This window comes from Micromonospora sicca, assembly GCF_003172935.1.
GTDB lineage: Bacteria > Actinomycetota > Actinomycetes > Mycobacteriales > Micromonosporaceae > Micromonospora > Micromonospora sicca.
Genome location: NZ_QGKS01000294.1, coordinates 1 through 57,671, shown reverse-complemented (window position 1 = coordinate 57,671; position 57,671 = coordinate 1). Strand labels below are relative to the sequence as shown.

The following is a 57,671-nucleotide window of genomic DNA, read 5'->3' as shown; positions in this document are numbered from 1 at the left end:
TCAACCTCAGTCTCGGCGCGCTGCCGGGCTCCCAGGCCCTCACCCTCACCGGGCTCGAGTCCGCCGCCACCGAGGCGATCGCGTACGCGCAGGCGAAGGGCGTCGCCGTCATCGCCGCGGCCGGCAACGAGACGGCGCCCCTGTGCGACACGCCGGCCTGGGAGGCGGGCGCCCTCTGCGTCGCCGCCACCGACCGCAACGAGGTGAAGGCGTGGTACTCGAACCTGGGCGTGAAGGCTGACCTGAAGGCGGTGGCCGCCCCCGGTGGCGCCGGCCTGGTCAACTGCGATGACGACGTGTGGTCCAGCGTCCCGGTCGGCGCCGGCTCGGCGAGCTGCGGGCAGGGGGACTACGACGCCTACGCGGGCACCTCGATGGCGACGCCGTACGTGTCGGGAGTCGCGGCCCTGCTCTTCGCCCAGGGGCGCAGCCTCGACAACGTGTACTCGGTGCTGATGTCGACCGCCCGCACCCCGGTCGTCGGCCTGCGCGGCGTCTACTCGCCGCTGTACGGCTGGGGGATCATCGACGCCCAGGCCGCCGTGGCCGCGCCCCGCACCTGAACGTCGAGCGGAGCGCCCGGCCGCGGGCGGCAACGCAGCCCCAGCTCGGGAACGACATCCTGAGCTGGGGCTTCCCGCTGCGCCGGGCTGACTTCGGGCGATCTCCCGTCGCGCGACGCCCGCGCGATGACTCATCGGGTCGCTCATGGGCAGAGGAGCCGCTCCGCCAGTGGCAGCCGGAGCGGGTCCAGACAGAGGTTGATCAGAACGGGCTCCGGCGACGGTGACCCGGTGGTCGGGGCCGGACCCGTGGTCGGGTCGGTGGTCGGATCCGTGCTCCGGGGCGGCGTCGTGGTCGGGGCCGGGCCGGTGGTCGGCGCAGCAGGGGTGGTCGGGGCCGGCCCGGCGGTCGCGGTCGGGCGGGCAGCCCGAACCGTGACCGTGACCGTCGGCGCGGCGGAGGTGGCCCGGCTCGGCGTGCGCGGGCGAAGGACCCTTCCGGCTACACCCGACCCGGCACCGGTCGGCGGAGTGGGCGACTCGCCGGCCGGCGACGCGGGCGCAGAGCTGTCCGGTGTCGTCGACTCGTCGAGGCTCTTCTGGGCGGCGGCGCCGATGGTGTGCGGCGCGCCGGTGGTGGCGACGCCGGCGCCTGCGTTCGCCCGGTACGGCGGGCCGCCGCGCTCCGCGCCGAACGCGCCGACGGGCACCGTCGCGAAGGTCAACGCGACGACCGCGGCGGCGGTGGCCAGCCGGCGATCGGGACGCAGCGCGGTCAGCGGGGCGTGCTCCGGTTCGGCCGGTGGCGGTGGCGTCGGCCGCGCGCGCCGGTGGGCGTCCCGCAGGGCGTCGATCTGCGCGGCGACGGCGGCGCGTTGGCCGGCTGCGGCGGCGAAGGCGAGGGTGAGGTAGAAGCGGAAGTTCACGGTCGCGGCGGTCGGCACCAGCAGCCCGGTGAGCCGACTTCCGTCGGTGCTGTGCAGCAGGGTGATCGGGGTGTGGGGGTGGTGTGCGGGCCCCACCATGTCCGCGTACGCCCACTCCCGCCGGTACTCGCGCCCGGCGAAGGCCACCCGACGGTCGGTCACGACGGCCATGCCGGCGTCGACGACCCGCAGACCTCTGGGCAGGGTTCGGCCGGGTGCGTCGATGCTGGTGATGACGACGGTGAGCCCCGGCGTGGGTAGTCCGGAACCGTGCCGTGCCTCGGCCTCGACCAGTTCCGCGGTCGGCAGCACCCGGTAGATGACCTCGTCGTCGTCGAGGTCGACCGGCAGGCCGGTACGCGGCTGCGCGTACCCGAGGAACGTCGCGGCCTCGATCTGCAGCCGGATCAGTTGGTCGTTGCGCCGGACCCAGGCCTCGGTCTCGGCGTGGTGCGCGCGGCGTCGCCGGTCGTTCTCGCGTTCCGCCCAGGTGATGCGCCATCGGGGCAGGGTGGCCGACGGGATCGTGTCGATGGCGGGTGATGTCGCCGTCACGCCCGGTACAACCGGTCGCGTGCCGTCCAGGAAACGCGCCGCGATCGATACTTCCCTTTGTTTGGGATAAGAGAAGATTGAGCCGCGTCGGGGCTCTGGACCGACCGCAGCGGGCCCTACCCGTCGCGATGGTCCGCCTGGTGGCCACGGTGGCTCGGTGGGCGTCGTCCGGCGCGGGTCGCGTCGGAGACGGCGTTCAGGGCCAGGACCAGGGTGGCGGCGACGGCGACCAGCAGCGGCGGTACGAGGAGCAAAGCCGGCGACATGGCGGCCAGCACGAACAGCGCGACCGGCCGATCTCGGGGTACGCGCTTGAACACCTCGTATTCGAAGAGGGCACGTCCGGCCATGAACAGCGCGGGTCCGCCGAGGATGACGGCGATCCAGGCCGGTCGGGTCTGTCCGAGGGCCTGGACGATGACGAGTTGATCGCCGACGGCGGTGACGACGATGCCGGCCACCATGACCAGGTGGGCGTATGAGGCCGATCGGGCAAGGCGGTCCGGGTCGGGGACCGCGGCGATGGCCGCGGGCAACAGTTGCCCGGCGCGGTGGATGTAGATCCGCCACAGCAGCACCGTGGTCGCGAACGACACCACGACCGCCGCCGTCCGGTCGGTCGTGAAGCCGGTGCCGGTGACCGCCAGTCCGGTGAGCAGGATCAACTCGCCGAGGGCGACGATGAAGAACTGCCGGTAGCGCTCGGACAGGTGCTCGGCCACGACCGGCAGTTCCGACTCGCGCGAGCGGCCGAGCCCGGGCGTGGGGTAGTGGAGCACGAATGCGCCGTACTCCACGGCCACGGCCAGCGTCCACAGCAGGCCACGCGTCGTACCGTGCGCGAGCGCCCCCGCGATCCACGGCACCGCGGACACGCCGAACCAGAACAGCACCCGCACGGCTCTGCGCTGCAGCTCGTGGCCCCGAAGGATGAGCCGGAGGAAGATGCTGCGGCCGAGCTGGATGGCGACGTACACGACGGCGAAGACCAGGCCGGTGTCGCCGAAGGCGCCGGGCAGTGCGGCGGCCATCACCAGGCTGCCGCCCATGATCGAGATGACCAGTAGCTGTATCGGCGGCCGCTGCGGGTCGAACCTGTCGGTCACCCACGCCGTGGTGAACCAGACCCACCACGGCCAGCAGCAGCACCAGCGTCCGGAAGGCGCCGGTCCAGTCGAGGTGCTGGATCAGCCCGTGCGAGAGCTGGGTGAACGCGAGCACGAACACGAGGTCGAAGAACAACTCCAGGAACGTCGCCCGCTCGGGGTCCCCGGGTTTCCGCAGCAGCTCGGCTACCCTGCTCGTCGTCATCGGCTGGTCACCTAATCCCGAACTGCGGGGCTTATCGGCGCTCTGCGTAGATAAGCTCGGATTGACCAGAAGTGTAATTTCGGGAGCAGTCGATGTCGCATCACCTTGATACTCCGCTTGCCGCCCAGAGCGGCCAGCTCTACCTCAACGATCTTTTCGTCTTCAACGGCGAGCAGGGCACCGTTTTCGTGATGGACGTCAACAGCTCGGTCACGAGGGCCGACATCAAGCGGGGATTCCACGCCGAGGCGCGGTACGAATTCAAGATCCACATCAACGGCGGGGAGCTCGAGGAGTTGACCTACCGGGTGGCCTTCGGCGAACCGGACGGTCAGGGGAAGCAGGAGCTGACGCTGCACGCGCTCACCGGCGCGGACGCCCGGGACGACGGCGCCACCGGCACCCAGCTCGCCCGAGGGCGGACCGGCGAGGAGGTGAGCGGCCAGAACCTGCGGATGTGGGCCGGGCGGATCACCGACCCCTTCTACATCGACCTCGACCAACTCGCCACAGTCAACGACGCCTTCAAGAACGGCGCCGAACTTGACCGCTCGGCCTGGCGGCCGGAGAACGCCAAGAACAGCTTCGCCGGCACGACCGTCGACTCGATCGTCCTCGAAGTCTCCCGGGACGAGCCGATGCTGGGCGACGGCACCCGGATCGGCGTCTGGGCCGCCACCAAGCTCGCCACCGACGCCGGGGGATGGCGGCAGATCAACCGCGCCGGCCACCCCATGATGTGGCCGATCTTCTGGCCGACCGACACCGACTTCTCCAACCCCGCCAACGTCCGGCACCCCTGCGAGGACCTCAGGGCGGACGGCGAGGAGATCGCCTCGGCGGTCGCCCGGGTCGTCGCCGCGAACGGCACCGCGCCCGACCCCCAGGCGTACGGCTGGAGCGTGGCGCGGGCGGTCTACCCCGACGTGCTGACGTACCAGGTCGGCACCCCCGCCAACTACGGCTTCGCCACCCGCAACGGACGCAGCATGTCCGACAACCCGCCAGAGGTCATGTTCTCCCTCGTCCTCAACACCGGCATGACCTCCGGGCTCACCCCCGACGTCACCAAGGATGCCCGCTCGACCACCTTCCCCTACGTCGTCCCCGCCTGACATGGCCGGCAGGAGCGGCAACCCGTCGTGGCGCGCCGGCAGGTGAGATCGACGCGGTCGCCCGCGGCGAGGACGCGGGGATTCTGGTACGGCTGCTCAGGGCCCACACGGTCACGTACGTGTCGTCGGGGTTGACGTGGCGGGTGCGTACACCTCCTGCGGCAGGCGGTACGCCAGGTCGACAGCCGTCTCGACGGCCTCGTCCTCGGAGAGCCGGTGCTCGACCACGAGGCGGGCCAGATAGCCGGCGTCGATGCGCCGCGCCAGGTCGTGCCGTGCGGGGATCGACAGGAACGCCCGGGTGTCGTCGACGAAGCCGGAGGTGTTGTAGAAGCCGGCTGTCTCGGTCACCAACTCCCGGAAGCGTCGCATTCCGTCGGGGCTGTCGAGGAACCACCACGGCGCGCCGAGCCGTACCGAGGGGTAGACGCCGGCGATCGGAGCGAGCTCCCGAGAGTAGACGGACTCGTCGACGGTGAAGAGCACCAGCCGGAAGTGCGGGTCCCGGCCGAAGGCGTTGAGCATCGGCTGGAGGGCGCGGGTGAATTCGGCCGCCACCGGGATGTCGAACCCCCGATCGGAGCCGAAGGCGGCGTGGACCGCCGGATCGTGGTCGCGTAGCACTCCGGGGTGGATCTGCATGACCAGGCCGTCGTCACAGGACATCCGAGCCATCTCGAAGAGCATGTGGCTGGCGAAGGCGGCGGCCGCCGTGTCGCTCACGCTGCCCTGGCACGCCTCGGCGTAGACCCGCCTCGCCTGCGGGACCGGCAGCGGCTCGGCGGCGGCGGTGAGGTGGCCGTGATCAGTGGCGCGCGCCCCGGCCAGGGCGAAGGTCTCCCGGCGGCTGCGCAGAGCCGCGATGAATCCGTCGTAGTCCCCGGTGTCCACGCCGGAGAGCTCCTGCAGCCGCCGCACCTGCCGGATCCAGCCGGCGTGCCCGACATGGGTCAACGCGTCGGGCCGGAAGGTCGGCACCACCCGTGCGCCGAGCCCTGCCACGGCCAGCCTGGCGTGGTCCTCGAGCGTCGAGGTGGCGGAGTCCGTGGTGGAGATCAGCTCGATGTTGAAGGCGTCCAGCAGCGCCCGCGGCCGGAAACCCGGCTCGGCCAGCCGGGCGTCGATGAGGTCGTACAGCTCGTCGGCGGTGTCGGGACCGGGCGCGATGTCGATCTTCAGGACCTCGGCGATCTCGTGCTCCAGCCAGTACCGACTGGGCGTGCCGCGGAACAGGTGCCAGTGGGCGCAGAAGCGCCGCCAGATCTCCCGGGGATCGGCCTCCACCGGACCGCCGTCCACGCGGGGCACTCCGAGCTGCTCCAGCGGCACGCCCTGCGAGACCAGCATCCGCGTGACGTAGTGGTCGGGCACCACCAGCAGCTGGGCCGGGTCGGAGAAGCGCTGGTCGTCGGCGAACACGGCCGCGTCCACGTGCCCGTGCATGCACAGCAGCGACAGCTCACGGGTGGCCTGGTAGATCCGGCGGGCGACGGGTCGGACGTCCTGCCCTGCCGGCAGGGCTCGGTCGGGATGCAGACGCAGCTGTGCCACGCAACTCTCCTTTGGCGCCTCGTCGAACCGGTCCTGCAAAGGATTGCACTAGGGCCCGTCGGCTACAAGGCGAGAGGCGTTCAACGTTCCGAAACATCTACGCAACCGAGTATTGACATGTAACTGCAAACGGTTTCAGACTGACGGTTGTCGTTCACCGGCGGAGGAGGTGGGGCCGTGCGAGCAACGATCCGAGAGGTGGCTCGCGAGGCGGGCGTCTCACCGTCCACCGTGTCCCGCGCCCTGTCGATGCCCGAGATGGTCAACCCGACGACGCGTGAACGCGTACTCCGGGCAGCCCAGCGGCTGGGCTACGCGCCCAACCGCGCCGCCCGGGGTCTCATCACCGGCCGCACCGGGAACATCGGCCTGATCGTGCCGGACCTGGCCAACCCCTTCTTCCCGAGCGTCGTGAAGGGCGTGCAGGCCAGGGCGCGGGAGGCGGACTACGCCGTGTTCCTCGCCGACACGGACGAGGACCCGACGGCCGAGGTCGGACTCATCCGGGTCCTCGGCAAGCAGGTGGACGGCCTCATCCTCTGCTCTCCCCGGGCCCGGGAGGAAGAGATCCGCGACCTGTGCGAGAGCACCACCCTGGTCATGGTCAACCGCCGCTTCGGCAGCGTTCCGTCCGTCGTCTTCGACAACGTGGACGGCATGCGGCAGGCGGTCGCTCATCTCCAGGCGCTCGGCCACCGACGGGTCGCCTGGGTAGGCGGGCCGCGTACCTCCTGGTCGTCCCGAGACCGGCTCCGCGGCCTGCGCGCCGCGACCGCCGCGGCCGGCATGGAGTTGGTCGTGGCCGGTCACTTCCCGCCCCATTTCGAAGGCGGGGTCGCCGCGGCGGATCTCATCATCGCCTCCGGCGTCACGTCGGTCATCGCCTACAACGACCTGATGGCACTCGGTCTGCTCGGCCGGCTGCGCGACCGCGGCGTCCAGGTGCCCGAGGACATGAGCGTGATCGGCATCGACGACATCCAGATGTCGACCATGTCCGCGCCGGCACTCACCACGGTCTCACTCAGCAAGGCGCAGGCCGGGCGCGCCGCCGTGGACCTGCTGATCTCACTGCTGGAGCAACCCGAGGGCGTACGCAACGCCCGCCGGGAACTGCCGACCCAACTGCTCGTGCGTGCCTCGACCGGAGTCGCGCAGACCAACTGACAATCCTGGCCGGAACGCGGCCGTACCCGGCCTTCGGGCTGATCGAGGAAGGGAACGTTCATGGGCATTACCCGGCGGAGCGCCCTGATAGCCGCAGCATCGTCCATCCTCACCGTCACCGCTGCCTGCGGAGCGCCGGACAACTCCGGTGCCGGCGGCGACAGCAACGGCGAGGTGCCGCAGAAGCCGAAGAAGGCGGTGACGCTCAACGTCCTCGACGTGGCGGGCAACCTTCAGCTGACGCAGGGGATGATCGACGAGTTCGTCAAGAACAATCCCGACATCATCTCCCGGGTGACCTACTCCAAGTCCCCGGCGCCGGAACTCGCCGGCAAGATCAAGGCGCAGCAGAACGCGGGACGCGTGGACATCGGCCTGGTGCTCACCGGCGTGGACGGGCTGGCGGCCGGCATCGACCAGGGCCTGTGGATGGACGTGCTGCCCAAGTTCGAGGACCGCCTGACCGGCATGAAGGACTACCTCGAACCGGCCGCCGCGATGCAGAAGCTCGCCGGCAACGCGGGCGTGACCGTCACCTACTACCCGTCCGGGCCGCTGCTGGAGTACCTGCCGGCGAAGGTCCAGAACCCGCCGACCACCGCGGACCAGCTCCTGGCCTACGCCAAGGCGCACCCGGGCAAGGTCCAGTACGCCCGTCCGTCGAACTCGGGCCCGGGGCGGACCTTCCTGATGGGGCTGCCCTACATCCTCGGGGACAAGGATCCGAAGGACCCGGTGAACGGGTGGGACAAGACCTGGGCCTACCTCAAGGAGCTCAACCAGTACGTCTCCTACTACCCGAGCGGTACGACGGAGACGATGAAGAACCTGGCCAACGGGTCCGTGGAGGTGATCGCCTCGACGACCGGCTGGGACATCAACCCCCGCGTGCTCGGGACGGTGCCCAAGGAGGCCAAGGTCAGCTCGATGCAGGGGTTCCACTGGGTGACCGACGCGCACTACGCCGTCATCCCGAAGGGCGCCTCGACGGACACGCAGGCGGCCGTCCTGGCCCTGCTGGCTTTCATGCTGACCCCGCAGCAGCAGGCGAAGGCCTTCGACGACGGCTACTTCTACCCGGGGCCCGCCGTCAAGGGAGTCGAGCTTTCGATGGCGCCGCAGAAGAGCCAGGACGCCATCAGGAACTTCGGCCGTCCGGAGTACGACGCGCTGATCGCGAGCAACCCGACGGAGGTTCCGCTGGACGCGAAGGCGCTGGTGGCGGCGTTCGACCGGTGGGACCGCGAGATCGGCAGCGGAAAGGTCAAGCAGGGATGACCGGGACCACGCCCGGCTTCTCGCAGCTGCGGCTCGATGGTGTGTCCCGCCGCTTCGGCAGCCAGGACGCACTGGCCGGCCTGGATCTGACGATTCGGACGGGCGAGTTCATCGCGCTGCTCGGTCCCTCGGGCTGCGGCAAGTCGACCGCGCTGAACTGCCTGGCCGGGCTGCTGCCGCTGACCGCCGGCAGCATCTGGCAGGACGAGCGGCGGGTCGACACCCTGCCGCCGGAACGCCGCGGCTTCGGCATGGTCTTCCAGAACTACGCGCTGTTTCCGCACATGTCCGTACGCGCGAACGTCGCGTTCGGACTGCGGATGCGGCGGCTGCCCAGGGACGAGATCCGCCGGCGCACCGCGGAGGCCATCCGTCTCGTCCGTCTGGAGGAGCACGCCGGCAAGCTGCCGGGGCAACTCTCCGGCGGACAGCAGCAACGGGTGGCCATCGCCCGGGCCGTGGTCCTCGAGCCGTCGCTGGTGCTGATGGACGAGCCGCTGAGCAACCTCGACGCCAAACTGCGGCTCGAGATGCGTACGGAGATCCGGCGGCTGCACCAGTCGCTGGGCCTCACGACCGTCTACGTCACCCACGACCAGGAGGAAGCGCTGTCGCTGGCCGACCGCCTCGTCGTGCTGCGCGCCGGCCGCGTCCAGCAGATCGGCTCGCCGCAGACGTTGCACACCCGGCCGGCCAACTGGCACGTCGCTGACTTCATGGGCTACCGCAACCTGTGGCCGATGCGGGCGGTGTCCCCGCAGGGCGCGCTCGTGGCGGTGGAGGCCGACGGGTTCCGCCTCGTGGGCGACCCGATGGGCGACGTCGCACCGGGCGACGCCGTGATGGCCGGAGTGCGACCGGAGGACGTGCGGGTCGGCGAACCGGGTGAGGCGGCGACGAACACGATGCCGGCGGAGATCGAGGTGGTCGAGTACCAGGGCCGGGAACTGGCGGCAGAGGCGCGTACCGCTACCGGCATCCGGGTCCACCTGCGCACCGACCGGCGGGTCGCACCCGGCGACGCGGTCGCGCTGAGCATCGACCCCGAGCGGCTGCTCGTCTTCCCGAGCGACTCCGACGAGGCCCCGAGCGCCCCGCTGGCCGATCCGGCGGGCGCCAGGTTGGCGGAACCGGGGCTGGTCGGATGAGCGTCACGACCTCCCCGCACGCCACGGTTGCCACCGGCCCGCCGCGTACGCCTCGCGCCCACTGGCGGCACCGCCTCGCCGAACGCGGCGTGGACGGTCAGCTGTGGCTGCTCGCGCCGGCCGTGCTCTTCGTGGTGCTGCTGTTCCTGTATCCGTTCTTCTACGGGCTGGGCCTGTCGTTCCAGCCCACCAAGGGTGGCCCGTTCAGCGACTACGCCCGCTTCTTCGGGGACGCCTACCAGCGGGGGACCATCTGGACGACCCTCGGGCTGGCACTGCCGGCGGCCCTGCTCAACGTGCTGGCGTCGGTGCCCATCGCGTACCGGATGCGGGGGCGGTTCCGCGGCAAGCGGCTGGTCACCATCCTGCTCGTCGTACCCATCACCCTGGGCACCGTGCTGACCGCCCAGGGCCTGCTCAACTTCCTCGGCCCGACGGGCTGGTTCAACCGGGTCCTGATGGCGCTGCACCTCACCGACGAGCCGGTACGCCTCGTCCACAACTACTGGGGCGTCTTCTTCTCCCTGATCATCACGGGTTTCCCGTTCGCCTTCCTGCTCGTGCTGTCGTACCTGTCGGGCATCGACCCGACCCTGGAGCGGGCCGCGGCGACGCTCGGCGCCGGCTGGTGGCAGCGGTTCCGGACGGTCACCCTGCCCCTGCTGATGCCAGGACTGGCCACGACGTTCTGCCTGACCTTCGTCCTCGCCTTCAGCGTCTTCCCCTCGGCGGTCCTGGTCGGCAACCCGGCCGGCGAGACCAGGGTCATCTCCATCGCCGCGTACCAGGCGGCGTACGAGCAGTACGACTACCCGTACGCCTCGGCGATCGCCATGGTGATGGGCGCCATCGAGCTGGTCATCATCTCGGTGGTGCTGCTCGCGCGGACCCGCCTCTACACCGGATCCTCTGGAGGTAAGGGCTGATGGTGAGCGTCACCGGTATCCCCGGCACCGGCGTACCGGGCGTCGGCCCGGCCCGGCCACGCCGGCGACTGGTCGCCCGTCCGGCCGCCTGGCTGGTCTGGGGCGCGGTCATCTTCTTCTTCCTCAACCTCCTCGGGGTCGTCGGATCCGTGCTGGTCAGCTCGTTCGGCCGGCAGTGGTTCGACACCTGGCTCCCCGAGGGCTTCACCGCGAAGTGGTACAGCGACGCGTGGCACCAGTTCACCCTGGGCCAGGTCATCCTGGTGACCCTGGAGGTGTCGCTGCTCGTCGTCGGGCTCTCGCTGCTGATCGGCGTGCCCGCGGCATACGTGCTCGCCCGCCGCAGCTTCCCGGGCAAGCGCGCCGCCTATCTGGTCTTCCTGCTGCCGATCCTGATGCCGCCCATCACCTACGGCATTCCCCTGGCGACGGTGCTCTACAAGTTCGGACTCGCCGGCCACCTGTCCGGCGTCGTCCTGGCGAACCTGGTGCCGTCGGTCCCCTTCGTCATCCTCACGATGACGCCGTTCATCGAGCAGATCGACCCACGCATCGAGAGCGCGGCCCGGATGTGCGGAGCGGGGTTGCGGTCGATGTTCCTGCGGGTGCTGGCGCCGCTGCTGCTGCCCGGGATGCTGGCCTCCGCCATCCTCGTCCTCGTCCGGACCGTCGGCATGTTCGAGCTGACCTTCCTGACCGCCGGTCCCGATTCGCAGACCCTGGTCGTCGCCCTCTACTACTCGATGTCGGCCGCGGGCATCCGGGCGCAGCAGTCGGTGGACGCCATGGCCGTGATCTACACGTCGATGATGCTCGTGCTGCTCGTCATCGCCCTGCGCTATGTCAACCCGACCCAGCTCGTCGCCCGGGTGAAAGAGGAGCCGGAGCCGTGACCTGGGCGCGTGCCACCCTGCACGGGCAGCGCGTGCTACCGGTGCTGCGGCTGCCGTCGGCGAGGGAGGCCACGGCAGCCGCGGCGGCGATGTTCGCGCAGGGGCTACGAGTGGTCGAGCTGACCGCCACGACCCCGGACTGGGCACTGGCGTTGCGGGACGCCCGCCGCGAGGCGCCCGAGGGCGCGTTGCTCGGACTGGGCACCGTCACGAACGACACGATCGCGCGGCAGGCGGTCCAGGCGGGCGCGCAGTTCCTGGTCAGCCCGTGGCCGGCACCCGACGTGCGGCAGGTCGCGCAGAGCAGCGGTCTGCCCTTCCTGGAGGGCGCGTTCACCCCGGGCGAGGTGGCGGCCGCAGCGGGTCGCGGGGCGGTGAAGGTGTTCCCGGCCCACGTGGGTGGCCCCGCCTATCTGACAAGTCTGCTGCAGCTGATGCCCGGCGCAGATCTCGTGCCCACCGGCGGAATCGCCCTGGACGCGGTGCCGGACTGGCTGCGCGCCGGTGCCTGCGCCGTGGGCGTGGGCAGCGACCTGCTGCGGCCGGGCGCCGCGGACCGGCTGGCCGAGCTGCTCGCCGCGGCCGACGACCGGAAGGAGGAAGCGTGAAGATCGCTGATGCCCGGGTCATCGTCACCTGTCCCGGACGCAACTTCGTCACCTTGAAGATCGTCACCGACGAGGGGGTCACCGGAGTCGGCGACGCCACCCTCAACGGCCGCGAGCTGGCCGTGGCGTCGTATCTGCGCGACCACGTCGTACCGCTGCTGATCGGCCGCGACCCGGCCCGCATCGAGGACACCTGGCAGTACCTGTACCAGGGGGCGTACTGGCGCCGCGGGCCGGTCACGATGAGCGCGATCGCCGCGGTCGACACCGCGCTGTGGGACATCAAGGGCAAGGTGGCGGGCCTGCCGGTCTACCAGATGCTCGGCGGCCGGTCCCGCGAGGGCGTGACGGTGTACGGCCACGCCAACGGTGAGACGGTCGACCAGGTGCTGACCGAGGTGGCGCGCTTCGTCGACCTCGGCTACCGCGCGGTGCGCGTGCAATGCGGTGTGCCGGGCCTGGCCAAGACCTACGGCGTCAGCGGCGACAAGATGTTCTACGAGCCGGCCGACGCCGCACTGCCCAGCGAGGCCACCTGGTCGACCGAGCGATACCTGGCGCACGTGCCCGCCGTGTTCGCCCGGGTCCGCGACGAGTTCGGGCCCCACCTGCGGCTCCTGCACGACGTGCACCACCGGTTGACGCCCATCGAGGCCGCCCGGCTCGGGCGCAGCCTGGAACCGTACGCGCTGACCTGGATGGAGGATCCCGTCCCGGCCGACCTGCAGGAGGGCTTCCGGCTCATCCGACAGCACACCACCACACCGGTGGCGGTGGGAGAGGTGTTCAACACCGTCTGGGACGCGAGCCAGCTCATCCGGGAGCAGCTCATCGACTACATCCGTACCACCGTCGTGCACGCCGGTGGCATCACCCACCTGCGCCGCATCTTCGACTTCGCCGCCCTGCACCACGTTCGCAGCGGCTCGCACGGGGCCACCGACCTGTCCCCGGTCTGCATGGCCGCCGCCCTGCAACTCGACATCGCGATCCCGAACTTCGGACTGCAGGAGTACATGCGGCACACCGACCAGACCGACCAGGTCTTCCCGCACGACTACCACTTCGAGGGCGGCTACCTGCACCCGTCGGAGGCGCCCGGCCTCGGCGTGGACATCGACGAGGAGGCCGCCGCCCGGTACCCCTACTCGCCCGCGTACCTGCCGGTGAACCGGCTCGAGGACGGCACGGTGCATCCATGGTGACGGGCTTGCCCGGCCAGGCCCCGGACGTACTGGTCATCGGCGAGGTTCTCGTCGAGCTGACCGCGCTCGAGCCGCTGCGCGACGGGACGCAACTGCGGCTGGGCTTCTCCGGCGACGCCCTCAACGCCGCTGCCGCGGCGGCCGCCGCGGGTGCCCACACCTGCCTGCTGGCGCGGGTTCCCGACGACGAGTTGGGCGACCAACTGGTGGCCCGGGTGGCGGCACTCGGGGTGGACACGTCGCTGCTGGTGCGGACCGCGGGCCAGCACGGTCTCTACCTCCAGCACGCCGACCCGGAGGGGCAGCGCGAGTTCGTCTACGTCCGGCGCGGGAGCGCGGGGTCCAGCCTGACCGACAGCGATGTGCCCGAGGCGGCGGCTCGGGCCGGGGTGGTCCTCGCCAGCGGCGTGGCCTGCGCCATCTCGGCGTCGGCCCGGTCGGCCGTGCACGTCGCCGCACGCGCTGCCCGCTGCTTCATCTACGACCCGAACTGGCGTCCCCGACTCGTCGACGCGGCCACCGCCGGCAGCCACCTACGGACGCTCGCACCGTACGCGCGGTTGGTCACCCCGGCATGGCCCCGAGAGGCCGGCGCGCTGCTCGGCGCTACGCCCGCGGGACCAGCCGAGGCCTGCGCCGCGCTGCGTGCTCTCGGGGCCGGGGCGGTCGCCCTCACCCAGGGCAGCAGGGGAGTGCTGCTCGACGACGGCGGCGACCTGACTGCGGTTCCCGCCTACCCGGTCGATCACGTCGCCGACCAGACCGGCGCGGGCGACGTGCTGACCGGCCCGGTGGCGGCCCGGTTGGCCCTCGGCGACGACCTGTGCGCCGCGGTGCGGCTCGGCGCGGCCGCGGCGGCGCTGTCCCTGCGGGGGCACGGCGGCACCGGCTACCTGGCCGGCCTGGACGAGTCGCGCCGGCTGGTCGCCCGTACATCCGGTCTGGAGGTGTCGACGTGAGCCTGGTGGTGCTGAACCACGACGACGACGTGGCCGTGGCGACGTCGGCGATGCCCGCCGGCGCCTCCGTGCCGGCGGGCGGCGCGGGACCCGTCGTCCTGCGCGACGACATACCCCCCGGACACAAGGTCGCCCTGCGCGACCTGCCGGCCGACGCGGTGGTACGCAAGTACGGCCAGGTGATCGGGCGGACCCTCGCCCCCGTACGCGCCGGCGAGCACGTGCACGTACACAACCTGGGAATGCCGCAGGACGCCGCCGTACGGGACGGGGGTGGCTCGGCGAAGCCCGCGCCGCAGGTGCCCGCCGACCTCCGGCGTACCTTCCACGGCTACCGCCGTCCGGACGGCCGGGTCGCCACGCGCAACTACGTCGGCGTCCTCACCACGGTCAACTGCTCGGCGACGGTCGCCCGCAAGGTCGCCCGGGTCACCGAGGACGACGCGGAGGGCGTCGACGGCGTCGACGGGGTGGTCGCCCTGACCCACGGCACCGGCTGTGGCATGGCCGACCGGGGCGAGGGGTGGGAGTTGCTGCGCCGCACCCTCGCCGGCTACTCCCGCCACCCGAACATCGGCGGGCTGGTGGTGATCGGGCTCGGCTGCGAGGTCAACGCCGTGGCCGGATTCATGGCGGAGCTCGGCGTCGCCGAGCACCTACCGGTCTCCGCGTACACGATCCAGGACATGGGCGGCACGGCGGCCGCCGTGGGTCACGGCGTCGAGCTGGTCCGCGCCATGGTGCGCGAGCTCGCCGGGACGGAACGCCGCGAGGTCGGCGTGGAGGAGCTCGTCCTCGGCCTGCAGTGTGGCGGCTCCGACGGGTGGTCGGGTCTGACCGCCAACCCCGCCCTGGGCGTCGCCTCCGACCTGCTCGTCGCCGCCGGAGCGACCTCGGTGCTCGGCGAGACCCCCGAGGTGTACGGCGCGGAGCACCTGCTCGCCGACCGGGCGACCAGCGCCGACGTCGCCGGGGCGCTGATGGAGCGGATCCGCTGGTGGGAGGAGTACACGCGGCGGCAGGGCACGACGCTCGACGCGAACCCCTCGCCGGGCAACAAGGAGGGCGGCATCACCACCATCCTCGAGAAGTCGCTGGGCGCGGTCGCCAAGGCGGGCCACAGCCCGCTGGCGGCGGTGCGGCACTACGCCGAGCAGATCCCCCGTCCGGGACTGGTCTTCATGGACACCCCCGGCTACGACCCCGTGTCGGTGACCGGAATGGTCGCGGGCGGCGCGAACCTGATCTGCTTCACCACCGGCCGCGGCTCGGTCTTCGGCAGCCGCCCGGTCCCGACGGTCAAGCTCGCCAGCAACGGCGAGCTGGCCCGGCGAATGGCCGGCGACATCGACTTGGACTGTTCGCCCGTCGTCGAGCGGAATCTCCCCGTCGAGGAGATGGGAAGGCGGGTCTACGACCTGCTGCTCGACGTCGCGTCCGGCCGGCGCACCGCCAGCGAGGAGATGGGCCTCGGTGGCGAGGAGATCGTGCCGTGGCAGCTCGGGGCAGTGCTGTGAGTGACGGGGCCGTGGGCCAGCGGCTCGACCTGCGGACGCTGGAACAGCAACTGCGCCGGACCGGGTCGGGCGGGCGGTGGACGCCGCCGCCGGTCGACCCGCGGTCGCTGCGGGTGGGGATCGTGCACCTCGGGATCGGCGCCTTCCACCGGGCCCACCAGGTGGTCTTCACCGAGTTGGCCGCGGCGGCGGCCGGCCACGACGACTGGGGCGTCGCCGGCGTGACCCAGCGGTCGGCGTCGGTGCGTGACCAACTGATTCCGCAGGACGGTCTGTACTCCGTGCTGGAACGCGGGCCCGGCGCGGCGCCGCTGCGGGTGCTCGGCAGCGTCCGGGAGGTGCTCTTCGGCGCGGCCGAGCCGGCCGCCGTCGTGGATCGGATCGCCGACCCGGCGGTACGGGTGGTCACCCTGACCGTGACGGAGAAGGGCTACCGCCGTGACGGGGCCGGCCGGTTGGACCTGTCCGACCCGCAGGTCCTGGCCGACGTCGCCGGCCAGCCGCCCCGGACCGTGGTCGGCCAGCTCGTGCGGGGCCTGCAGCGCCGGTGGGAGCGGGGCGCCGGACCGGTCACGGTGCTCTCCTGCGACAACCTGGTCGGCAACGGTCACGTCCTGCGGGGACTGGTGCACGACTTCCTGGACGCGCTGCCGTCGTCCGGGCTCGGCGGTCTCGCCGACTGGATCGGGACGTCGGTGCGCTTTCCGTGCTGCATGGTCGACCGCATCGTGCCGGCCACGACGGCTGCGGACCGCGCCGACGCCCGAAGGGTGCTGGGGCTGGCGGACCATGGCGTCGTCGTGGCCGAGCCGTTCGGCCAGTGGGTCATCGAGGACGACTTCGCCGCCGCCCGGCCCGCCTGGGAGCTCGCCGGCGCGGTGACGACCAAGGACGTCGCCGCCTGGGAGGCGGTGAAGCTGCGGATGCTCAACGCCACCCACTCGCTGCTGGCCTACCTGGGCGCCCTGGGCGGGTACGACACGATCGCGGCGGCGCTCTCCGACGACCAGCTGGCGGCGGCCGCCGAGGCACTCATGGTCGAGGACGTGGCACCGACGCTGCGGGTGCCCGACGGCCTGGACCTGACCGACTACCGGCGGGGGGTGCTGCGGCGCTTCGCCAACCCCGCGTTGCGGCACCGCACCGTCCAGGTCGCGATGGACGGATCCCAAAAGCTGCCGGTCCGGCTGCTCGGCACCGTCCGGGACCGGCTGGCCGCCGGCGCCGTTCCGCAGCACGCCGCGCTCGCCGTCGCGGCGTGGATGACGTACGTGGCCCGGGGCCGGGACGTCCACGGCCGCGACCTCCCGCTGGACGACCCGCTGGCAGACCGGTTGCGCGCCGCCGCGGCCGCCGACGCGGGCGATCCGCCACGGCTGGTCGACTCGCTGCTGCGCGTCGAGGAGATCTTCGGCGCGGACCTTCCCGAGCACGACGGATTCCGGGCGGCCCTGACGGACCACGTGGCCCGGCTCACCGCCAACGGATGAGCCGGACGCGTCCACCCCGGCAGCCCGTCGACCGCCCGGCTCATCGGTGGCGGATGAGCCGGGCGGTCGACGGGCGTGGTGGCGGCCGGTCAGCCGTCGTGGCCGTGCAGCGTGACGACAACCGCCTCGCCGGCGCCGAGCGTGACCTGGAAGTGCCCCGCCTCGGCGGTGCCCACGGTCGGCTGGAATCCGGGCCAGCTGCCGTCCGCGGACACCACGCGCCCGTCGATGCGTACGCCGGGTGCGTCGAGGGTGCGGCCGGCGCCGCTCGGGTCGTCCGGCGTCATCCGGTCGATCTCGTACGTGGCGCCGGGCGCCGCCACGTCGAGTGAAACCGGCTGGTCACCCTTGTTGATGAGGAACGCCCGTCGCTCCGACGCGCCGCCGTCGACGCGCCAGGCCTTCACCTGCCCGCCCTGCGGTGCGTTGACCGCCACGGGCATCGGCCGGAGCCCGGTCGTGCCCTGCGCGAGCCGAGCGAACAGCAGCAGTGCGTAGTACTCGGGCGCCGGGGTCGGCGCGCCCATTGCCGCCGACGGGTCGAAGTTGATCGCGTTGTAGTAGCCGTTGCCCTCCTCCGGGTGGAAGAAGGCCCGCACCTCGGCGTTGTGGAAGTTCACCCCGATGGCGCCGGTGCCGCACTCCGCGTTGACCGACGGGGCGTGCGGCGGCTGCGGGCACGCCGCGTTGAACATCGTGTCGAGCGCCCAGACGGCGCTGGCGGCGACGTCACTGACACCGTGCGCGCCCCGCCCCGCGGCGGTGTTCAGCTCCTCGACCCGGTAGCCCAGGCCGCGGCGGGCCGCCTCGTTGGCGTGCGTGTACACCTGGTAGTTGAAGTTGGCCGACCGCTCGTCGGAGAGCAGCGCCGGGATCGTCGGGCAGCGGTACGGGTCCGTGGCGCACGTGCGGGCCAGTGGGTAGAAGTGATCAGCGGCCCAGGCCCCGAACGCGCCGGCGTTCGCCTTCGTCGCCGGGGCGGTGGCGTCCAGGATGGCCGGCCAGTCCCAGAAGAAGCGCGTTTCCACGCTGCGGTTGGCGATGCTGGTCCAGGGCGCGATGGGTTCGCTCGTGTTCGGGGTGACGATCGGGTACGGCCGGGTGGCGTTCGCGCCGGAGAAGGCGGCGAAGTCGCCCAGGTACTGCTGCAGGTCATAGCGGTAGGAGAGGTCCGGCTCGTTGCCGAGCGAGACGGCGGCCACGTCCTCGTCAGCCCCCGCGAACGCCGGTCCGACCCCCTGTGTGACGAAGGCCCGGGCGTGCTCCGGGACCCGCCACGGCCGCTGGGCGGTGGGCGGCGACATGGCGGTGCCGAGGATGACACCCCAGTTCGGCGTGCCGTCGCCCGCGATGTGGTCGGCGTTCGCGGCGTCGAGGGTCGCGCGGATGTCGGCGAGGTCCTCCGGGGTTATCACCTCATTGGTGTTGACCGCGGTCGCGTCGAAGGGCATGACGTCCTGCGACGACCCACCGATCCGCAGCACGCCGGTCCCCAGGTTGCCCAGCAGGTTGGCGAAGGCCGGCCGGGCGGTCGGTCCCATGTACCGCTCGATCAGGGACCACTCGACACTGAAGCCGACGAAGTGTGCGGGGACGGACCCGCCGCCGACCATGGGCCGTGGGTCGAGCCGTACCGACGCGTGGACCGGGCCCGTCGCCGTACCGGGGGACTCGGCGAAGCTCACGCCGGGACAGGCGAGCACCACCAGCGCCACAGCGGCGGCGACGCCGCGGGCGGGACGATTCCTCATGCGCGTACGCCTTTCGTGGTCGGATCAGGACATGTTCCGTGGTCGGGATCAGGACATGGCGAGTGCGGCGAACCGCCAGTACTGGCCGGCGTTGTCCGCGGCGAGGGTCAGGTCGACCGTGCGGCCGTTCGGCCCCCCGTCGATCGGGAACGTGAGCCAGCGGAACTCGCCGGTCGGCGACGGGCTGTCCAGGTGGGCGAGCGTGCGGCCCTCGCTGGACACCGTCATCGGGTCGGCGGCGAAGCTGGCGTCGCCGACGAGGAGGTGGACGTCGTGGCTGCCGGCCGGTACGTCGAGTCGCAGGGTGGCGGCCGCGCGGTCGGTCACGATGTCCCGGCGCAGGCTGTCCGGTCCGCCGCGGTCGCGGGACTGCGGCGGGGTGCCGATCCAGCCGTAGCCCCTGGCCGGATCCCAGCCGTCGGAGGGCGACAACCGGCGGTACGTCGGCAACAGCGGGCTGTTCGCGGTGCCGGCATCGAGCGCGAGCCGCACCTGGTCACCCCGCGGCGCGGTCACCGCTCGTGCCTCCGGCCGGCCGTACACCGGCGAGTCGGTCGCCGTCACCGCCGTGGCGAGGGTCGCCACCTGCGGCGCCTGCGCGGGGGTCACGGAGACCGGGATGGTGACCTTCGCGAACGCCGGCACCGCTTGCGAGGTCGCCCCCGACACCCAGCCCGCGGGGACGGCCAGGCGGGCGTCGACGGAGACCGGATGGTCGGTGCCGTTGGCGACGGTGATCCCGACCTGCCCCGCCTCGCCCGTGAACAACGGCTGGTCGGGGAGCATCAGGCCCTGCACCGAGACGTGCCCGGAGGTCAGGACGGTGAGGTCGTCGACGTATGTCGGGACAACCGGTGGTGCGGCGCCGCCCCCGACGGCCTGCACCGCCACCTTCGGCGACCCGCCGAGGCTCGCGGTGCCCAGCGGGTACCAGTCCCGGCCGTCGCTCGAATACTCCGCGGCGACGTCCGCGCCCCGGCGCACCAGCCGTAGGTGCGCGGACTGTCCGCCGTACGGGATCGACAGTCGGCTGCCGATCTTTCCGCCCGACTCGGCCAGGAACTCCAGTGCGCGTCGCCCGTCGACCCAGCCGAGGTCGGCCTTCACATAGTTGTCGTCGTCGACGTACGCGTAGAGCCCGACCTGCTGGAAGTCCGCGGACAGTTGCGGCGCGTCGAGCGTGGCGGTGGCGCTGAAATCGGCCTGCGGCGTGTCGGTGCGCACGAACAGGTTCCGGCCGTCGCCGCCGGCACCCGTCTCGCCACCGGCGAGGGTCGACAGCCGGAGCGAGCCGGGCCGGTCCTGGAGACTCCAGCCGGAGCCGTCCGGCCGGATGATCTGCCAGCCGGAGTCCAGCGTGCCGGAGTCGAAGTCGTCACCTGCCGGGCTGGTGACGGTGTCGCTGCTGCGCACGGTGAACGGCGCCGGCAGGGCTTCGGTGTCGGCGTCGACGACGGCCCGCACGAACCCGACCGAGGAGAGGTGGTCGGCGGTGAGTGTCCCGGTCAGCGTGACGTCGACCGTGGTTTCGCCGCCGGCGGGCACCGTGAAGGGCACCGGCTGCGCGGCGAAGCCCGGCGGGGGTTCGACCACGACCGTGCCGTGGCCGCCGTGGCCGAGCGCGTCCACGATCGTCACCCGCTGGTGCAGCGTTCCCGGCTGGTCCAGAGGCGCTGCGAGGACGCTGGCCCGGGCGATCCGCACCGGCGAGAACATCACCCGCCAGCCGAGTTTGTGGGACCGGTGGTAGGTGTCGAGCCCCTTGGTGTGGAAGGGCGGCACCGGTTCCGGGTTCTGTCCGGATCCCCACGTCGGAGTGCACCAGAACTCGGTCGAGGTCCAGTACATCTTGCCGATGAGGTGCGGCCGGTTGTTCAACAGCCGGTTGTGCTCGTCGATCAGGGAGGCCTGGTAGAACTCGGTCCCGCGACCCACCCCGTCCCGCTGGTGGACCGCTTCCGCCCCGTACTCGCTCAGCAGGATCGGCTGCCCGGTCATCTTCTGCAACGCGTCCAGGTGCGAGGTCAGGCTCTCCAGCGTGGAGTACCAGCCGGCGTAGTAGTTGGTCGCGAAGAAGTCCTGGTAGGGGTAGGCCCGGTCGCGGGTGTGCCGGTGGGAGACCTGGGTGTAGAGCCGGGTCGGATCGATGCTGCGCCCGTAGCCGATGACGTCGCGGACGTAGTCGACGGCCCCGTCGGTCTCGGTGGCGTTCTCGTTGCCGACGGACCAGGCGAACAGGCTCGGGTGGCTACGGTCCCGGGCGACCATCCGGGCCAGCGTCCGCTTGCCGAACTCCTGCACCTCCGACCTGCCGAGGAAGGTGCCCGGCTGTGAGCTGATGTTGTTGATCTCCTCGATGACCAGCAGGCCGTACTTGTCGGCGGCATGCAGCTCGGCCGGGGTGGTGGGGTAGTGGGCGGGCCGGAAGATCCGGAAGCCCTTGTCGTGCAGTGTCTTGATCTCGCGGTCGGCCAGCCCGTCCGGTTGGGTGCGACCCAGTCCGGGGTAGTCGGCGTGCCGGTTGAAGCCGGGCAGGTCCTGGATCGGCTTGCCGTTGAGCAGCAGGTCGAGGCCGTGGACGGCGACGGTGCGGAAGCCGGTCTGCTCGACGAGTTCCTGCCAGGCGGCGTCGCCCAGCGGACGAAGGCGCACTTTGTAGAGGTTGGGGTGGTCGAGGTCCCAGAGGGCGGGTCGGGGGACGTCGAGCTCGATCGGGGTGGCGGCTCCGCCGCCGGCGGGCACGGTGGTGTGCACCTGCTGCGGGCCGAGCACGCGTGAGCCGTCCGGCCCTTCGACGGTCAGCAGCGCGGTCACCTGCCGGGGGGACGTGGTGGCGTTGACGCCGGTCGGGCGCAGGGTCAGCTGCCCGTCCGCCGTTCCCTCGGCCCGGGTCTCGGTCAGCGCCACAGCGGGCGTGCGCTCCAGGCGTACCTGCTGGAGCAGGCCACCCCAGTTCCAGTACAGGCCCTGGACCGGACGGGCGTACTCGCCCATGGTCGAGACCCGGTTGTCGATCACGACCGCGATCGTGTTCGTACCCGGCCGTACCGCCCCGGTCAGGTCGAGCCGGGTGGGCAGGTACCCGCCGGTGCTGCTGCCCACGTCCACGCCGTTGACGAAGTACCTGCAGGTCCAGAAGCACGATTCGAAGGCCAGGGCGGTGCGTTCACCCGGATCGGGCGCGTCGAGGTCGACGGTCCGGCGGTAGACGCCGACCACGCCGTTGTCGTCGTTCCACTTCGCCCGCACGGCCCCGAACGAGTCGGGTACGACGATGGTCGGCCAGGCGCCGGTGTCGTACTCCGGCCGCACCGCCGGCGGTACCGTCCCCGCCAGGGCGCCCTCGGGCAGTTCCGCGGCGGTCGCGAACTGCCACCCGCCGTCGAGGTGCTGGACTCCGGGGCCGGCCGGTGGCGCCTCGGTCACGACCCGCCTGGTCGCCGTGAGCGTGCCCGACGGGGTGTCCGCTTCGGCCTTCAGCGTGTGTGAGCCGGTCGGAAACCAGGCCGCGTCGGTGGCGGTCGCCCAGACCGGGGTGGTCCTGGTCTGCCGCGCATACACGTCGGTCAGCTCGGACAGCTGGACGTCGTCCAGGTAGAACCGTACGGCCGTGGTATCCGGCGGAGCGTCGACCTCGAGATCCACGGTGCCGCCGAGCAGGCTGCCGCTCGGCGACGTGAAACGGATCCCCGTTTCGGCCGCGCCGGCGCCGTGGGCGGGCGCGACCAGCACCATCGCCAGCGCGACGGCGAGGGCGGACAGGCAGGCGGTGATCGGTCCGGGAAGGCGGATCCTCATGACTACGTCCTCGCGTTGGTGCCGGGATGGACGGGTTCCGGTTCGTCAGGCGCCTGCGTGCGTCCGGAGCAGCGCAGCTTCCTGAAACCGTTTGCGGTTCCCCTGATGCCAGCAAACGGCTGGTACATCAGTCAATGCATTCGGTGGGATGAAACAAGTTTCAGTCTTCGAACGCATTGACCGCTGGCCCAGGTGTTTGGTGTCGTGAACGTCGGACCGCAAACGGTTTCAAGGCTTTCCGTACGCGACGAGGGCTCGGAGGAAACGCCATGCCGCCGATCACGCATCCCGCCATCAGCCGACGAGGGCTCTTCGGCTTGGGGGCGGCCACCACCGTCGCCACAACCCTGGCCGGCGCCGCTCGCCCGGCCCGGGCGGCAGCGGTGGACGCCGTCTCGCAGCCGAGGGACGCCTCCGCTGACCTCCTCGAACAATGGCGGGAGGCCCCCGGCTGTCATCCACTCGTGCCGGACGTGTCGGCCGCCGGCTACCGGCTCGGCGAGCGGCCGCCGACGCCCTCGGTGGTCACGAAGGTCACCGACTTCGGCGCCCGTCCCGACGGGACAGACTGCACGGCAGCGTTCAATGCGGCCGTACGACAGGCGGGCGAGCACGGTGGGGGCGTCGTGCTGGTCCCGCCGGGGACCTACACGCTGTCCGGGCCGGTCTGGATGCACTGGTCCGGAGTGGTGCTCCGCGGGGTCGGTCGGGACTCCACCGTGCTGCATTTCGCGCGCACCCTTGACGACGGCTACCGGCCGAACCGCCAGTCCAACGGCAACAGCCGCTGGTCCTGGACCGGCGGGCAGATCTGGTTCGTCTCGCCCGAGCGCCGCGCCCGGTCGGAGGCGGAGGACTACGCCGGGACCGAGGGGTGGCTGCTCGGTGACGTGCTCGCCGAGGTCGGTGCCGCATCCCGCGGACAGCGGACCCTTGTCGTGTCCGGCACGAGCCGGCTGACTCCCGGTGACATGGTCGTCCTGGAGTGCCAGAACCCGCCGGACGCCGGCCTGCTGAAGCACCTCGCCGGCGACGTTCCCGGGACCCGGGACTACGACTGGCCACGCGGGGCGCCCCAACTGGTGACGGGATCCGGCGGGCAGTACGTGCAGTACGCGACGCTGCAATGGCCCGTGCGGGTCGAAGCGGTGCTCGGCGAGCGCCTCGTCCGGCTGGCACAGCCACTCAAGTACGACCTTCGGCCCGGCTGGCCGGCGCGGCTGCGCGCGATCGGCCCCACCGTGCGGGACGCCGGCGTCGAGCACCTCACGGTCAGGAACGAGCTCGTCCCCCAGACCGCCCACAACCGGCACCCGGGCTCGAACGGGGTGTGCTTCCAAGCGGTCCACGACTGCTGGGCGCGGGACGTACGCGTCGAAAACTGCGACCTCGGGTTCGGGCTCACGTCAGCCAAGTCGATCAGCATCACGGACGTGACCGTCGGCGGGCGGGCCGCCCACCACAGCTTCGCCTGCCGCATGCAGTCCAACGACAACCTCGTGGAAGACTTCGAGATCGAGCGGTTCAGCGTCCCCGTTCCCTCCGGCGCCATCCATCACGGTCTCAACCTCGAGGGGCTCTCGGCCGGGAACGTCTACCGCCGGGGGCGCATGGCGGAGGGGACGTTCGACACCCACCGCGCCCTGCCCTTCGAGAACGCGCGGACGGACATCACGCTCGAGAACAACGGGCGGGTGGGTGGTTCCGCCGCGTCGGGCCCCCTCTTCGGCGCGCGGATGGCGCATTGGAACGTCAGGATCACGAACGGCCGACCGTACGCGGTCACGATCGCCGATGTGGCGCCGCGCAGCGTGACCGTCGGCGTGCAGGGCGTCGAGGACACCAGCAGTGGCCTGTCCCGCGATTTCTCCGGCGACCTCGAATCGCTGCTCGCCGATCACGGGTCGGCGCCGTCCGTCGCCGACCTGTACGCCGCGCAGCGTGGACAGGTGCCCCTGTCCGGCTGAAACTTGTTTCATCGGTGTGAATCCTTGCCCAGTCGTACCGCTGGTGCTGGACTTGCCATCACGCAGCAAACGATTGCACCGCCACCAGTTCGGACGATCTCGGGCCGATGTTGCGCGGCCGTACGCCCGGTCCCGCCCGCTCAGGGGTGAGAGGCCCGGCGAGAGGTCACAGCTGCAAGGGAGAACCAGTGCGCATGAGTGCTCAAACCGCAAGCCCACCTGTCGAGCCGGATCGCGGAGCCCGAACCGCGACGTCTGCCGCCGTTCGCCGACGTCGCCTCCTGCGACGGTCGCTGGTCGCCGGCGTGCTGGCGGCCGGGCTGGTGGCGGCCGGGAGCGGCATGCGAGCCGCCGCCGACGACGCCCTTCCCCCGACTGCAAGCCTCACCCTCACCGCCACCGTGAACGGGCAGAACGCGCGGCTCGGCGACGAGTTCCAGGGCTTCTCGGTGGAGTCGGCGGACTTCGCGCACGGCTTCCTGACGAGGGAGCGGATGGCCGAGCGGCTGCGGACCCTCGGGCCCCATGGCGTGATCCGACTCGGTGGCTACTCGATGGACCTGGTGTGGCCGGCCTTCGGTGCGTGGAGTGACGCGCCGGCTCCGCCGCAGGCGATCGGCGGCACCGTCGACCAGTCAGACCTGAACGGCCTCAAGCAGTTGCTGGACGACACGGGCTGGAAGGTGACCCTCGGCGCGCCGCTGAAGACGGTCATCGACCCCTCCAAGATCAAGAATCCGGCGCGGGACCCGTCCCCCGACGTGAGTCTCGACCAGGTGGTCGCCGAGGTGGCGGCCGCCTACGAGACCCTGGGCGGGGACCTGCTGGGCGTGGAGTTGGGCAACGAGTACGACAACGTCACCACGCTGACCGATGCCGAGATGTGGGAGACGGCCAAGCAGTATCAAGCCGCCATCGACCGGGCACTGCCGCAGGCGCGCCTGAAGGTGATCGCTCCATCGGCCAACACGGCGAAGACCAACACCAGGCTGGACGGGTTCGTGACCGCGGCGCTGGCCGACGAGGCCACCAACCCGCAGCAGGTGCTCTCGGAACTCGCCTCCCACTGGTATCCGTGGAGCCACTGCGGCTCGTCCCGGGTGACCATCGATCAGCTGATGTCCCCCCTCACGTACACGAACACCCGGAGCAAGCTTGCGGGCATCATGGCGGTCGGCGACCGGCTGCCCGGCACGATCCCGATGACGCTGAACGAGTCGAACTCCGCCTCGTGCAGCGGGATGCCGGAAGTGAGCAACTCCTACGCCACCTCCCTGTGGTCGCTGGACTACCTGCTCCAGGCGGCCCAGAGCGGTGTCGACAGGCTGCAGTTCCACACCAACACCGCAGCGATCTGCGGCGACTTCCAGCCCCGCGACTCCGCCGACTACCCGATCTCCTACCGCTACTACGGCGCCTTCTGCGCGGCGGACCAGTCGGCGCTCGACGCGAACGAGCTGTCGGCGACTCCGCTGTACTACGGCATCTGGGCGTTCCGGCAGGTGCCGCAGGGGCGGTTCGTCGACCTGGACCTCGCCGACGCCGACCTGGACAAGCTCCGGGCGTACGCCGTCATGGGTCTGAACGGCACGCTGACGGTGGTGCTCATCAACGTCCAGGACCCGGCCAGGGCGGAGAGCGCCTACGACGCGGTGACCCTCCAGCTGCCATCGTCGTACCGCACGGGACAGCAGGTGACGCTGCGGAGTTCGGCGCCGGAGGGATTCGCCTCGCTGGACGCCGGTCGCATCACCCTCGGCGACCGCACCGTGACGCCGGCGGGAACTGCCGCCGGTACGGCACAGTCCACCGCCGTCCCGGTCGAGCACACCTCGTCGACGGTGACCGTCGCGCCGGGCACCGCCCAGATCATCACCTTCTCGCACTAGTCGGGGTCCGATGACGGTGGCGCAGCGGCGTCACCGTCATCCCTCGGCCCGACCCCGCCGGTCACTGCTGACTGGATGTCTGCCAGCTGGCCGACCCGGATCACGGGCCGGGTCTATCCATGATCTTCGTATGTGCGGCCGTGCGGCGGCTACCTGGAGATCCCTTGCGCCATGCATCGTATACAACATACGCTCCCCGAATCGCCCACTTGAGGAGCTCCCAATGACGAACCTCTTCTTCAGCGAAACGAGCCCGGGGAGGCTCGCTCCACTCCGGGCCGCGGTGGCGGCGGTCGTTGTTGCCTGCACCGTCGTGGCCTGCTCACCGGTGTCGGACAACGGGGGCGGCGGCCAGTCCGACGGGAACCAGTCCGCAAGCCAGGATTCCTTCGGCACGCCGGCCGACCCCGCTGCGGTGAAGCAAGGCGGCAAGCTGGTCATCGCCCTCTCCGCGGAGCCCGACGCCCTGGACCCGAGCCTGTCGCGGAGCCTCTACTCGCGCTACGTCTTCCAGGCGATGTGCCAGAAGCTCTACGACGTGAACGAGCAGGCGCAGGTCGTGCCGCAGCTCGCGACCGCCCTCCCCGCCATCAGCAGCGACGGTAGGACGGTCACCATCCCGCTGCGTCAGGGCGCACGCTTCGCGGACGGAACCCAGTTCGACTCCGCCGCGGTGAAGGCCACCCTGCAACGACACCTGACCCTCCCCAGGTCGGCGCGCAAGAGCGAACTCGGTCCCATCGAGAGCGTCGACACGCCTGATCCCCAGACGGTCGTCGTTCACCTGAAGCAGCCGTTCGCACCCCTGGTCGGAGCGTTGGCGGACCGCGCCGGAATGATCATGAGCCCGAAGGCGCTGGGCAGCCTGGGAGAGAACTTCGCCTCGGCGCCGGTCTGCGTCGGACCCTTCAAGTTCGCCAAGCGGGTGCCGCAGAACTCCATCGACGTCGTAAAGGACCCCAACTTCTACGACGCTGGCAAGGTCCACCTCGACGCCATCTCGTGGCACATTCTCAGCGACGCGAGCATCCGCGCTGCCAAGCTGCGCTCCGGCGACGCCCAGGTCGCCGACAGCATCTCCACCCAGGATGTCGGCTCGTTGCGAGCGGACGCCGCTGTCTCCGTCCTGCAGTCGCAGTCTCTCGGGTACCAGGGCCTCACCTTCAACATCGGCAACGTCGACGGCGTCGGGACACCGCCCAAGCCCATCGACCGCCCCATCGCGAAGAACGCCAAGGTCCGACAGGCCTTCGAGTACGCGATCGATCGGAAGGCCCTGGTCCAAGCGGTCTTCAACGGGCTCTTCGGTGTCGCCTGCTCGCCGATCTCTCCCGCCAGCCCGTTCTCGTCCCCGGAGGCGCAGACGTGCCCGGCGCACGATCCCGCCAAGGCCAAGCAGCTGCTCGCCGAAGCGGGTGTTCCGACGCCGTACCCGGTGACAATGCTCGCGTCGAACACGCCCGACACATTGCGTCTCGCGCAGGCGCTGCAGGCCATGGTCAAGGAGGGCGGATTCGACCTGAAGATCAATCCGGTGGAGTACTCCTCCCTGCTCGACGAGCAGGACCGCGGCAACTTCGAGTTGCTGCAGCTGGGCTGGAGCGGGCGGATCGACCCGGATGCCAACATCACGAACTTCGTCGGTACCGGCGGCAGCCAGAACGTCTCGGGCTACAGCAATGCCCAGCTCGATGCCGTGCTGACCGAGGCTCGTCAGTCGAACGACGTCGAGGCGCGCAAGAAGCTGTACGGGCAGGCGGTGACGATCCTTCAGCAGGATGACGCGCTGATCTACCTCTACCGGCAGCGGAACCTGACCGCCGTCTCCAAGAAGGTGCAGGGCCTGCAGGTCTTCCCGGACGGCGTGATCCGAGCGGCCTTCGCCGGGTTCACCAAGTAGGTCCTCGTGATCCGCTACCTACTCAGGCGCGCCTGGCAGTCAGCGCTGACCCTGTTGTTGTCGACCGTCGTGGTGTTCCTCGGTGTGCGGGCCCTGCCTGGGGACCCGGCGCTCGCACTGGCAGGAGAGGACCGGTCGCCCGAGGCGCTGGAGGCCATCCGTCACCACTACGGGCTGGACCAGCCGCTGCCACTCCAGTTCGCGCAGTACGTGGAACGCGCTGTGCAAGGGGACTTCGGGGTCTCGATCCGAACCGGGACGCCGGTTTCGTCGATGCTCACGACCGCCCTGCCCGTGACGGCCGAGCTCTCCGTCCTGGCGATCCTCATCGCCGCGGTGCTGGGCGTCGGCGCCGGTGTGCTCGCGGCGGTACGCCGCGGGCACCCGGCGGAGTGGTTGGCCAACGGACTGGCACTGGTGGGTCTGTCGGTGCCGCACTTCTGGCTCGGACTGCTCGCGATCCTCTACCTCTCCGTGGCGACGGGGCTGTTTCCGGCCTCCGGTTTCGTGCCGCTCCTGCAGGATCCGGTGGACAACCTGCACCACATCGTCCTGCCGGCCGTGATTCTCGGCACGGGGCTCGCCGCCATCATCATGCGACAGACGCGATCCGCGATGTTGGACTCGCTCTCCTCGGACTACGTGCGTACGGCGAAGGCGAAGGGGCTTCGGCCGCGAGCGGTCATCACCCGGCATGCTCTCCGGAACAGCCTCATCGTGGTGGTGACGATCGTGGGCCTCCAACTCGGAGGCCTGATATCCGGCGCGGTCGTCACCGAGCAGATCTTCGGACTCCCGGGCTTCGGCAAGATGACCATCGATGCGGTGTTCCAGCGGGACTACCCGGTGATCCAGGCTGTCGTCCTGCTCACCGCGATGGCCTACATCGTGATCAATTTCTTCGTTGACCTGCTCTACTCGGTCATCGACCCACGAATTCGTGTGACGGGGGATCCGGCATGACCGTCCTCACCGTTCCGATGGCGGAAGCCGGGCCCGCCAGCCTCACTCGGCGCACCCGGGTCCTCAGACGGTTGAGAAGGAACCCTCTCGCCGTGGTGAGCTTCGTCGTGCTGGCGCTCGCGGCCGTCGTCGCCCTGCTGTCGCCCTGGATCGCCCCCTATTCCGTCGAGCAGACCGACTTTGGGCACACGTTCTCGCCTCCGGGCACTCCCGGACACGTCCTGGGAACCGACGACCTGGGCCGTGACGTCCTGTCCCGCATCATGCTGGGGGCACGAGCGTCCCTCGAGGTGGGACTCCTGGCGGTGGCCACCTCTCTGATCATCGGCGTGCCGCTCGGGCTCGCGGCGGGCTATTTCCGGGCATGGGACGCGGTGATCTCACGGTTCACCGACCTCCTGCTCGCGTTCCCGTTCCTGATCATGGCAGTGGGGTTGGCCGCCATCCGGGGCGCCAGCCTCGGCAACGCCGCCGTGGCCATCGGGATCGCGCAGATCCCGGGGGTGATCCGCGTGGTGCGCTCGGACACGCTGCGGCTCAAGTCGCTGGACTTCGTCGCCGCGGCCGTCGTGGACGGTGCGAGCGACCTGTGGGTGCTCGCCCGGCACATCCTGCCCAATGCCACGTCGGTGATCCTGGTGCAGGCCACGGTCGCGATCCCGGCGGCGATCCTGGGAGAGGCGGTGCTGTCGTTCCTCGGCCTCGGCATTCAGCCCCCGGCCCCCAGCCTGGGAACCATGCTGGCCACTGCTCAGCAGTTCGCCGCCCGCGCCCCGTGGGCAGCGATCTTCCCTGGTGTGGTGATCATGATCCTGGCGCTGGCGTTCAACGTCTTCGGTGACGCCCTTCGTGACGCCCTCGACCCGAAGGGAGACCGGTGATGACCACGGTGGAAAGCCCGGGCGCCGCCTCCTCCGTGCTCGGCGCACCCGTGCTGGAGATACGCGATCTTTCGGTCTCGTTCACGACCGAGGGCGGGACGGTCTCGGCGGTCGACCGGGTAAGTCTGGATCTCGCCCCCGGGGAGATCGTCGGCATGGTGGGCGAGTCAGGCTGCGGCAAGAGCGTCACCGCGATGAGCATCGCGGGCCTGCTGCCGAGCAGCGCCCGGATCTCCGGTTCGGTGCGGCTGAGGGGAACCGAGCTGGTCGGTACCCGGGAGTCGGTGCTGCGCCGAGTGCGCGGTAAGGAGATCGCCTACATCTTCCAGGAACCGATGACGTCCTTGAACCCGGTGCTCACCGTCGGGCGCCAGATCGGTGAGGTGCTGCAGGTTCACGAGCGGATGTCCAGGCCGGCCGCCCGGGCGCGGGCCGTGGAGTTGCTGTCGCTCGTCGGGATCCCGTCCGCCTCGAAACGTGTCGACAACTACCCGCATCAGCTCTCCGGAGGCATGCGCCAGCGGGTGATGATCGCGATGGCGGTGGCCTGCGGCCCGAAGGTGCTGGTGGCCGACGAACCCACCACCGCCTTGGACGTCACGGTCCAGGCCGGCATCCTCCAGGTGCTCCGCGACCTGCGCGACAGGCTGGGCACGACCATCCTCATCATCACGCACGACCTCGGCGTGATCGCCGACGTCGCGGACCGCGTCGTCGTCATGTACGCCGGGCGGGTGGTGGAACGGGCGCAGGTCACCGACCTGTTCGCACATCCGTTGCACCGGTACACGGCCGGGCTGCTGTCGGCCTCACCGACCCCGGGAAAGCATGCCGGCACCGCGCGGCTGCAGGAGATCCCCGGCCTCGTGCCCGTCCTGTCAAGCCAGCCCGACGCGTGCACGTTCGCGGACCGGTGCCCGGCCGCCGACTCGCAGTGCCGTGAGTCCGCCCCGCCCCTCGAGGTGGTCGGGACCGGAGGCGCGCTCGCGGCGAAGGACCACCTCGCGGCATGTTGGCACCCCTGCCCGGCACCTCGGACGCAGCCTCAGGAGACGGACCTATGACGCCGCAGCCGAACGCCCTCGAACTCGAGGACCTGGTGATGCACTTCGGGCCGGTGCGAGCTGTGGACGGTGTGTCTCTCGCCATTCCGAAGGGCCGGGTCACGGCGCTGGTGGGCGAGAGCGGCTCCGGGAAGTCGACGGTGGGCCGGTGCGTGGTGAGGCTCGTGGAGCCCACCGCCGGCGTGGTCAGGATAGGCGGGACCGATGTCACGCACCTGTCCCGGCGACAGCTACGCCGGCACCGAAGTGAGGTGTCCATCGTCTTCCAGGACCCCGCCGGCTCGCTGGACCCGCGCATGCTGGTGGGCGACGTGGTGGCTGAGCCGTTGCGTCTGTCGGGTGAGCGGATCTCGCGACGCGACCGGGAGGCGCGCGTCGCCACGGAACTCGGGAGGGTGGGCCTGCGGGCCGAAGTGGCGCGCCGCTATCCCCATGAGCTCTCCGGAGGGCAACGCCAACGGGTCAGCATCGCCCGGGCGCTGATCTCCGAGCCAACGCTGCTCATCGCGGACGAACCCACGAGCGCGCTCGACGTGTCGGTGCAGGCGTCGGTGCTCAACCTCCTGGCCGACCTGCAGCGGGACATCGGGTTCGCCTGCCTCTTCATCACCCACGACCTGTCCGCGGTGGAGTACCTGGCGGACGAGATCGCCGTCATGTACCTCGGGCAACTCGTCGAGACGGGCTCGCGTGAGCAGATCTTCACGCGACCCGCCCATCCCTACACACAGGCGCTGCTGGCGGCCGCACCGGTGGCCGACCCGGTCCGCCAACGGCAGCGTCAGCCGGTCCTGCTCGGCGACGACCTGCCGTCCGCCCTGGACCCTCCCTCCGGCTGCCGCTTCCGCACCCGGTGCCCGCTCGCGTTCGACAGGTGCGCGACGGAGGTGCCGGCGCAGGTTGAGGTCGGTGGTGGGAAGGCCGCGTGCCACCTGGTTCAGCCGGACGGCACCCGGCCTGACGTCCGGACCGCTGACAACAGTGAGGTGCTTTCATGACGTTCACGACCAGGCCCACCCTGCAGGGAACCTTCGGGATGGTGTCCTCGACGCACTGGCTCGCGAGCCAGGCCGCCATGGGGGTCCTCGAGCGCGGTGGGAACGCCTTCGACGCGGCCGTCACCGCCGGGTTCGTCCTGCACGTCGTGGAACCACACCTCAACGGGCCAGCCGGTGAGGTGCCCGCCATCGTCGCGACGGCCCAGGACCCGGCCCCGAAGGTGCTGTGTGGGCAGGGGCCCGCGCCCGCCGGTGCCACCATCGAGCACTTCCGGTCCCTCGGGATGGACCTGATCCCGGGATCCGGCCCGCTCGCGGCGGCCGTGCCCGGTGCCGTGGACGCCTGGCTCCTCCTGCTGCGGGACCACGGCACGCTCTTCCTGGAGGAGGTGCTGGAGCCGGCGATCGGATACGCCGGCGCCGGCCATCCGCTGATCGGCAGGGTCGGCGACACCGTGGCAGCCGTGCAATCGCTGTTCGAGGAGCACTGGCAGACCTCTGCGGAGCTCTGGCTGCGCAACGGCAAGCCGCCGGCGGCGGGCGAGATGTTCGCCAACCCGGCCTACGCGCGGACTCTTCAAAGACTGGTCAAGGCCGGACAGGCAGGCGGCTCCGACCGCGAGGCGCAGATCGACGCCGCACGTCGTGCCTGGGGTGAAGGTTTCGTCGCCGAGGCGATCGACCGGTTCTCTCGGGAATCGTTCCAGGACTCCAGCGGGCGTCCCCACGCCGGCCTCGTCACCGGCGCGGACCTGGCTGCCTACTCTGCGACCTGGGAGGAGCCGGTAACCCTCGACTGGAACGGCTACTCGGTGGCGAAGACCGGTTTCTGGGGCCAGGGCCCGGTGCTGCTGGAGACGCTGTCGGTCCTCGACGCGCTCGACGACCCCCACGCGTACGACCCGTCAACCGCTCGCGGGATCCACGCCCAGGCCGAAGCGCTCAAGCTCGCTTTCGCCGACCGCGAGGCCTGGTACGGCGATGGCATCGACGTGCCCGTGAAGGCGCTCCTCTCCAGGGAGTACGCGCGGGAGCGGGCAGGTCTGATCGGAGGACGGGCGTCGGCGGAGCTACGACCGGGGCGTCCCGATGGAGCGGAACCCCGCCTCCCTGCCCATGCCCAACGGAGTGCCGGACGTCGGGCCGACGTGGTGGATCCCACGACGGGCGAGCCGACGGTGAAGCCGGACGGCGTGACCCGCGGCGACACCTGTCACGTCGACGTGGTCGACCGCTGGGGCAACATGATCTCCGCCACCCCGAGCGGCGGCTGGCTGCAGAGCTCTCCCACCATTCCGGACCTCGGCTTCCCCCTCGGCAGCCGACTCCAGATGTTCTGGCTCGAGGAAGGTCTCGCCTCATCGCTTGCCCCAGGGCGCCGACCCCGTACCACCCTGAGCCCGACGATGGTGCACCGCGACGGCGCGCCCGTACTGGCGTGCGGCACCCCCGGCGGCGACCAGCAGGATCAATGGCAACTGCTGTTCCTGCTTCGTCATCTCGCGGGAGGTCGGGCCCTGCAGGAGGCCATCGACGCGCCCATGTGGCACACCACCAGCCTGCCGGCGTCGTTCTACCCGCGCGACTTCGAGCCCGCCGTCCTCGTGATGGAGGACCGCCTGGACGAGGATGTCCTGGCGGCACTGCGCGCGTACGGGCATGAGGTACGGCTCTCCGGCTCGTGGAGCCTCGGCCGGCTCTGCGCCGTGACCCGCGACCCGGCTACGGGTGTGCTCGGGGCCGGGGCGAACCCGCGGGGCATGCAGGGCTATGCCTGCGGCCGTTGACCACTAGTGGGCTCCGTACCCGCCTTCGGCGTTCTCGTAGGCGGCCGCGGATGCCGCGTCAAGGTGGGAGAGCGCGGCTTGCTCGGCTCGCTCACCGTCACCCGACTCGATGGCGTCCACCAGCTGAATGTGCTCGCTCCACGAGTGGGGTGCTCGTTCCGCGGCTCCCAGCCGGAAGACCCATTGCACATGGAGGTACAGCGCCTTGGCGATCGATGACAGCCAGGGGTTTCCGCTGATCCGGAGGATGCGCAGGTGCAGGGCCGTGTTCAGTTCGGCGACCCGCCGCAGATCCTGCTGCTCCGTCGCCTCGCGGCCCTGCTCCAGCAGCGCCCTCAGGGCGGCCACGTCCGCCGCCGTCGCCCGCTCGGCCGCCAGCCGGGCGGCCAGCGCCTCCAGGCGCTCGCGCACGGCGAACATGTCGGCGATGGTTCCGCTGCTGGGGGAGGCGACAACCGCCCCTCGTCTGGGCAGGATCACGACGAAACCCTCTGCCTCTGCGACGCGCAGTGCCTCCCGGACCGGGTTGCGCGAGACGCCGAAGTCCTCGGCCAACCGGTCCTCGGTCAGCCGCTCACCGGGAGGGTAGTCGCCATTGATGATGGCGGTCCGTAGGGCGGCGAGGACCTGGTCGCGTAGCGGCAGGTGTTGAGCACCGAGCTTGTCCCGCAGGTCTTCAGCCACCTGATCGCCTCTCCATGAACGTCCAGCCGAAGTGTATACGAAGAACAATTTGTGGAGGATAGCCGACAGTGTTGAGAACAAAGCCCCGCGTCATGCGCTTCCGCGTCACAGCGAGAGGAAACCCGGATCTCCTGAAGCGAAGGCAAGCCCTCGTTGTCGTGCTCACGTTCCTGACCGGCTGCGCCGACGCCGTTGGCTTCCTCTCCCTGGGTGGCGCCTTCTCGAGCGTGATGACGGGCAACATGGTCCTGCTCGGGCTCTCCGCGGGCAGAGGCGAAGCAGATCTGGCCCTGACGTCAGGCTGCGCCATCGTCAGCTTCATCGCCGGAGTCCTCGCGGGAGCCCGACTCGCCGGTTCGGCGCAGCCGGGCGACCCCGTCTGGCCGGGTCGGGTCACCCGGGCGCTCGTCCTGGAACTCCTGGTGTTCGTCGTCTTTCTCGTCGTCTGGGAGCTCAACCCTGCCAACCGCTCGGAGCACGTCGATCTTGCTCTCCTGATGCTGTCGGCAGCGGCGCTGGGCGTGCAGAGCAGTGCCATCCAGCGGTTCGGCGTACCGGGCCTCTCCTCCACATACCTGACAGGCACGCTCACGAGCCTGATCGCCGGTGTTGCCGCTCGGACCCCTTGGCGTGGCTTGCGGCCCAAGGCTCAGGTCCTGGCGGCCCTGATGAGCGGCGCCGCTGTCGGTGCCCTGGTGGCTGTACACCTGTCCGCGTGGTCACCGGCACTGCTGATCGTGCCACTCGTGTTCGTCATCGCCGTGTCGTCGCGGATGGCTGAGGAACCCGGCGTCGAGGTGTCGCCCACCGCTCGGTAGGGCAGAAACAGTACGGCGGGGGCGCGGCGACGTCAGGGCGCGGCTGCCACGTGCTCCCGCGCGGTCGGTCCGTCGACCGCCAGGTCGGTCAGGTCGCGCAGACTGCGGACGGGGGAGAGGAGCAGGGCCAGCGGGGCCAGCACTGCCGCCCCGGCGAAGGCGAAGAGGGTGACCCGGGCACCGACCAGCCCGGCGAGGGCGCCGGCGACCAGCCCGCCGACCGGGATGGCGCCCCAGGAGACGAACCGGACCGTGGCCATCACCCGGGAGAGCAGCTCCGGTGGGCTCGCGGTCTGCCGGTAGGTGCGGGTGGTCACGCTGAGCACCACCACGCCGCCGGCGAAGGCCACGTTGCCGACCGTGAAGGCAAGGTACGCCGGCCAGCCGACACCCACCGGGACGGCGAACGCGCCGCCGACGGCGACCAGGCAGGCCACCACGAGGGAGCGGGCCGTGCCCCACCGCCGGGCGATCCACGGGGTCAGCGTGGCGCCCACCAACGACCCGACGCCCTCCACGGCCAGCAGGACGCCGACCAGCGCGGCCGGCGCGTGCAGCTCCCGGACCAGGTAGAACGGGTAGACGGCGAGTTGGGCGCCGCAGACGAAGTTCACCGCCGTGGCCGTCCACATGGTCGGCCCCATCACCGGGTGGCGCGTCACGTAGCGCCAGCCCTCACCGATCATCTCGGCCAGCGGGGGCCACCGGTCCGGGGCGTCGACCCGCCGGGCCGGCAGCGAGCGCAGCAGCGCGGCCGAGACCAGGTAGCTGGCCGCGTTGACCAGCACCGTCGGCACCGCGCCGAGCGCCTGCACCGCGAGCCCGCCCAGGGCGGGGCCGCTGAGCTGGGTGGCGGCGTGCGTGGCGGAGGTGAGGCTGTTGCGGGCATGCAACTGCTCCCGGCCGACGATGGCCGGCAGGAAGGTGGCGTTGGCGACGTCGAAGAGCACGTTGGCGAAGCTGACAACCAGCGCCACGACGACCAGTTGGGCGACGGTCAGCCAGCCCCACCACCAGGCGACGGGGATGGACGCCACCGCCACGGCGCGGGCGAGGTCGGCGCCGACCTGGGCGCCGCGCAGCGGCAGCCGCTGCACGATGACGCCGGCGGGCAGCCCGACCACCAACCAGGCGACGTAGCTCGCGGCGGCGATCAGACCCATCTCGAACGCGGACGCGTCCAGCACGGTCAGGGCGGTCAGCGGCAGCGCCACCGCGCCGACCGCCGACCCGACCGAACTGGTCGTGCCGGCGGTCCACCAGCGCCAGAACACTCCGGCCCCCTGCCTGACGGTCATGCCGTCGACCCCCGTTCACGAGGCAGTGAGTTCCAATCTGAAACGGACTATAGTCGACGAGGGCGACCGGGCGGGAGGTGGCAGGTGAAGCGGACGGATCTCGGCGACGCCGACTGCGGCATCGCGCAGGCCCTCGGCGTGCTCGGCGACTGGTGGACCGTGCTGATCGTCCGCGACATCGCCGGCGGCACCACCCGGTTCGACGCCCTGCAACGGGAGCTGGGCGTCAGCCGCCGGGCACTGACCGAACGCCTCGGCGCGCTGGTCGAGCACGGCGTGCTTCGCCGCCAGCCGTACTCGGCGCACCCGCCGCGCTACGACTACCTGCTCACGGCCAAGGGGGAGGGCCTGCTGCCGGTGCTGGTCGCCCTGCAGGGCTGGGGCACCCGGCACGTCATGGGCGCCGGCGACCTCACCGCCACCGCCGACGCGGACTCCGCCGAGGCTCGCCGCGTACACCAGCTGGTCGGCCGACGGGTACCGACGATGACCCTGGCCCGGCACGACGGTGGCGAGGACGCCCCAGCGGCGGCCGGCAAATGGACTGCGCTCTACCTCTTCCCTGGGGCCTTCGCCCCCGGCGCCCAGGGCCTGCCACCCGGCTGGGAGGACATCCCCGGCGCCGTCGGCTGCACCCTCGAATCCCGCACGTACGCCGACCGGCACGACCTCTTCCGGGCCGCCGGCGCCGAGGTGCGCGGGGTGAGCACCCAGCGCCCCGACCAGCTGCGCGCGTTCGCGGAGCACGCCCGGCTGCCGTACCCGCTGCTCTCCGACCAGGACGGCCGGCTCGCCGCCGGCCTGCTCCTACCGACCTTCCGGGCCGGCGGGGTGGACCGGCTCAAGCGGCTCACCCTGCTGCTCGACCCGGACGCCGTCGTGCGCGCGGTGCAGTTCCCGGTCGCTGACCCGGCCGGCTCGGTAGACGAAATGCTGGACCTCGTCGCGCGGCAGCGTTTCCCCTGAGCACACGTTGCGGAAACCTCGGTGCGGCCGCGCGGGGCGAGCGAAACGGGGGCGGGATCGGCGTATCCGGGGGGAACTGGCTGAGCCACTCCCGGAACTCTCCTGCGGTCACCGGCATCGCTGGCTCCTGCCCTTGTTCGACCGGAACCTACATCGGGGTCGACGGATCGGCGGAGCGTTACGCCGGCGCCGGGCCGACCCGGCGGCGGGCGGCGGGCACGACCAGCGGCGTCCCGGTCTCGGGGTCGTCGATGACCCGGCAGGGCAGCCCGAACACCTCCTCGACCAGGGCGGCGGTCACCACCCGGCGCGGCTCCCCGGCGGCGACCACCGCGCCGTCGCGCATGGCCACCAGGTGGGTGGCGTAGCGGGCGGCCTGGTTGAGGTCGTGCAGCACCGCCACCAGGGTGCGCCCCTGCTCCTCGTGGAGCCGGGCGCACAGGTCCAGGACCTCGACCTGGTGGGCGATGTCCAGGTACGTCGTCGGCTCGTCCAGCAGCAGCAGCGGGGTCTGCTGGGCGAGCGCCATGGCGATCCACACCCGCTGCCGCTGCCCGCCGGAGAGCTGGTCTACCGGCCGGTCGGCGAGGTCGGCCACGCCGGTGTCGGCCATCGCCCCGGCGACGATCCGCTCGTCGTCGCGGGACCACTGGCGCAGCAGCCCCTGGTGCGGGTGGCGACCGCGGGCGACGAGGTCGGCGACGGTGATGCCGTCCGGGGCGACGGAGGACTGCGGCAGCATGCCGAGGACGCGGGCGACCTCGCGGGTGCCGCGCCGATGGATGTCCGCGCCGTCGAGCAGGACCGCGCCGGCGGCGGGGCGGAGCAGCCGGGCCAGCGCGCGCAGCAGCGTGGACTTGCCGCACGCGTTGGGACCGATGATCACGGTGAACGAGCCGTCGGGTACGGGCACCGTCAGGTCCTCGGCGACGGTCCGCCGCTCGTACGCGAGGGTCATCGCCCGGCCGACCAGCCGGGGGGTGTCGGCGCGCATGGGTGGTGCTCCGTTCTCGTGGGGGCGGGTCACAGCCGGCCGGCTCGACGTTCGGTGGCCAGCAGCCAGACCAGGTGCCCACCGCCGAGCACCCCGGTCACCACGCCCACCGGCAGTTGGTGCCCGGTGACGGCGCGCTGCGCGAGCTGGTCGGCGGCGACCAGCAACGCGGCGCCGAGGAGGGTGGCCGGCAGCAGGTTCGGTCCCGGCGCCCGGGTCAGCCGGCGGGCCAGGTGCGGCGCGGTGAGCGCGACGAACGACACCGGTCCGGCGGCGGCCGCGGCGAGCGACACCAGCGCGACCGCCGCCGCGAGCAGCAGCGGCCGCAGCCACCGCACCGGCACGCCGAGCGCCGTGGCAAGGTCCTCGCCCATCCCGGTCACGCCCAACGCCCGCCCGCCGGCGAGGACGGCCGGCGCGAGCAGGGCCAGCGCCGCCAGCAGGGGCAGCGAGTTCACCCAGCCCCGCCCATCCAGGCTGCCGGTGAGCCAGAGCGTGGCCCGGGCGGCGTCCATCAGCGGCGCCCGGGTCAGCAGGAAGCCGTTCACCCCGGCGAGGATCGCCGTGACGCCGATCCCGACCAGCACCAGCCGGTGACCGGACAGGCCGCGCCGCCCGGCGAGCGCGTACACCGCGGCGCCGGTGGCGAGTCCGCCGGCGACGGCGGCGGCGCCCAGGGCGAGGCTGCTGCCGCCCAGCACCACCACGGTCAGCCCGCCGGTCGCCGCGCCCTGGGTGAAGCCGAGCACGTCGGGGCTGCCGAGTGGATTGCGGAGCAGCGCCTGGCACACCGCGCCGGCCAGGCCGAGGGCCGCCCCGACGCCGAGGGCCGTGGCGAGCCGGGGCAGCCGCAGGTCGAGGACGATGAACCGGTCGGCCGGTGCGCCCCCGCCGGTGAGCGTGCGCAGCACGTCGGCCGGGCGCAGGAGCTGTTCGCCGCCGGCCAGGGCGAGGACGCCGAGGGCGAGGGCGAGCAGCGCGATCCCGGCGCCGACGGCGAGCGCCCGGGCCCGCAGGCGCAGCGACAGACCGCCCGGCAGGCGCAGCACGATCATCGGCGGGCTCCCCGGTGGACCAGGTGCAGGAAGAGCAGGCCGCCCAGCACCCCGGTCACCGTGCCCACCGGCAGTTCGCCGGGGCGGCCCAGCACCCGACCGGTCAGGTCGGCGGCGAGCAGCAGCACCGGCGCGAGCACCGCGCAGTACGGCAGCGACCAGCGCAGGTCCGGCCCGGTGAGCGCCCGGACCAGGTGCGGCACCAGCAACCCGACGGAGACCAGCGGCCCGCACGCCGACGTCGCCGCCCCGCACAGCAGGGTGACCGCCACGATGGCCGCCGCCCGGATGGCGCCGGGGCGGGCGCCGAGGGTCCGGGCGGAGTCATCGCCGAGGGCGAGCGCGTCGAGCGGGCGGGCGCTGACCAGCGCGACCAGCAGTCCGACGGCGACGAAGGGGAGCACCCGCGGGACGGTGTCGTCGCGCGCGCCGGCGAGCGAGCCGACGGTCCAGAACCGCAGCCGCTCCAGCGACGCCGCGTCGAGCAGCATCACCGCGCTGACGTACGAGTAGAGGACGGCGTTGAGGGCCGCGCCGGCGAGGGCCAACCGGGTGGGGGTGGCACCGCGACCACCGCCGACCGCGTACACGGCGACGGTGACGACGGCGGCGCCGAGCAGCGCGTACCAGATGTCGCCGGACGCGACGCCCAGGACGGCGGTGGCGGTGGCGACCGCGGCGGAGGCGCCGGCGTTGATGCCGAGCAGGCCGGGGTCGGCCAGCGGGTTGCGGGTCAGCGTCTGGGTGACCGCGCCGGCGACGCCGAGCGCCGCGCCGGCGACGAGGCCGAGCAGCGTACGGGGCAGGCGCATCCGGTGCACGACGGCGTACTCGGGGGAGTCGGGTCGCAGCAGGCCGTGCCACACCTCGGCGGGGGAGAGCTGTTTCGCCCCGACGGCGATGCTGAGGCCGGCCACCACGGCGAGCAGCAGCAGGCTCAGCGCGAGACCCGCGAGCCGGCGGGCGGTGCGGCGGGGCGCCCGGGCCGCCGGCGGTGTCGTCGGGGGCGGGGCCGTACGGGTGAGGGACAGGGCGGACTCCGATGCGGACGTTCTTGACAGCGCTTTAGGTTAGGCTAACCTAACTCCGCTGTCCATGGTCATCCCGACCTGTACCGAAGGACCTCGCCATGCTCGAATCCACCGTCACCCGTCGTGGGCTGCTCGCCGCCGGCGCCGGCCTCGCCGCGCTGCTCGCCGGCTGCGGACGCGGCGGCGATCCCGCCGCACCCGTCGCGAAGCCCACCGGCGGCCCCTGGTCCTTCACCGACGACCGCGGCGAGAAGGTCAGCGCGGCCAGCCGTCCCGCGCGGATCGTCGCCTTCACCGGCGTCGCCGCCGCGCTCGTCGACTTCGGACTGGACGAGCAGATCGCCGGCGTGTTCGGCGAGACCCGGCGCGCCGACGGCAGCCGCGACCCGCAGGCCGGCGACCTCGACGTCGAAGGCGTCGAGATCCTCGGCAACGCGTGGGGCGAGTTCAACCTGGAGCGGTACGCGACCCTCCGACCCGACCTGCTGGTCACCCACATGTACGACCCGGGCGCGCTCTGGTACGTGCCGGACGAGAGCCGGGCGAAGATCCTCCCGCTCGCGCCCACCGTCGCCCTGACCACCGCCCGGGTTCCGATGACCCGCCCCATCGAGCGGTACGCGCAGCTCGCCGAGTCCCTCGGCGCCGACCTGTCGGCCAAGAAGGTCACCGACGCCCGGGCCCGCTTCGCCGCCGCCGGCGACGCGGTCCGGGCGGCGGTCAAGGCCAACCCGGGAATCCGGGTGCTCGCCGCCTCCGGCAGCCCCGATCTGTTCTACGTCTCCAACCCGAAGATCAGCACCGACCTGATGTACTTCGCCGAGCTGGGCGTCGACATCGTCGTGCCCACGAAGCTGGCGCAGGGCGACTACTTCGAGTCGCTCAGCTGGGAGAACGCCGGGAAGTTCCCGGCCGACCTGATCCTGCTGGACAACCGCGGCACCGCGTTGCAGGCCGCCGACCTCGCCCGGAAGCCGACCTGGGCGCAGCTGCCCGCCGTGCGCGCCGGCCAGGTCGCCCCGTGGGACGCGGTGCCCCGCTTCTCCTACGCCGGCGCCGCCCCGCTGCTAGAGAACCTCGCCACCGCCATCCGGGGCGCGAAGAAGGTCGCCGGATGAGCACCGCCCTGGCACCGGCCCCGCCCCGGTACCGCTGCTACCCAGCGGTCGTCGTCGGCACCCGGCGCGTCGGCGCCTCCCTGGTCCGGGTCACCCTCGGCGACGACGGGCTGGCCGGCTTCGCCGGCGGCGGACGCGACCAGAGCGTCTCCCTCTTCCTCCCGCACCCCGGTCAGCTCGAGCCGGTGCTGCCCCCGGAGACGGAGGAGGACTGGTTCACCGCCTGGCGCGCCATGGACCCCGCCGTCCGCGCGGTGATGCGCTCGTACACCATCCGGGAGCACCGCCCGGAGCGGACCGAGGTGGACATCGACCTCGTCCGGCACGGCGACACCGGCCCGGCGTCCCGCTGGGCCGGGCGGACCGGGCCCGGCGACCGGGTGGTGGTGCTCGGCCCGGCGGTGCAGGACGAGCGGACCGTCCGATTCCGCCCGCCCGCCGACACCGACGGGGTGCTGCTGGTCGCCGACGAGACCGCGCTGCCCGCCGTCGAGCGGATCCTGGCCTGGCTGCCCGCGGGCACCCGCGCCCGGGTCCTCGTCGAGGCGCCGGACCCGGCCGACCTGCGGCCGTTGCCCACGGCGGCCGAGGTCGAGGTGACCTGGGTCTTCCGCGCGGGGCGTCGGGTCGCGCTGCTGCCCGCCCTGCGTGCCGTTGACCTGCCGACCACGACCCCGTACGCCTGGGTCGCCGGCGAGGCGGGGATGGTGCGGGCGGTCCGGCGGCAGCTGGTCGGCGAGCGCGGGCTGAACCGCCGGCAGGTGACCTTCGCCGGGTACTGGCGCCGGGGTCTGTCCGAAGAGGAGATGCGAGCCGCCGGCGATTAGGAGGTGGTCACCCGCCGCCGGGCGTGCCCGCGGGACGCTGGGTGGGCAGGGGGAGCAGCACGCGGAAGACGGTCATCCCGGGCGCGGACTCGACCCGGATGTCGCCGTGGTGCTTGCGCACCACGATCCGGTACGAGATGTCCAGCCCGAGTCCGGTGCCGGTGCCGACCGGCTTGGTGGTGAAGAACGGCTCGAAGATGCGCGGGCGGATCTCGGGCGGAATGCCCGGGCCGGTGTCCGCCACCTCCACCACCAGCTGGTCGCCCGCGCGTCCGGTACGCAGCGTCAGCACGCCCCGGTCACCCATGGCGCCCAGCGCGTTGTCGATCAGGTTCGTCCAGACCTGGTTCAGCTCGGCCGCGTACGCGGGCACCGGCGGCAGCGCGTGGTCGTACTCCCTGACCACCCGGACGTCGGCGGGGATCTTCGCCTTGAACATCACCAGGGTGGCGTCCAGCAGGTCGTGCACGTCGACGACCTGGAACGGCGCGCGGTCGAGCTGGGAGTACTGCTTGGCGGCGCCGACCAGGCCGGAGATCCGGGTGACCGCGTCCCCGATCTCGCGGATCAGCAGCTCGGTGTCCACGGTGTAGGTCAGCCAGCGCACCGCCGACTCCAGGTCCGCCCGGCCCACCGCCGGCTGCACCCGGTCCAGCCAGGCGGCGTCCAGCCCGCCGGCGACCAGGGTCGGCGCGAGGTCCCAGCCGCCGCGTACCTCGTGTTCGTCCAGCCAGTCGGTCACCGCGTCCTCGGCGTCGGAGGCGGCCATCGGGGACAGCTTCGGTGCGGTCGCCACCCGGGCCACCGCCTCCTCCTGCAACTCCACCAGCCGTTGCAACGCACGGCCGTCCAGCCGGCCGTCGGCGATGAGCGCGAGCTTGTGCCGCATCCCGGCGACCCGGTCCCGCAGCACCGAGGTGGCCCGGACGGCCGCGCCGGCCGGGTTGTTCAGCTCGTGGGTCAGGCCCGCGGACAGCGAGCCGAGGGCGAGCAGCCGCTCCCGTTCACCCACGATCGCCTGGCTGTCCCGCATGCCGAAGAACAGCCCCTCCAGCAGGTGCATCGCCATCGGGAACCAGGAGCGCAGGGCGTGCGCGAAGTGCTCCGCGGGCAGGACGAAGAAGTCCGCGTCGGTCACCGCCCGCATGGAGTTGCGGTAGACCTGCTCGACCTGGTCGTCCAGGTACGCCTGGGTCGCGCCGCCGTACACGCCGCGCTGGTCGGTCCGGCTGACCTCGACGTCGTCGCCGCCCACCCGCCGGTGCAGCGAGACCGTCCCGCGCAGCAGGACGAAGAAGCAGGTCGCGGCCTCGCCCTCGCCGTACACGACGGTCCCACCGGCGCGCTGCTCCACCCGTCCGTGCTCGGCCAGCCAGGCGAGCTGGCCGTCGTCGAGCGCCGCGAAGAGGAACAGGGTGCGCAGCTCGTCGGGGGTGAGCCGGTCGGCCGGGGTGGTCACTGCGCCTCCAGGTAGCGGTGCACGAGGGACACGGCCATCGCTCCCTCGCCGACGGCGGAGGCGACCCGTTTGACCGACTGGGCCCGGACGTCGCCCGCGGCGAACACCCCGGGCACGCTGGTCTCCAGGTGGTACGGGTCGCGGGAGAGCGGCCAGCCGGCGGGGCGTCGCCCGCCGGCGAGGAGATCGGGGCCGGTGACGATGAAGCCCCGCGGGTCGCGGACCAGCAGTCCGTCCAGCCAGTCGGTGCGGGGTTCCGCGCCGATGAAGATGAACAGCCAGGACGTCGGCACGGTCCGGGTCTGCCCGGTACGGGCGTCGCAGAGGGTCAGCTCCCGCAGGTGGTCCGCGCCCGCGCCGCCGACCACCGTGGTGTGCGGGTGCACGGTGATCTGGTCGATCCGTTCCAGCTGGTCGATGAGGTAGCGGGACATCGAGGCGGTGAGGTCGGCGCCCCGGATCAGCAGGTGGACCCGGGAGGCGTACCGCGAGAAGTGCACCGCGGCCTGGCCGGCCGAGTTGGCCCCGCCGACGATGTAGACGTCCTGGTCGACGCAGCTCGGCGCCTCGGTGGCGGTGCTGCCGTAGAAGACGCCCCGGCCGGTGAAGTCCGACAATCCGGGCGCGTCGAGCACCCGGTACGACACCCCGGTGGCGAGGACCACCGTGTGGGCGGCGATCTCGCCGCCGTCGTCGAAGCGCAGCAGTCGGGCCGACCCGGCGGCGCTCAGCCCCACCACCTCGCGGGTGCTCAGCAGCTCGGCGCCGAACTTCGTCGCCTGCCGCCGGGCCCGGTCGGTGAGCTGGGCGCCGGAGACCCCGTCGGGGAAGCCGAGGTAGTTCTCGATCCGGCTGCTCTGCCCGGCCTGGCCGCCGGTGGCGCGGCGTTCCACCAGCACCGTCCGCAGCCCCTCCGACGCCCCGTACACCGCTGAGCCGAGTCCGGCGGGGCCGCCGCCGACCACCACCAGGTCGTAGAAGTCCGTCGCCGGCGCCACTGTGAGCCCGGCCACTGCGGCCAGCTCCGTCTGGGTCGGCGCCACCAGGGTCTTGCCCTCGGCGGTCACCACCAGCGGCAGGTCCGCCTCGGTCGCCCCGGCCGCGTCGAGCAGCCGGGCGCCCTCCGGCTCGTCCACCAGCAGCCAGCGGTACGGCACCAGGTTGCGGGCGAGGAAGTCGCGGACCGTGAACGACGGCGCGGACCAGCGGTGCCCCACCACCCGGAGCTCGGCCAGGGCGGCGTCCGGGCTGGCCGCCCAGGCGTCGAGCAGGGTGTCCAGCACCGGGTAGAGCTTCTCCTCCGGCGGATGCCACGGCTTGAGCAGGTAGTGGTCGAGGTCGACCACGTTGATCGCGTCGATGGCGGCGTCGGTGTCCGCGTACGCGGTCAGCAGCACCCGGCGGGCGGCCGGGAAGAGGTCCATCGCCGCCTCGAGGAACTCGATTCCGGTCATCTCGGGCATCCGGTGGTCGGCCAGCAGCAGCGCCACCTGCTCGCTGCGTAGCTTGATTTCGCGCAGCGCGTCCAGGGCCTCCGGCCCGGAGTTCGCCCGCACCACGCGGTAGCGGTCGCCGTACCGGCGGCGGACGTCGCGGGCGACCGCCCGGGACACCACCGGATCGTCGTCGACGGTCAGGATCACCGGGTTCGCCATGGCGCCCATAAAACCACCTCGCCCGCGCCGGGTGAACGGGCCTGCGACGGGAGTTCCCGCTTCGCCCCTTCGGGCACGAGCCGTGACCCGGATCGGCCGCGCGGTGGCCCAGCCGCGGAAGTGAGTAACATCGGCAGCTGAGCAACGATCGCGCCACCCTTTGAGAGGTTCCCCATGAGCGCCGATGCCGGTAGCTACGAGGTGCAGCAGTACGACGACATCGAGGACGACGGCGTCCTCGACGGTTCCGACACCCTCGAGGACGGTGTCGAGGACCCGCTCGACGTCGGGATCGTGGCGAGCGATCGGTGGTCGGGCGCCAACCGCTTCGGGACCACCGCAGCCGAGGAGCACGCGGGCGAGTCGCTCGCGCAGCGGCTCGCCGAGGAGGAGCCCGACCTCTCGTCCGACGAAGATCCCGCCCCCTACGGCGACGAGGACGAGCTGACCCGGCGGGGGTTCGACCGCGACCTGCGGGCCGGGCGGCTCGTCGACACCAACGACGGCTTCGGCGAGGATGTCGAGGCGGACTCCGTGGGCAGGGACGTCGGGGTCGACGGGGGTGGCGCCAGCGCCGAGGAGGCCGCGGTGCACGTGATCGATGAGCCCTATGCCGAGTCGGAGACACCGCTGTGGGACGCCGACGTCGAAGGCGGTCTGGGCGGCCTGGTGAACGACCGGTAGCGGCCGGTTCGCCGGGTCCGGCCGGTCACCCCGTCCAGGGCTGGGGGCCCGGACAGGGTGACCGGCCGGTCGCCGACTCACCAGGGCGCGGGCGCCGGCGGCGGTACGACCGTCGGACGGTCGTTGCAGGTGATGGTGTTCGGCAGCAGCCACGGCGCCAGCCAGCCACCGTCGTTGCCGCCGAGGTCGGTCAGGCTGAACTCGGAGCCGGCCGGGGTGAAGTGGAACGATCCGCAGTTGTTGACCCCGACCGCCCCGACGTTGCGGGCGTCGACGTCGGCGAACGAGGCGGCCCCCGCCGCCCGGGCGCTGACCACCGAGGTGCCGGTGCCGTCGACCCGGATGCCCTGGAAGTGGACGCCGGTGATGGACACCTGGTCCTTCACCGGCCAGTCGCTGACCAGCATGATCGCGTTGAAGGTGTTGTCGAGGAAGGCGTCCCCGACGACCTGGATGTCCGCGTCGATGCTGCGGTCCAGGGCGTAGAACCAGATCGCACCGAGCCCGATGTTCCAGTTCAGCTCGTACGTGCCCGCGCGCACGGTGGTGTTGTCGGTGATCCACAGCTGCCCGGTGAACGGCTCGGCGCCGAACCGGGAGCCGACCTGGATGGCGCTGCCCTCGCGGACCGGATCGGCGACGAGGTTGTGCGACACGGTGTTGTCGGTGCCGCCGTAGAGCGCGATGCCGTTGGCCAGGACGGGCGACTGCACGGTGTTGTGGTCGAAGGTGTTGTGCGCGTTGCCGGTCCGCTCGGACCACATGGCCAGGCCGTCGTCGCCGGTGTTGCGGACGAAGCTGTTCGAGACCGACGAGTGGGTGACGCCGGTGTGGAAGTTGACGCCGTCGGCGATCTGGTCGGCGATGACGGTGTCGGTGACCCGCAGGTCGGTCATCGGTCCGTCGAACCACATGCCCACCTTGGTGTGGTGCAGGTACAGCCCGTCGATGGTGGAGTGGTTGAGCGCCCCGCCGATGGCGTTGACCTGGTCGAGGTCGATCCGCTCCCGGACGTCCCCCTCGATGGCGAAGCCGGACAGGTGCACGTTGCTGCTGCCGCCGGCCGCCGCGTCCCGGCCGTAGAAGCCGACCCCGGTGTGCACCGAGCCGTCGGGGGCGGGGGTGTCCAGGGCGACCTCCCGGCCCCGGAACACCGTGTACCAGCTGCCGGCGCCCTCGATCGTCACGTCGTCGACGATGATGTGCCGGTTGATCTGGTACGTGCCCGGCGGCAGGTAGACCGTGCGGTGGGTGCCGCGGGCGGCCGCGATGGCGCGGTCCAGCGCGTCGGCCGAGTCGCGTCGGCCGGACTGGTCGGCGCCGAGCGCGACGGCGTTCACCGCGTGCGGTGCGACGTGCGGCGGGCCGACGAGCTCGGAGTCCAGCAGGTCGATGACGGTCCAGGCGGCGGCGCTGCCGGCCGGCGCGGTCAGCCGGACGATCTCGCCGGCGCGGTGGGTGCGGCCCAGCAGCAGGCGCTGCTCCTCATAGAAGTGGTGCGGCCGGAACGGCGTGCTGATGGTCGGCGCGGGCGTGGTGGCCGCCGGGACGCAGGAGCACTCGGTGATCCACCAGTCGGGGTGCAGCAGCCCGGCGTCGGGGTCGTTGCTGAACGGGTACTGGTTGTAGAGCCAGGCGTACTGCGAGGTCAGGGTCATCGTGCGGGGCCGACCGTGGCCGACGGCGACGTCGAGGGGCGCGGTGATGCCGCCGCCGTCGGGCGGAGTCCGGGATGCTGTACCGGACGGTGATCGCGTCGGCCGCCGCCGGCAGGGTGAACTCGACGTACTGCCCCGGGGTTCAGCCGGACCGCCCGGCGGCCGGAGGCCTCGCCCGCCAGCGTGTACGCGGACCGGTCGGGACCGATCACCGTGCCGGTGGTTCGGGCGTGTTCGGCCTCCTGCTCGAGGAAGCCGACGGCGGCGCCACGGCCGGCGACGAGCGACGGATCGAGGGCGGCCCGGGTGACCACGGGCGCCGGACCGGCCGCGGCGGCGCCCCCGGTGAGCACGCTCAGCGCCACCGCCGCGGTGACCGCGGCGGCCCGGGCGGCGCGGCGGCGCCGGCGTCCCGACGCGGCGTCCTCGTCGAAGCTTCCGTACATCGGATGACCCACTCTCTCGGGTTGGTCTTGACGGATGCCGCCGCCCCGAGGTTCCGATGGCGCCGTCGCGGGGACGGGGCCCGCTGGGGCGGCCATGGGCGTGGCCCGCTCATGTTATTGCTACAAGTTGTAAATATTCAAGCATCGCTTTGTTCACATCTTGCGATGACGTCGCGGTCGGGCCGGTGCCGGCAGGGTGGCCACCGGCTCCGACAGGCGCGCCGCCGGTCATGCCAGGAGGGTGTCGAGGGTCCGGCGCGCGGTGTCGGCCATGACGGGATTGGCATCAGGTCGTCGTGCAGCCACACGCTGAAATCATCGGGCAGTACGTGGTTCATTTCTTGCAAGAATCCGACGTAGGATTGCGGCCGTGACGAAACGGTTGAGTGAGGTGGCCCGCAAGGCGGGCGTCAGCGAGGCCACCGTGAGCCGGGTGCTCAACGGCCGCGGCGGCGTCTCCGAGGCCACCAGGACCGCGGTGCTCACCGCGCTCGACGTGCTCGGTTACGAGCGGCCGACCAAGCTGCGCGGCGAACGGGCCCGGCTGGTCGGGCTGGTCCTGCCCGAGCTGCAGAACCCGATCTTCCCGGCGCTGGCCGAGGTGGTGACCGGCTCGCTGGCCCAGCGGGGCTTCACCCCGGCGCTCTGCGCCCGCACGATCGGCGGGGTGTCCGAGGCGGACTACGTGGAGATGCTGCTGGACCACCAGGTCTCCGGCGTCATCTTCGCCGGTGGCTCGTACGCCCTCGCCGATGCCACTCACGAGCACTACCGTCGGCTGATCGACCGCGGGCTGCCGGTGGTGCTGGTCAACGCGGGCGTGGACGAGCTGGAGTTCCCCCGGGTGTCGACCGACGACGCGGTGGCCGTGGAGCAGGCGTACGGGCACCTGCGCTCGCTCGGGCACGAGCGGATCGGCATGGTGCTCGGCCCCGAGGACCACGTCCCGTCGCGGCGCAAGCTCGCGGCGATGCAGCGGATCGCCGGCTGGAGCGAGGCGGGGGAGTGGGTGGAGCGGTCGAGCTTCTCGATGGAGGGCGCGCGGGTGGCCGCCACCAAGCTGGTGCACCGGGGGATCACCGGCATCGTCTGCGCGAGCGACGTCCTGGCGCTGGGAGCGATCCGTGCGGTGCGCCGGCTGGACCGCACGGTGCCGGAGGACGTCTCGGTGGTCGGCTTCGACGACTCGGCGTTCATGACCTGCACCGATCCGCCGCTGACCACCGTCCGGCAGCCGATCGAGACGATGGGTCAGGCGGCCGTCGACCTGCTGGTGACCCAGATCGAGGGCGCCGGCGTGCTCGGCGACGAACTGCTCTTCGAACCTGAGCTGGTGGTGCGCGGTTCGACCGGGCCGGCGCGGGCCGCGACCGGGTAGCGCGGGACGGAGCACAAAAAGGACGGACCCTCCCGAGGTCCGTCCTTTTTTTGCGTCCGAAACGACGCCAGTCCTTGTCTTTCATGTTTCGGTTCGGTTCTTGCGCGATAGGGTCCGGCTTTGTATCGTCATCGCCACGAAACATGCCGTGCACGAGAGCTAGATCACCATCCCGCACGCCGGTCCGCCGCAGATCCAGGCGGCGGGTCACTGGCGGAGACGGATCAGTAGCAGGGTTCGGCCGCGGTGACGATCACCGCAGATCAGCGAACGTCATGGAGACTCCCGTTCCCGAAGGGATGGACAGATGTCCGTACCGAAATACCGGAAGGCTGCGGCGTCAGCGCTCGTGGCCGGCCTGGGGCTCAGCCTGGTGGCTTGCTCCACGAAGAGTGACGACGCCAAGACCGATGCCGGCGGCAAGGTCACCATCACCGTCGACTGCCAGCCGGTCGGCGCCCAGAAAGAGCTGCTGAAGAACTGGAACGACGATGTCGTCGAGTTCCAGCGGCAGAACCCGAACATCGTCGTCAAGAGCGTCAGCGTCGGCGAGCAGTGCAACAACCCGCCGGACTTCACGGCTCGCCTCGCCGGCGGCACCGTGACCGACCTGTTCTACGGGTACATGACCGATCTCCAGCAGGTGCTCGACTCCGGTCAGGCGATGGACATCACCGAGTTCGCCAACAAGGACACGGTCCCCACCTGGGACAGCGTCGACCCGGCGCTCAAGGAGGTCTTCACCGACGGCGGCAAGCTCTATGCCGTGCCGGTGAAGAACTACTCGATGGGCCTGGTCTACAACAAGGTCCTGTTCCAGCGGGCGGGGCTCGACGCGAACAACCCACCCAAGACGTGGGGCGAGGTCCGGGCCGCCGCCAAGAAGATCTCCGCCCTCGGCAACGGCATCGCCGGCTACTCGGAGTACAGCGCCGGCAACACCGGAGGCTGGCACTTCACCTCCCTGCTCTACTCCCAGGGCGGCCAGGTGCTGACCGCGGACGGCAAGAAGGCCGACTTCAACAACGCGATGGGCAAGCAGGTCCTGCAGAACCTCAAGGACATGCGGTACGGCGACAACAGCATGGGCGACCGCCAACTGCTGCAGTGGGCCGACCTGCTGACCAACGCCGGCGCGGGCAAGGTCGGCATGTTCGTCGGCGCGCCGGACGCCACCCAGGCGATCGTCAGCCAGTTCCAGGGCAAGTTCCAGGACTGGGCGATGGCTCCGCTGCCCGGCCAGGATGGCGCCGCGAAGGCGACGCTCGGTGGCGGCGAGGGTTACTTCTTCAAGAAGGGCCTCACCCCCGAGCAGGTCAAGGCCGGTCTGAAGTGGATCGCGTACGAGAAGCTGACCCCGGGCAAGGGCCAGTTCGACTACGTCCGGTCCAAGCCGCAGAACTACCCGGTGGGCCTGCCCCAGCCGCTGCTCTTCGCGGGCGGCAGCGACGCGCAGAAGCAGGAACTCGAGCTGCGCAAGGCGAACGCGAACGTCGACACCGCCAACTTCGCGATCTTCGAGGCGAACCCGGTCCCGATCAAGGGTGAGCCACGCAACGCGCAGGCGATCTATGCGGTGCTCGACGCCGCGATGTCCGGTGTGCTGACGAACCCGAACGCGAACATCGACGCGCTGCTCAAGACGGCCGAAGACAAGGTCAACCAGCTCTTGGCCGCCGAGAAATGATCCGCAGGTGTGGGGGCCGGCCCGCCGCCGGCCCCCACACCGTCCGCGCCGCACCGTTCGGTCACCGACTCACCCAGGAGTTGCCTTGGCGATCACCACCGTCGCGGGGACGAAGCGAGAACCGGGTCGCCCCGCGTCGCCGTACCCGGCAGGGCCGCGGCGGCGTACGAGCCTCGGTCGCAAGGTACGCGACAATCTCACCGGGCACGCGTTCCTGATCGGCGCGGTGATCTGCTTCGGGTTCTTCTCCTGGTATCCGATGATCCGCGGCGTCGTCATGAGCTTCCAGCGCACCCGGCGCGGCGTCACCACCTGGGTCGGCTGGGACAACTACGACCGGATCATCGCCGACCCCAGCTTCTGGACGGCCTGGAAGAACACGTTCTACTTCACGATTCTCGCGCTGGTACTCGGGTACGCGGTGCCGTTCCTCGTGGCGATCCTGCTCAACGAGTTTCGCCACGCGAAGGGGTACCTGCGGATCCTGGTCTACCTGCCGGTGATGCTGCCGCCGGCCTCGGCGCTCTTCCTCTTCAAGTTCTACGCGTACGACCCCGGCGACGCGGGACTCTTCAACTCGGTCCTCAAGGCGCTGCACCTGCCGACCTCGCAGTGGATGCAGTCCCCCGAGATGACGATGCCGGCGATGGTGATCGCGTCGACCTGGATGAACATGGGCGGCGCGGTACTGATCTACCTGGCGGCACTGCAGAACATCCCCGGCGAGCTCTACGAAGCGGCCGAGCTCGACGGCGCCGGCATCTGGCGGCGGATCCGCCACGTCACAATCCCGCAGACCCGGCTGATCCTCGTGCTCCTGGCGATGCTGCAGATCGTCGCCACGATGCAGTTCTTCATCGAACCGTTGATCCTCGCGAACGGTACCGGCGCGGAGGACTCCGCGACCTCGGTGGCGTACCTCATCTACCAGCACGGGTTCTTCCAGAACGACCTCAACGGCGCCGCGGCGCTCGGCGTGATCATGCTCGTGGTGCTGGCCGGCTTCTCCGCCGTCTACGTGCGGCTCAGCTCGAGACAGGACTAGGACGGGACGAGGAATGGCACAGGACTCCGGGACCCGGACCCTCATCTCCCACGCTCAGCTTCGGCGGGGGCGCGGCAAGGTCATCTACTGGACGCTGCTGGCCGTCGTCGTCGTGGGCTTCACGCTCGTCTTCCTCGGGCCGCTCTACTGGATGGTCACCGGCGCGCTCAAGTCCGGCCAGGAGATCGCGCAGACCCCGCCATCGCTGTTCCCGAAGGATCCGCAGTCACAGAACTACGCCGATGCGTGGAACAACCTGAACCTCGCGAAGCTGCTGTTCAACACGTTCTACTACGCGGCCGGCGCGCTGCTGTTCCAGCTCGTCCTCGACACCGCCGCGGCGTACGCCTTGTCGAAGCTTCGACCGGTGTTCGGCAACGTGATCCTCGGCCTGATGCTGGCAACGCTGATGATCCCGGCGATGGTCCTCATCGTTCCGCAGTACGTGACCGTGATCGACCTGCCGATCCTGCACATCAACCTGCTCGACTCGCCGTTTGCGATCTGGCTGCCCGCGGTCGCGAACGCGTTCAACATCTTCCTGCTGAAACGGTTCTTCGACTCGATCCCGGAGGAGCTGATGGCGGCCGCCCTCATGGACGGGGCGACGCCGCTGCGCACGCTGTGGTCGATCATCCTGCCGATGTCGCGCCCCATCCTCGGCGTCGTCTCGATCTTCGCCGTGACGGCGGTCTGGAAGGACTTTCTCTGGCCGAAGCTGGTCATGCCGTCGCCCGAGACCCGGACGGTCAGCGTCGGTATCTACGCCTTCTCGGGCGGTACGCCCATGAACGTGGTGGTCGCCGCGTCGGTCATCGCCGCGATCCCGACCGTCATCGTCTTTCTGATCTTCCAGCGGAACATCATGTCCGGTCTGACCACAGGCAGCCTCAAGGGATAGCCCCGAAGGTGCGCGGCGAACAACGACAGTTCGCCCGATACACATCCAGGTCCGGCGAACCCGCCGACGTACTGACGCAGAAAGCAGGTGCTCGTGTCCACACCAGACATTGGTCCGTGGTGGCGTGGAGCGGTGATCTACCAGGTGTACCCACGTAGCTTCGCCGACGGCAACGGCGACGGCATCGGCGACATCGCCGGCATCCGGTCCCGGCTGAACCACCTGTCCGCGCTCGGCGTCGACGCGATCTGGTACAGCCCCTGGTACCCGTCGCCGATGGCCGACGCCGGCTACGACGTGGCCGACTACCGCGACATCGACCCGGTCTTCGGCACCCTGGCCGAGGCGGAGGCGCTGATCGCGGAGGCACACGCACTCGGCATCCGGACCATCGTCGACGTGGTGCCGAACCACTGCTCCGACGTGCACCCCTGGTTCCAGGCGGCGCTGGCCGGCGGCCCGGACGCCCCGGAACGCGAACTGTTCTGGTTCCGCGAGGGACGCGGCCCGAACGGCGAGCTGCCGCCGACCGACTGGGTGTCCTCGTTCGGGGGCCGCACATGGACCAGGACCACCAACCCGGACGGCACGCCGGGCGACTGGTACCTGCACCTCTTCGCCCCGCAGCAGCCCGACTTCAACTGGGACCACCCCCGGGTGCGCGCCGAGTTCGAGGACATCCTGCGGTTCTGGCTCGACCGGGGCGTGGACGGCATCCGGATCGACTCGGCGGCGATGCTGGCCAAGGACCCGACGCTGCCCGAAGCCACCGCGGACGGCCCGAACCCGTTCGTCGACGTGGACGCGGTGCACGAGATCTACCGCAGCTGGCGGCGGATCGCCGACAGCTACCCCGGCGAGCGGGCGCTGATCGGCGAGGTGTGGCTGCCCGACCATGAGCGGTTCGCCAACTACCTCCGCCCCGACGAGCTGCACGCGGCCTTCAACTTCGACTTCCTCGGCTGTGCCTGGGAGCCGGCCGCGCTGCGGGCCTGCATCGACACGACCCGCACGGCGCACGCCCCGGTCGGCGCCCCGGCCACCTGGGTGCTCTCCAACCACGACGTCACCCGGCACGTCACCCGGTACGGCCGGACGGACACCACGTTCAGCTTCGCCGCCAAGCGCGAGGGCGTCCCCACCGACCTGGAACTGGGCACCCGGCGGGCCCGGGCCGCCGCGCTGCTCTCCCTCTCGCTGCCCGGCGCCGCCTACGTCTACCAGGGCGAGGAGCTGGGCCTGTGGGAAGTCGAGGACATCCCGTACGAGCTGCGCCAGGACCCGATGTGGGAGCGGTCCGGCCGGGTCGACCCGGGTCGGGACGGCTGCCGGGTGCCGCTGCCCTGGACCGGCGACACGCCGCCCTTCGGCTTCAGCCCGGACGGCGCGGCGACGGCGCCCTGGCTGCCGCAGCCGGTGGACTGGAAGGACCGCACGGTCCGCGCGCAGACCGGCGACCCGCACTCGATGCTGGAGCTGTACCGAGCCGCCATCGCCTTGCGCCGGGCCGATCCGGCACTGGGCGACGGCGAGCTGAGCTGGCTGCCCGCGCCCGACGGCGTGCTGGCGTTCAGCCGGGGCGGCGGATTCCGCTGCCTGGTCAACCTCTCCGACGCGGCGGTGCCGCTGCCGCCGCACGAGCGGCTGCTGCTGGCCAGCGGCCCGCTCGACGACGACCTGCTGCCGCCGGACACCGCCGTCTGGCTGCGTACCACCGAGGAGCCCGGCGGGCCGGCGGCGCCGGCCTGACCCGCGCGGCGCGGCGCCGACGGTCCGTCCCGACCGCCGGCGTCGGCGCCCCACCACCGGAAGGAGCGACGAGACAGCAACCCGCCACACCGCACGGACACGGGGGACCTGGCCGCCTGACGAAAGGGAGAGCGTCGCTCATGGCCCACCACACCATCGGCACCCCGCAACACCTGCGAAGAAGACCGGTCCGCGCGGGCGTGGCCGCCCTCGCCGGCACCCTGCTCGCCGCCGCCTCGGTAACCGTCGTGGCCCTCACCACCAATGCGACCCCGGCCAGCGCGGCCGGCCTGTCCCCGTTCGACATCGCCGGCCGCGGCGCCACCGTCGGATTCGTCGAGCAGGAGGCCGAGAAGGCGGTGCACAACGGCACCCGGATCGGCCCCGACCGGCACTACGGCACGCTGCCCTCGGAGGCCTCCGGCCGGGAGGCGGTCACCCTCGACGCGGTCGGCGAGTACGTCGAGTTCACCCTCACCGCCCCCGCCGACGCGGTGACCTTGCGCTACAGCCTGCCGGACAACGCCGCCGGCACCGGCCGGGACGCCGCGCTCGACCTGCGGGCGAACGGCTCGCTGGTGAAGTCGGTCCCGGTCACCTCGAAGTACGGCTGGTACTACGGCGGATACCCGTTCAACAACAACCCCGGCGACACCAACCCGCACCACTTCTACGACGAGGCCCGCACCCTCCTCGGGGCCACCTACCCGGCCGGCACCAAGATCCGGTTGCAGGTCTCCTCGACCGCCCAGTCGCCCACCTTCACCGTCGACCTGGCCGACTTCGAGCTGGTCGGCGCGCCGATCGCCAAGCCCGCCGGCGTCCTCGACGTGGTGACCGACTTCGGCGCCGACCCGACCGGCGCGACCGACTCGACCGCGAAGTTCCAGGCCGCGGTCGACGCCGGCAAGGCGCAGGGCAAGGCGGTCTGGGTCCCGGCCGGCACCTTCACCCTCTGGGACCACGTCGTCGTCGACGGGGTGACGCTGCGCGGGGCCGGGCCCTGGTACTCGGTGCTCGGCGGCCGGCATCCCACCGATCGCAAGCGGGCCGTCGGCATCTACGGCAAGTACGTCCCCGGCGGCGGGTACAGCGGCGAGATCCGCCCGCACGAGGCCGGCGGGCCCAGCCGCAACGTCACGCTGCGGGACTTCGCGATCGTCGGCGACATCCGTGAGCGGGTCGACGAGGACCAGGTCAACGCCCTCGGCGGGGCGATGTCCAACTCGGTGGTGCAGAACCTCTGGCTCCAGCACACCAAGGTCGGGGCCTGGATGGACGGCCCGATGGACAACCTGACCATCCGCGACAGCCGGATCCTGGACCAGACCGCGGACGGGGTGAACTTCCACTGGGGGGTCACCAACTCCACGGTGACCAACACCTTCGTCCGCAACACCGGTGACGACGGCCTCGCCATGTGGGCGCAGAACGTGCCGAACGTCAACAACGCCTTCACCTTCAACACCGTCGGCGTGACGATCCTGGCGAACAACCTGGTCACCTACGGCGGCCGGGACATCCGGATCACCGACAACGTGACGGCCGACTCGGTCACCAACGGCGGCGGCATCCACGTCGCCAACCGCTATCCCGGCGTGCAGGGCCCGACCGCGGTGGCGGGCACCATCACGGTCGCCCGGAACACCCTGATCCGAAACGGCAACTCCGACTACAACTGGCGCTTCGGCGTCGGCGCGGTCTGGTTCTCCGCGCTCAACGAGCCGATCCAGGGCGCCACCATCAACGTCACCGACACCGACATCCTGGACAGCTCGTACGCGGCGCTGCACTGGATCGAGGGGCAGACCAGCGGAATCAACCTCAACAACGTCCGCATCGACGGCGCGGGCACCTTCGCCCTCCAGGTGCAGGCATCCAGCCAGGTGTCCTTCACCAACGTCCGGGCCACCAACATCGCCCAGGCCAACCCGATGTACAACTGCGTCGGCAGCGGCTTCCAGATCACCCAGGGCGCCGGCAACTCCGGCTGGTACTCGGCGAACCCGTACTGCGGTCCCTGGCCGGAGCCGCAGTGGGGCGGCGGCCCGACCACTCCGCCCAGCCC

42 protein-coding genes and 2 pseudogenes (1 of these 44 running past the window's edge) are annotated in these 57,671 nt (G+C 71.4%); 31 read left to right on the top strand and 13 right to left on the bottom strand.

Annotated elements, in window-relative coordinates; all coding sequences use genetic code 11:
- Nucleotides 1-563, top strand: partial view of a S8 family peptidase gene (locus DKT69_RS24480; RefSeq protein WP_109803844.1) — the 3' portion only. It extends 496 nt beyond the left edge of the window; the window shows 563 of its 1,059 coding nt (coding positions 497-1,059); its start codon lies beyond the left edge, outside the window; its stop codon occupies nucleotides 561-563.
- A gap of 143 nt (nucleotides 564-706) precedes the next feature.
- On the opposite strand, the gene DKT69_RS24475 is transcribed toward DKT69_RS24480, so the two are convergent.
- Together DKT69_RS24475 and DKT69_RS24470 are read right to left on the bottom strand one after the other, a co-directional pair.
- Nucleotides 707-1,984, bottom strand: a complete 1,278-nt coding sequence (locus DKT69_RS24475) for a hypothetical protein (protein WP_109803843.1) — start codon at nucleotides 1,982-1,984, stop codon at nucleotides 707-709.
- 116 nt (nucleotides 1,985-2,100) lie between these two features.
- Nucleotides 2,101-3,295: pseudogene (locus tag DKT69_RS24470) on the bottom strand (low temperature requirement protein A).
- Nucleotides 3,296-3,387: 92 nt separating this feature from the next.
- On the opposite strand from DKT69_RS24470, the gene DKT69_RS24465 reads away from it, so the two are divergent.
- On the top strand, nucleotides 3,388-4,410 hold the full coding sequence (locus DKT69_RS24465; RefSeq protein ID WP_109803842.1) for a DUF4331 family protein: 1,023 nt from the start codon (nucleotides 3,388-3,390) through the stop codon (nucleotides 4,408-4,410).
- Between the two features lie 111 nt (nucleotides 4,411-4,521).
- Here DKT69_RS24465 and uxaC read toward each other — a convergent pair whose 3' ends face one another.
- Nucleotides 4,522-5,961, bottom strand: coding sequence for a glucuronate isomerase (uxaC, locus tag DKT69_RS24460; protein ID WP_109803841.1), 1,440 nt, complete (start codon nucleotides 5,959-5,961; stop codon nucleotides 4,522-4,524).
- A gap of 177 nt (nucleotides 5,962-6,138) precedes the next feature.
- Here uxaC and DKT69_RS24455 point away from each other — a divergent pair, with 177 nt between their 5' ends.
- The 10 genes from DKT69_RS24455 to DKT69_RS24410 are packed head-to-tail and all read left to right on the top strand — an operon-like array spanning nucleotide 6,139 to nucleotide 17,152.
- Nucleotides 6,139-7,128, top strand: coding sequence for a LacI family DNA-binding transcriptional regulator (locus DKT69_RS24455; RefSeq protein ID WP_109803840.1), 990 nt, complete (start codon nucleotides 6,139-6,141; stop codon nucleotides 7,126-7,128).
- A gap of 60 nt (nucleotides 7,129-7,188) precedes the next feature.
- The gene (locus DKT69_RS24450; RefSeq protein WP_109803839.1) at nucleotides 7,189-8,406 is read left to right on the top strand and encodes an ABC transporter substrate-binding protein; all 1,218 of its coding nucleotides are present in this window, start codon (nucleotides 7,189-7,191) and stop codon (nucleotides 8,404-8,406) included.
- The gene (locus DKT69_RS24445) at nucleotides 8,403-9,554 is read left to right on the top strand and encodes an ABC transporter ATP-binding protein (protein WP_109803838.1); all 1,152 of its coding nucleotides are present in this window, start codon (nucleotides 8,403-8,405) and stop codon (nucleotides 9,552-9,554) included. The genes DKT69_RS24450 and DKT69_RS24445 overlap by 4 nt, the downstream gene beginning before the upstream one ends.
- On the top strand, nucleotides 9,551-10,480 hold the full coding sequence (locus DKT69_RS24440) for an ABC transporter permease (RefSeq protein ID WP_109803837.1): 930 nt from the start codon (nucleotides 9,551-9,553) through the stop codon (nucleotides 10,478-10,480). Before DKT69_RS24445 ends, DKT69_RS24440 begins: the two co-directional genes overlap by 4 nt.
- Nucleotides 10,480-11,373, top strand: coding sequence for an ABC transporter permease (locus DKT69_RS24435; RefSeq protein ID WP_109803836.1), 894 nt, complete (start codon nucleotides 10,480-10,482; stop codon nucleotides 11,371-11,373). Before DKT69_RS24440 ends, DKT69_RS24435 begins: the two co-directional genes overlap by 1 nt.
- Nucleotides 11,370-11,981: a bifunctional 4-hydroxy-2-oxoglutarate aldolase/2-dehydro-3-deoxy-phosphogluconate aldolase gene (locus DKT69_RS24430; protein WP_201749833.1), complete on the top strand. Its 612-nt coding sequence runs from the start codon at nucleotides 11,370-11,372 to the stop codon at nucleotides 11,979-11,981. Before DKT69_RS24435 ends, DKT69_RS24430 begins: the two co-directional genes overlap by 4 nt.
- Nucleotides 11,978-13,186: a D-mannonate dehydratase ManD gene (manD, locus tag DKT69_RS24425; protein ID WP_109803835.1), complete on the top strand. Its 1,209-nt coding sequence runs from the start codon at nucleotides 11,978-11,980 to the stop codon at nucleotides 13,184-13,186. Before DKT69_RS24430 ends, manD begins: the two co-directional genes overlap by 4 nt.
- The gene (locus DKT69_RS24420) at nucleotides 13,180-14,145 is read left to right on the top strand and encodes a PfkB family carbohydrate kinase (RefSeq protein WP_109803834.1); all 966 of its coding nucleotides are present in this window, start codon (nucleotides 13,180-13,182) and stop codon (nucleotides 14,143-14,145) included. The genes manD and DKT69_RS24420 overlap by 7 nt, the downstream gene beginning before the upstream one ends.
- Nucleotides 14,142-15,662, top strand: a complete 1,521-nt coding sequence (locus DKT69_RS24415; protein WP_236648203.1) for a UxaA family hydrolase — start codon at nucleotides 14,142-14,144, stop codon at nucleotides 15,660-15,662. The genes DKT69_RS24420 and DKT69_RS24415 overlap by 4 nt, the downstream gene beginning before the upstream one ends.
- The gene (locus DKT69_RS24410; protein WP_236648202.1) at nucleotides 15,659-17,152 is read left to right on the top strand and encodes a mannitol dehydrogenase family protein; all 1,494 of its coding nucleotides are present in this window, start codon (nucleotides 15,659-15,661) and stop codon (nucleotides 17,150-17,152) included. The genes DKT69_RS24415 and DKT69_RS24410 overlap by 4 nt, the downstream gene beginning before the upstream one ends.
- 89 nt (nucleotides 17,153-17,241) lie before the next feature.
- On the opposite strand, the gene DKT69_RS24405 is transcribed toward DKT69_RS24410, so the two are convergent.
- Nucleotides 17,242-18,903, bottom strand: coding sequence for a hypothetical protein (locus DKT69_RS24405; RefSeq protein ID WP_146231199.1), 1,662 nt, complete (start codon nucleotides 18,901-18,903; stop codon nucleotides 17,242-17,244).
- 48 nt (nucleotides 18,904-18,951) lie between these two features.
- On the bottom strand, nucleotides 18,952-22,701 hold the full coding sequence (locus DKT69_RS24400; protein WP_109803832.1) for a glycoside hydrolase family 2 TIM barrel-domain containing protein: 3,750 nt from the start codon (nucleotides 22,699-22,701) through the stop codon (nucleotides 18,952-18,954).
- Nucleotides 22,702-22,970: 269 nt separating this feature from the next.
- Between DKT69_RS24400 and DKT69_RS24395 the strand changes: the two genes are divergently transcribed.
- From DKT69_RS24395 to DKT69_RS24360, 8 genes are all read left to right on the top strand, one after another.
- The gene (locus DKT69_RS24395) at nucleotides 22,971-24,668 is read left to right on the top strand and encodes a glycosyl hydrolase family 28-related protein (protein ID WP_109803831.1); all 1,698 of its coding nucleotides are present in this window, start codon (nucleotides 22,971-22,973) and stop codon (nucleotides 24,666-24,668) included.
- A 341-nt stretch (nucleotides 24,669-25,009) separates the two neighbouring features.
- A complete protein-coding gene (locus DKT69_RS24390) occupies nucleotides 25,010-26,557 on the top strand; it encodes a hypothetical protein (protein ID WP_146231198.1) in 1,548 nt (515 codons plus the stop codon).
- A gap of 223 nt (nucleotides 26,558-26,780) precedes the next feature.
- Nucleotides 26,781-28,457, top strand: coding sequence for an ABC transporter substrate-binding protein (locus DKT69_RS24385; protein ID WP_109803829.1), 1,677 nt, complete (start codon nucleotides 26,781-26,783; stop codon nucleotides 28,455-28,457).
- Between the two features lie 6 nt (nucleotides 28,458-28,463).
- Complete coding sequence (locus DKT69_RS24380) at nucleotides 28,464-29,420, top strand: ABC transporter permease (protein WP_109803828.1); 957 nt, start codon at nucleotides 28,464-28,466, stop codon at nucleotides 29,418-29,420.
- Nucleotides 29,417-30,301, top strand: coding sequence for an ABC transporter permease (locus tag DKT69_RS24375; RefSeq protein WP_109803827.1), 885 nt, complete (start codon nucleotides 29,417-29,419; stop codon nucleotides 30,299-30,301). Before DKT69_RS24380 ends, DKT69_RS24375 begins: the two co-directional genes overlap by 4 nt.
- Nucleotides 30,301-31,365: an ABC transporter ATP-binding protein gene (locus tag DKT69_RS24370; protein WP_109803826.1), complete on the top strand. Its 1,065-nt coding sequence runs from the start codon at nucleotides 30,301-30,303 to the stop codon at nucleotides 31,363-31,365. The genes DKT69_RS24375 and DKT69_RS24370 overlap by 1 nt, the downstream gene beginning before the upstream one ends.
- A complete protein-coding gene (locus DKT69_RS24365) occupies nucleotides 31,362-32,363 on the top strand; it encodes an ABC transporter ATP-binding protein (RefSeq protein WP_109803825.1) in 1,002 nt (333 codons plus the stop codon). The genes DKT69_RS24370 and DKT69_RS24365 overlap by 4 nt, the downstream gene beginning before the upstream one ends.
- Nucleotides 32,360-34,150, top strand: a complete 1,791-nt coding sequence (locus DKT69_RS24360; protein ID WP_109803824.1) for a gamma-glutamyltransferase family protein — start codon at nucleotides 32,360-32,362, stop codon at nucleotides 34,148-34,150. The genes DKT69_RS24365 and DKT69_RS24360 overlap by 4 nt, the downstream gene beginning before the upstream one ends.
- Before the next feature lie 3 nt (nucleotides 34,151-34,153).
- Here DKT69_RS24360 and DKT69_RS24355 read toward each other — a convergent pair whose 3' ends face one another.
- Complete coding sequence (locus DKT69_RS24355; RefSeq protein ID WP_236648201.1) at nucleotides 34,154-34,834, bottom strand: GntR family transcriptional regulator; 681 nt, start codon at nucleotides 34,832-34,834, stop codon at nucleotides 34,154-34,156.
- A 158-nt stretch (nucleotides 34,835-34,992) separates the two neighbouring features.
- Between DKT69_RS24355 and DKT69_RS24350 the strand changes: the two genes are divergently transcribed.
- Entirely contained in the window at nucleotides 34,993-35,652 is a 660-nt protein-coding gene (locus DKT69_RS24350) for a YoaK family protein (RefSeq protein ID WP_161557940.1), read from the top strand.
- Between the two features lie 32 nt (nucleotides 35,653-35,684).
- Here the strand turns inward: DKT69_RS24350 and DKT69_RS24345 are convergent, their stop codons facing one another.
- A complete protein-coding gene (locus DKT69_RS24345) occupies nucleotides 35,685-36,950 on the bottom strand; it encodes an MFS transporter (protein ID WP_109803821.1) in 1,266 nt (421 codons plus the stop codon).
- 84 nt (nucleotides 36,951-37,034) lie between these two features.
- On the opposite strand from DKT69_RS24345, the gene DKT69_RS24340 reads away from it, so the two are divergent.
- Nucleotides 37,035-37,916 (top strand): winged helix-turn-helix transcriptional regulator, encoded by an 882-nt coding sequence (locus DKT69_RS24340; protein ID WP_109803820.1) that lies wholly within the window; start codon nucleotides 37,035-37,037, stop codon nucleotides 37,914-37,916.
- Nucleotides 37,917-38,094: 178 nt separating this feature from the next.
- Here the strand turns inward: DKT69_RS24340 and DKT69_RS24335 are convergent, their stop codons facing one another.
- The 3 genes from DKT69_RS24335 to DKT69_RS24325 all read right to left on the bottom strand — a co-directional run bounded on the left by DKT69_RS24335 (nucleotide 38,095) and on the right by DKT69_RS24325 (nucleotide 41,026).
- Nucleotides 38,095-38,874, bottom strand: a complete 780-nt coding sequence (locus DKT69_RS24335) for an ABC transporter ATP-binding protein (protein ID WP_375373464.1) — start codon at nucleotides 38,872-38,874, stop codon at nucleotides 38,095-38,097.
- Between the two features lie 65 nt (nucleotides 38,875-38,939).
- The gene (locus DKT69_RS24330; RefSeq protein ID WP_109803818.1) at nucleotides 38,940-39,965 is read right to left on the bottom strand and encodes a FecCD family ABC transporter permease; all 1,026 of its coding nucleotides are present in this window, start codon (nucleotides 39,963-39,965) and stop codon (nucleotides 38,940-38,942) included.
- A complete protein-coding gene (locus tag DKT69_RS24325; RefSeq protein ID WP_109803817.1) occupies nucleotides 39,962-41,026 on the bottom strand; it encodes a FecCD family ABC transporter permease in 1,065 nt (354 codons plus the stop codon). Before DKT69_RS24325 ends, DKT69_RS24330 begins: the two co-directional genes overlap by 4 nt.
- A gap of 68 nt (nucleotides 41,027-41,094) precedes the next feature.
- Between DKT69_RS24325 and DKT69_RS24320 the strand changes: the two genes are divergently transcribed.
- Complete coding sequence (locus tag DKT69_RS24320) at nucleotides 41,095-42,114, top strand: ABC transporter substrate-binding protein (protein ID WP_109803816.1); 1,020 nt, start codon at nucleotides 41,095-41,097, stop codon at nucleotides 42,112-42,114.
- Nucleotides 42,111-42,941, top strand: coding sequence for a siderophore-interacting protein (locus tag DKT69_RS24315; RefSeq protein WP_109803815.1), 831 nt, complete (start codon nucleotides 42,111-42,113; stop codon nucleotides 42,939-42,941). Before DKT69_RS24320 ends, DKT69_RS24315 begins: the two co-directional genes overlap by 4 nt.
- A gap of 7 nt (nucleotides 42,942-42,948) precedes the next feature.
- On the opposite strand, the gene DKT69_RS24310 is transcribed toward DKT69_RS24315, so the two are convergent.
- Both DKT69_RS24310 and DKT69_RS24305 read right to left on the bottom strand, forming a co-directional pair.
- Nucleotides 42,949-44,400: an ATP-binding protein gene (locus DKT69_RS24310; protein ID WP_109803814.1), complete on the bottom strand. Its 1,452-nt coding sequence runs from the start codon at nucleotides 44,398-44,400 to the stop codon at nucleotides 42,949-42,951.
- Nucleotides 44,397-46,055: an NAD(P)/FAD-dependent oxidoreductase gene (locus tag DKT69_RS24305; RefSeq protein ID WP_109803898.1), complete on the bottom strand. Its 1,659-nt coding sequence runs from the start codon at nucleotides 46,053-46,055 to the stop codon at nucleotides 44,397-44,399. The genes DKT69_RS24310 and DKT69_RS24305 overlap by 4 nt, the downstream gene beginning before the upstream one ends.
- Before the next feature lie 174 nt (nucleotides 46,056-46,229).
- Here DKT69_RS24305 and DKT69_RS24300 point away from each other — a divergent pair, with 174 nt between their 5' ends.
- Nucleotides 46,230-46,739 carry a DUF5709 domain-containing protein gene (locus DKT69_RS24300; protein WP_201749832.1) on the top strand — a complete coding sequence of 170 codons (510 nt, stop codon included), beginning with the start codon at nucleotides 46,230-46,232 and terminating at the stop codon, nucleotides 46,737-46,739.
- Nucleotides 46,740-46,816: 77 nt separating this feature from the next.
- Here DKT69_RS24300 and DKT69_RS24295 read toward each other — a convergent pair.
- A pseudogene (locus DKT69_RS24295) lies at nucleotides 46,817-48,843 on the bottom strand (glycosyl hydrolase family 28-related protein).
- 370 nt (nucleotides 48,844-49,213) lie between these two features.
- Between DKT69_RS24295 and DKT69_RS24290 the strand changes: the two are divergent.
- The 6 genes from DKT69_RS24290 to DKT69_RS24265 form a co-directional block, all read left to right on the top strand.
- Nucleotides 49,214-50,221, top strand: a complete 1,008-nt coding sequence (locus DKT69_RS24290) for a LacI family DNA-binding transcriptional regulator (RefSeq protein ID WP_236648199.1) — start codon at nucleotides 49,214-49,216, stop codon at nucleotides 50,219-50,221.
- 307 nt (nucleotides 50,222-50,528) lie between these two features.
- The gene (locus tag DKT69_RS24285) at nucleotides 50,529-51,908 is read left to right on the top strand and encodes an ABC transporter substrate-binding protein (RefSeq protein ID WP_109803812.1); all 1,380 of its coding nucleotides are present in this window, start codon (nucleotides 50,529-50,531) and stop codon (nucleotides 51,906-51,908) included.
- An 85-nt stretch (nucleotides 51,909-51,993) separates the two neighbouring features.
- Nucleotides 51,994-52,953 (top strand): carbohydrate ABC transporter permease, encoded by a 960-nt coding sequence (locus tag DKT69_RS24280; RefSeq protein WP_109803811.1) that lies wholly within the window; start codon nucleotides 51,994-51,996, stop codon nucleotides 52,951-52,953.
- A 13-nt stretch (nucleotides 52,954-52,966) separates the two neighbouring features.
- Complete coding sequence (locus tag DKT69_RS24275; protein ID WP_109803810.1) at nucleotides 52,967-53,854, top strand: carbohydrate ABC transporter permease; 888 nt, start codon at nucleotides 52,967-52,969, stop codon at nucleotides 53,852-53,854.
- 93 nt (nucleotides 53,855-53,947) lie between these two features.
- Nucleotides 53,948-55,603: a glycoside hydrolase family 13 protein gene (locus DKT69_RS24270; protein WP_236648198.1), complete on the top strand. Its 1,656-nt coding sequence runs from the start codon at nucleotides 53,948-53,950 to the stop codon at nucleotides 55,601-55,603.
- A gap of 140 nt (nucleotides 55,604-55,743) precedes the next feature.
- The coding region (locus DKT69_RS24265) for a glycosyl hydrolase family 28-related protein (protein ID WP_109803809.1) at nucleotides 55,744-57,671 on the top strand (1,928 nt) is incomplete at its 3' end.

What these genes read in the sequence shown, in the direction of transcription:
- DKT69_RS24375 (WP_109803827.1), top strand. Translation starts at nt 29,417, where the DNA reads ATGACCGTCCTCACCGTTCCGATGGCGGAAGCCGGGCCCGCCAGCCTC.
- DKT69_RS24315 (WP_109803815.1), top strand. Translation starts at nt 42,111, where the DNA reads ATGAGCACCGCCCTGGCACCGGCCCCGCCCCGGTACCGCTGCTACCCA.
- DKT69_RS24285 (WP_109803812.1), top strand. Translation starts at nt 50,529, where the DNA reads ATGTCCGTACCGAAATACCGGAAGGCTGCGGCGTCAGCGCTCGTGGCC.
- DKT69_RS24450 (WP_109803839.1), top strand. Translation starts at nt 7,189, where the DNA reads ATGGGCATTACCCGGCGGAGCGCCCTGATAGCCGCAGCATCGTCCATC.
- DKT69_RS24420 (WP_109803834.1), top strand. Translation starts at nt 13,180, where the DNA reads ATGGTGACGGGCTTGCCCGGCCAGGCCCCGGACGTACTGGTCATCGGC.
- DKT69_RS24465 (WP_109803842.1), top strand. Translation starts at nt 3,388, where the DNA reads ATGTCGCATCACCTTGATACTCCGCTTGCCGCCCAGAGCGGCCAGCTC.
- DKT69_RS24275 (WP_109803810.1), top strand. Translation starts at nt 52,967, where the DNA reads ATGGCACAGGACTCCGGGACCCGGACCCTCATCTCCCACGCTCAGCTT.
- DKT69_RS24445 (WP_109803838.1), top strand. Translation starts at nt 8,403, where the DNA reads ATGACCGGGACCACGCCCGGCTTCTCGCAGCTGCGGCTCGATGGTGTG.
- DKT69_RS24300 (WP_201749832.1), top strand. Translation starts at nt 46,230, where the DNA reads ATGAGCGCCGATGCCGGTAGCTACGAGGTGCAGCAGTACGACGACATC.
- DKT69_RS24345 (WP_109803821.1), bottom strand. Translation starts at nt 36,950, where the DNA reads ATGACCGTCAGGCAGGGGGCCGGAGTGTTCTGGCGCTGGTGGACCGCC.
- DKT69_RS24335 (WP_375373464.1), bottom strand. Translation starts at nt 38,874, where the DNA reads ATGACCCTCGCGTACGAGCGGCGGACCGTCGCCGAGGACCTGACGGTG.
- DKT69_RS24320 (WP_109803816.1), top strand. Translation starts at nt 41,095, where the DNA reads ATGCTCGAATCCACCGTCACCCGTCGTGGGCTGCTCGCCGCCGGCGCC.
- DKT69_RS24330 (WP_109803818.1), bottom strand. Translation starts at nt 39,965, where the DNA reads ATGATCGTGCTGCGCCTGCCGGGCGGTCTGTCGCTGCGCCTGCGGGCC.
- DKT69_RS24360 (WP_109803824.1), top strand. Translation starts at nt 32,360, where the DNA reads ATGACGTTCACGACCAGGCCCACCCTGCAGGGAACCTTCGGGATGGTG.
- DKT69_RS24305 (WP_109803898.1), bottom strand. Translation starts at nt 46,055, where the DNA reads ATGGCGAACCCGGTGATCCTGACCGTCGACGACGATCCGGTGGTGTCC.
- DKT69_RS24385 (WP_109803829.1), top strand. Translation starts at nt 26,781, where the DNA reads ATGACGAACCTCTTCTTCAGCGAAACGAGCCCGGGGAGGCTCGCTCCA.
- DKT69_RS24400 (WP_109803832.1), bottom strand. Translation starts at nt 22,701, where the DNA reads ATGAGGATCCGCCTTCCCGGACCGATCACCGCCTGCCTGTCCGCCCTC.
- DKT69_RS24435 (WP_109803836.1), top strand. Translation starts at nt 10,480, where the DNA reads ATGGTGAGCGTCACCGGTATCCCCGGCACCGGCGTACCGGGCGTCGGC.
- DKT69_RS24405 (WP_146231199.1), bottom strand. Translation starts at nt 18,903, where the DNA reads ATGAGGAATCGTCCCGCCCGCGGCGTCGCCGCCGCTGTGGCGCTGGTG.
- DKT69_RS24390 (WP_146231198.1), top strand. Translation starts at nt 25,010, where the DNA reads ATGCGAGCCGCCGCCGACGACGCCCTTCCCCCGACTGCAAGCCTCACC.
- DKT69_RS24440 (WP_109803837.1), top strand. Translation starts at nt 9,551, where the DNA reads ATGAGCGTCACGACCTCCCCGCACGCCACGGTTGCCACCGGCCCGCCG.
- DKT69_RS24395 (WP_109803831.1), top strand. Translation starts at nt 22,971, where the DNA reads ATGCCGCCGATCACGCATCCCGCCATCAGCCGACGAGGGCTCTTCGGC.
- DKT69_RS24370 (WP_109803826.1), top strand. Translation starts at nt 30,301, where the DNA reads ATGACCACGGTGGAAAGCCCGGGCGCCGCCTCCTCCGTGCTCGGCGCA.
- DKT69_RS24365 (WP_109803825.1), top strand. Translation starts at nt 31,362, where the DNA reads ATGACGCCGCAGCCGAACGCCCTCGAACTCGAGGACCTGGTGATGCAC.